42 protein-coding genes are annotated in these 53,606 nt (G+C 41.8%); 28 read left to right on the top strand and 14 right to left on the bottom strand.

Features of this window, described 5'->3' with window-relative positions:
• The first annotated feature begins 355 nt into the window (after nucleotides 1-355).
• Nucleotides 356-664 carry a hypothetical protein gene (locus tag FN961_RS21555; RefSeq protein WP_144042235.1) on the top strand — a complete coding sequence of 103 codons (309 nt, stop codon included), beginning with the start codon at nucleotides 356-358 and terminating at the stop codon, nucleotides 662-664.
• Between the two features lie 28 nt (nucleotides 665-692).
• Here the strand turns inward: FN961_RS21555 and nfo are convergent, their stop codons facing one another.
• Nucleotides 693-1,559 carry a deoxyribonuclease IV gene (gene nfo / locus FN961_RS21550; protein WP_144042234.1) on the bottom strand — a complete coding sequence of 289 codons (867 nt, stop codon included), beginning with the start codon at nucleotides 1,557-1,559 and terminating at the stop codon, nucleotides 693-695.
• A 133-nt stretch (nucleotides 1,560-1,692) separates the two neighbouring features.
• Here nfo and FN961_RS21545 point away from each other — a divergent pair, with 133 nt between their 5' ends.
• Together FN961_RS21545 and FN961_RS21540 are read left to right on the top strand one after the other, a co-directional pair.
• Complete coding sequence (locus FN961_RS21545; RefSeq protein ID WP_144042233.1) at nucleotides 1,693-3,744, top strand: hybrid sensor histidine kinase/response regulator; 2,052 nt, start codon at nucleotides 1,693-1,695, stop codon at nucleotides 3,742-3,744.
• A gap of 85 nt (nucleotides 3,745-3,829) precedes the next feature.
• A complete protein-coding gene (locus FN961_RS21540; protein WP_144042232.1) occupies nucleotides 3,830-4,927 on the top strand; it encodes a response regulator transcription factor in 1,098 nt (365 codons plus the stop codon).
• Between the two features lie 214 nt (nucleotides 4,928-5,141).
• Here the strand turns inward: FN961_RS21540 and FN961_RS21535 are convergent, their stop codons facing one another.
• The 5 genes from FN961_RS21535 to FN961_RS21515 all read right to left on the bottom strand — a co-directional run bounded on the left by FN961_RS21535 (nucleotide 5,142) and on the right by FN961_RS21515 (nucleotide 12,157).
• Nucleotides 5,142-5,327 (bottom strand): DUF3545 family protein, encoded by a 186-nt coding sequence (locus tag FN961_RS21535; protein WP_012323916.1) that lies wholly within the window; start codon nucleotides 5,325-5,327, stop codon nucleotides 5,142-5,144.
• Nucleotides 5,328-5,552: 225 nt separating this feature from the next.
• Nucleotides 5,553-7,190 (bottom strand): glucose-6-phosphate isomerase, encoded by a 1,638-nt coding sequence (gene pgi, locus FN961_RS21530; protein ID WP_144042231.1) that lies wholly within the window; start codon nucleotides 7,188-7,190, stop codon nucleotides 5,553-5,555.
• A gap of 15 nt (nucleotides 7,191-7,205) precedes the next feature.
• Nucleotides 7,206-8,162: a transaldolase gene (tal, locus tag FN961_RS21525; protein WP_144042230.1), complete on the bottom strand. Its 957-nt coding sequence runs from the start codon at nucleotides 8,160-8,162 to the stop codon at nucleotides 7,206-7,208.
• Between the two features lie 272 nt (nucleotides 8,163-8,434).
• Nucleotides 8,435-9,553 carry an OmpA family protein gene (locus FN961_RS21520; protein WP_144042229.1) on the bottom strand — a complete coding sequence of 373 codons (1,119 nt, stop codon included), beginning with the start codon at nucleotides 9,551-9,553 and terminating at the stop codon, nucleotides 8,435-8,437.
• A gap of 237 nt (nucleotides 9,554-9,790) precedes the next feature.
• Nucleotides 9,791-12,157, bottom strand: a complete 2,367-nt coding sequence (locus FN961_RS21515; protein WP_144042228.1) for a phosphoketolase family protein — start codon at nucleotides 12,155-12,157, stop codon at nucleotides 9,791-9,793.
• 430 nt (nucleotides 12,158-12,587) lie between these two features.
• On the opposite strand from FN961_RS21515, the gene FN961_RS21510 reads away from it, so the two are divergent.
• Together FN961_RS21510 and yaaA are read left to right on the top strand one after the other, a co-directional pair.
• Nucleotides 12,588-14,057, top strand: coding sequence for an alanine/glycine:cation symporter family protein (locus tag FN961_RS21510; protein WP_144042227.1), 1,470 nt, complete (start codon nucleotides 12,588-12,590; stop codon nucleotides 14,055-14,057).
• A 118-nt stretch (nucleotides 14,058-14,175) separates the two neighbouring features.
• Nucleotides 14,176-14,949 (top strand): peroxide stress protein YaaA, encoded by a 774-nt coding sequence (gene yaaA, locus FN961_RS21505; RefSeq protein WP_144042226.1) that lies wholly within the window; start codon nucleotides 14,176-14,178, stop codon nucleotides 14,947-14,949.
• A 273-nt stretch (nucleotides 14,950-15,222) separates the two neighbouring features.
• Here the strand turns inward: yaaA and FN961_RS21500 are convergent, their stop codons facing one another.
• The 3 genes from FN961_RS21500 to FN961_RS21490 all read right to left on the bottom strand — a co-directional run bounded on the left by FN961_RS21500 (nucleotide 15,223) and on the right by FN961_RS21490 (nucleotide 18,630).
• Nucleotides 15,223-15,747, bottom strand: coding sequence for a hypothetical protein (locus FN961_RS21500; protein WP_144042225.1), 525 nt, complete (start codon nucleotides 15,745-15,747; stop codon nucleotides 15,223-15,225).
• A 109-nt stretch (nucleotides 15,748-15,856) separates the two neighbouring features.
• Nucleotides 15,857-16,672: a DUF2971 domain-containing protein gene (locus FN961_RS21495; RefSeq protein WP_144042224.1), complete on the bottom strand. Its 816-nt coding sequence runs from the start codon at nucleotides 16,670-16,672 to the stop codon at nucleotides 15,857-15,859.
• A 557-nt stretch (nucleotides 16,673-17,229) separates the two neighbouring features.
• Nucleotides 17,230-18,630, bottom strand: coding sequence for a M28 family peptidase (locus FN961_RS21490; protein ID WP_144042223.1), 1,401 nt, complete (start codon nucleotides 18,628-18,630; stop codon nucleotides 17,230-17,232).
• A gap of 135 nt (nucleotides 18,631-18,765) precedes the next feature.
• Here FN961_RS21490 and FN961_RS21485 point away from each other — a divergent pair, with 135 nt between their 5' ends.
• A complete protein-coding gene (locus tag FN961_RS21485; RefSeq protein ID WP_144042222.1) occupies nucleotides 18,766-19,080 on the top strand; it encodes an ArsR/SmtB family transcription factor in 315 nt (104 codons plus the stop codon).
• Nucleotides 19,081-19,288: 208 nt separating this feature from the next.
• Here the strand turns inward: FN961_RS21485 and rpsT are convergent, their stop codons facing one another.
• A complete protein-coding gene (gene rpsT, locus FN961_RS21480) occupies nucleotides 19,289-19,555 on the bottom strand; it encodes a 30S ribosomal protein S20 (protein WP_144042221.1) in 267 nt (88 codons plus the stop codon).
• Between the two features lie 246 nt (nucleotides 19,556-19,801).
• Here rpsT and murJ point away from each other — a divergent pair, with 246 nt between their 5' ends.
• From murJ to FN961_RS21420, 12 genes are all read left to right on the top strand, one after another.
• Nucleotides 19,802-21,361: a murein biosynthesis integral membrane protein MurJ gene (gene murJ, locus FN961_RS21475; RefSeq protein WP_144042220.1), complete on the top strand. Its 1,560-nt coding sequence runs from the start codon at nucleotides 19,802-19,804 to the stop codon at nucleotides 21,359-21,361.
• A gap of 97 nt (nucleotides 21,362-21,458) precedes the next feature.
• The gene (ribF, locus tag FN961_RS25960; RefSeq protein WP_144042219.1) at nucleotides 21,459-22,394 is read left to right on the top strand and encodes a bifunctional riboflavin kinase/FAD synthetase; all 936 of its coding nucleotides are present in this window, start codon (nucleotides 21,459-21,461) and stop codon (nucleotides 22,392-22,394) included.
• Between the two features lie 33 nt (nucleotides 22,395-22,427).
• Nucleotides 22,428-25,250: an isoleucine--tRNA ligase gene (gene ileS / locus FN961_RS21465; RefSeq protein ID WP_144042218.1), complete on the top strand. Its 2,823-nt coding sequence runs from the start codon at nucleotides 22,428-22,430 to the stop codon at nucleotides 25,248-25,250.
• A 123-nt stretch (nucleotides 25,251-25,373) separates the two neighbouring features.
• Nucleotides 25,374-25,904 carry a signal peptidase II gene (gene lspA / locus FN961_RS21460; protein ID WP_144042217.1) on the top strand — a complete coding sequence of 177 codons (531 nt, stop codon included), beginning with the start codon at nucleotides 25,374-25,376 and terminating at the stop codon, nucleotides 25,902-25,904.
• A gap of 321 nt (nucleotides 25,905-26,225) precedes the next feature.
• Nucleotides 26,226-26,648, top strand: a complete 423-nt coding sequence (gene fkpB / locus FN961_RS21455) for an FKBP-type peptidyl-prolyl cis-trans isomerase (RefSeq protein ID WP_144042216.1) — start codon at nucleotides 26,226-26,228, stop codon at nucleotides 26,646-26,648.
• A gap of 3 nt (nucleotides 26,649-26,651) precedes the next feature.
• Nucleotides 26,652-27,599, top strand: coding sequence for a 4-hydroxy-3-methylbut-2-enyl diphosphate reductase (ispH, locus tag FN961_RS21450; RefSeq protein WP_144042215.1), 948 nt, complete (start codon nucleotides 26,652-26,654; stop codon nucleotides 27,597-27,599).
• 236 nt (nucleotides 27,600-27,835) lie between these two features.
• Complete coding sequence (gene pilV / locus FN961_RS21445; RefSeq protein ID WP_144042214.1) at nucleotides 27,836-28,402, top strand: type IV pilus modification protein PilV; 567 nt, start codon at nucleotides 27,836-27,838, stop codon at nucleotides 28,400-28,402.
• 12 nt (nucleotides 28,403-28,414) lie between these two features.
• The gene (locus tag FN961_RS21440; RefSeq protein WP_229814778.1) at nucleotides 28,415-29,383 is read left to right on the top strand and encodes a PilW family protein; all 969 of its coding nucleotides are present in this window, start codon (nucleotides 28,415-28,417) and stop codon (nucleotides 29,381-29,383) included.
• Between the two features lie 47 nt (nucleotides 29,384-29,430).
• Nucleotides 29,431-29,859 carry a pilus assembly PilX family protein gene (locus FN961_RS21435; protein WP_144042212.1) on the top strand — a complete coding sequence of 143 codons (429 nt, stop codon included), beginning with the start codon at nucleotides 29,431-29,433 and terminating at the stop codon, nucleotides 29,857-29,859.
• 2 nt (nucleotides 29,860-29,861) lie between these two features.
• Entirely contained in the window at nucleotides 29,862-33,386 is a 3,525-nt protein-coding gene (locus FN961_RS21430) for a pilus assembly protein (protein WP_144042211.1), read from the top strand.
• Between the two features lie 34 nt (nucleotides 33,387-33,420).
• The gene (locus FN961_RS21425) at nucleotides 33,421-33,807 is read left to right on the top strand and encodes a type IV pilin protein (RefSeq protein WP_144042210.1); all 387 of its coding nucleotides are present in this window, start codon (nucleotides 33,421-33,423) and stop codon (nucleotides 33,805-33,807) included.
• Nucleotides 33,807-34,097, top strand: coding sequence for a TapY2 family type IVa secretion system protein (locus FN961_RS21420; protein ID WP_144042209.1), 291 nt, complete (start codon nucleotides 33,807-33,809; stop codon nucleotides 34,095-34,097). The genes FN961_RS21425 and FN961_RS21420 overlap by 1 nt, the downstream gene beginning before the upstream one ends.
• Nucleotides 34,098-34,140: 43 nt before the next feature.
• On the opposite strand, the gene FN961_RS21415 is transcribed toward FN961_RS21420, so the two are convergent.
• Together FN961_RS21415 and FN961_RS21410 are read right to left on the bottom strand one after the other, a co-directional pair.
• A complete protein-coding gene (locus tag FN961_RS21415; RefSeq protein WP_144042208.1) occupies nucleotides 34,141-34,668 on the bottom strand; it encodes a GspH/FimT family pseudopilin in 528 nt (175 codons plus the stop codon).
• Nucleotides 34,669-34,806: 138 nt separating this feature from the next.
• Nucleotides 34,807-35,319, bottom strand: a complete 513-nt coding sequence (locus FN961_RS21410; RefSeq protein WP_144042207.1) for a GspH/FimT family pseudopilin — start codon at nucleotides 35,317-35,319, stop codon at nucleotides 34,807-34,809.
• A gap of 242 nt (nucleotides 35,320-35,561) precedes the next feature.
• Between FN961_RS21410 and FN961_RS21405 the strand changes: the two genes are divergently transcribed.
• Nucleotides 35,562-35,900: a P-II family nitrogen regulator gene (locus FN961_RS21405; protein ID WP_012323941.1), complete on the top strand. Its 339-nt coding sequence runs from the start codon at nucleotides 35,562-35,564 to the stop codon at nucleotides 35,898-35,900.
• A 72-nt stretch (nucleotides 35,901-35,972) separates the two neighbouring features.
• Here FN961_RS21405 and FN961_RS21400 read toward each other — a convergent pair whose 3' ends face one another.
• Nucleotides 35,973-37,007 (bottom strand): LacI family DNA-binding transcriptional regulator, encoded by a 1,035-nt coding sequence (locus FN961_RS21400; protein ID WP_144042206.1) that lies wholly within the window; start codon nucleotides 37,005-37,007, stop codon nucleotides 35,973-35,975.
• A 436-nt stretch (nucleotides 37,008-37,443) separates the two neighbouring features.
• On the opposite strand from FN961_RS21400, the gene FN961_RS21395 reads away from it, so the two are divergent.
• Nucleotides 37,444-40,065 carry a TonB-dependent receptor gene (locus FN961_RS21395; protein ID WP_144042205.1) on the top strand — a complete coding sequence of 874 codons (2,622 nt, stop codon included), beginning with the start codon at nucleotides 37,444-37,446 and terminating at the stop codon, nucleotides 40,063-40,065.
• Between the two features lie 104 nt (nucleotides 40,066-40,169).
• On the top strand, nucleotides 40,170-41,696 hold the full coding sequence (locus FN961_RS21390) for a tryptophan halogenase family protein (protein ID WP_144042204.1): 1,527 nt from the start codon (nucleotides 40,170-40,172) through the stop codon (nucleotides 41,694-41,696).
• A 200-nt stretch (nucleotides 41,697-41,896) separates the two neighbouring features.
• Here FN961_RS21390 and FN961_RS21385 read toward each other — a convergent pair whose 3' ends face one another.
• On the bottom strand, nucleotides 41,897-42,619 hold the full coding sequence (locus FN961_RS21385; protein ID WP_144042203.1) for a SapC family protein: 723 nt from the start codon (nucleotides 42,617-42,619) through the stop codon (nucleotides 41,897-41,899).
• Between the two features lie 636 nt (nucleotides 42,620-43,255).
• Here FN961_RS21385 and FN961_RS21380 point away from each other — a divergent pair.
• From FN961_RS21380 to nagP, 7 genes are all read left to right on the top strand, one after another.
• Complete coding sequence (locus FN961_RS21380; protein ID WP_144042202.1) at nucleotides 43,256-44,119, top strand: type 2 periplasmic-binding domain-containing protein; 864 nt, start codon at nucleotides 43,256-43,258, stop codon at nucleotides 44,117-44,119.
• Entirely contained in the window at nucleotides 44,116-45,609 is a 1,494-nt protein-coding gene (locus FN961_RS21375) for a methyl-accepting chemotaxis protein (RefSeq protein WP_144042201.1), read from the top strand. The genes FN961_RS21380 and FN961_RS21375 overlap by 4 nt, the downstream gene beginning before the upstream one ends.
• Before the next feature lie 38 nt (nucleotides 45,610-45,647).
• Nucleotides 45,648-48,314, top strand: a complete 2,667-nt coding sequence (locus FN961_RS21370; RefSeq protein ID WP_144042200.1) for a family 20 glycosylhydrolase — start codon at nucleotides 45,648-45,650, stop codon at nucleotides 48,312-48,314.
• 218 nt (nucleotides 48,315-48,532) lie between these two features.
• A complete protein-coding gene (gene nagK / locus FN961_RS21365; RefSeq protein WP_144042237.1) occupies nucleotides 48,533-49,435 on the top strand; it encodes an N-acetylglucosamine kinase in 903 nt (300 codons plus the stop codon).
• Between the two features lie 50 nt (nucleotides 49,436-49,485).
• Nucleotides 49,486-50,613 (top strand): N-acetylglucosamine-6-phosphate deacetylase, encoded by a 1,128-nt coding sequence (nagA, locus tag FN961_RS21360; RefSeq protein WP_144042199.1) that lies wholly within the window; start codon nucleotides 49,486-49,488, stop codon nucleotides 50,611-50,613.
• Between the two features lie 110 nt (nucleotides 50,614-50,723).
• Nucleotides 50,724-51,860 carry a transmembrane glucosamine N-acetyltransferase NagX gene (gene nagX, locus FN961_RS21355; protein ID WP_144042198.1) on the top strand — a complete coding sequence of 379 codons (1,137 nt, stop codon included), beginning with the start codon at nucleotides 50,724-50,726 and terminating at the stop codon, nucleotides 51,858-51,860.
• A 247-nt stretch (nucleotides 51,861-52,107) separates the two neighbouring features.
• Nucleotides 52,108-53,415, top strand: a complete 1,308-nt coding sequence (gene nagP / locus FN961_RS21350) for an N-acetylglucosamine MFS transporter NagP (protein WP_373293470.1) — start codon at nucleotides 52,108-52,110, stop codon at nucleotides 53,413-53,415.
• Nucleotides 53,416-53,606: the final 191 nt, after the last annotated feature.

The following is a 53,606-nucleotide window of genomic DNA, read 5'->3' as shown; positions in this document are numbered from 1 at the left end:
TAATGTCAAAAGCTTGAGATACTTGCATAAAAAAATCCGAGACCTAGAGGTAGGACTCGGATTCTGAAGCATCTAGAAGATCAGTCAACCGATCGATTTATCACTAAATGATCGGCATTAGAGCGTATGCTCTCTTTTTTATTTTTTAAATTCCGATACCTTTGTTAACGCTTATGTGAGCTGGCAGTCGATGGCATATAAGCATTCACATGGTAGTAAAAATTTAAGAATAGGATTTACACTTAACGCTAATCATCACTTGTGTAACACTGTGTAACTCTTGCAGATATGTTGGTGTGATCAAGATCACGATTTACTCGCTTAAATATGTATATCTTGCGTCGCAGTTTTTCTGATGAGTTCCAAAACTGTGTATCGATTTTTTACTGCAATACTGATTTCATTTATGCTTTCGGCGTGTTCAGTAATGGACGAACATGATTTGTACCACAGGATCAATGAAGCCTATGATTTCGAAGTTACTCATTGTGACAGTTTTGCCATGGTGACAGGATTTGGAAGGGGAGAAAAGGCGTTAAGTGATGCCAAGCTCGACGCCATCATTCACGGCGAAGAACTGGGCGGAACACATATCGTGTGGTTACAAACCGATCATGGTGAGCCTACCAAAGTCGTTGCTGTTATATACAAATGCCTGCGCTGATAACAATAGGTATGTCTGCAAGTAAAACCTAAGTCGCTGACTTGTTTTGCTCTAAACTGCGTAACCAGTTTATTTCATCAGCCCAAATATCTGAATTAATGGTTTCCAGCACTAGTGGAATATTTTCAGTGGCGGGATGATTCATGATAAATTTAAACCCCTCTCTACCAATATGACCCAAGCCTAAAGATTGATGCCTGTCGACCCGACTGTTTAACGGTGTTTTACTGTCATTGAGGTGCATGGCTTTGAGGTATTGATTGCCTACAATCTTGTCAAACAGTGTAAAACTCTCCTCACAGGCTTGATATGAACTTATATCGTAACCTGCGGCAAACATATGGCAGGTATCGATGCAGATCCCAACCCGAGATTTGTCTTCCACTTTATCGATGATCTGAGCCAACTGCTCGAAGCTATGACCTAAGTTAGATCCTTGTCCTGCGGTATTTTCAATTACCGCAGTGATCTTACTGGTGCGCTCTAAGGCCATGTTTATTGATTGGCTTATTCTGGCAAGACACTCATCAATTTCAATTTTTCTTAAGTGGCTTCCAGGATGAAAATTCAGCAATGATAAGCCTATCTGCTCACAGCGATCCATCTCATCGAAAAATGCCTCTCGCGATTTCTCCAGTTGCTCTTTATCTGGATGGCCAAGGTTAATCAGGTAACTATCGTGGGGCAAGATTGCGTCACTTGAGATATTGGCTTGTTCACAGTTTTGCTTAAAGGCCAATATCTGCTCAGGGCATAGGGGAGCCGCTTGCCACCTTCTTTGATTCTTGGTGAACAGAGCGAACGCATTCGCCCCTATCTTCTTTGCATTAATGGGCGCATTGGCAATACCCCCAGAGGCACTGACATGTGCGCCAATCCATCGCTTAGAATTCATTTAAATAAATTTCCTTACATAGTTAAGTGCAATTTTTTAGAGGAATAAAGTCGCGAAATACCAAGCCTTAACTATGCTAAATAACAGATTGATAAAGTTAATAATCAGTATTGCTAGGGGAAGGGTAATCGGAATGGACTCTACAGTGTTTAAAGAATTCTCTCAAACGGATCTTAATCCCTTTTGGCCTAGGCTTCTTGCTGAGCTTGGGAAGTTACAAGCAGACTTTATTAATGGTGAAGATGTACTGCTTCCACTTTGCCGGATCTTGGCTGAGTTTAGCCAATCTCAAGCGGTATTAATATTCCCTAAAGATTCATTCGATTCAGAAGAGATGCCGGCGTGTACGACTTGTTGGTGTCGTGACCCGGTTCGTTATCTAACGTTATGGAAAGAAGCTAAAGATTGGCCTTTTATGGATCAAGAACCGGAAGTCCATTGTTGGAAATCATTTGTTATTTGGCCAGCGAAAAAAGCAAATGTTCAAATATTCTTTCACTCAGCAAGCGAGGAGTGGTTATCATTTCTTTTAGAATCCAGTCCGGTTCTGTCTGAGATAATTATGGGGATGTTAGTGCTGCAGCCTGATGGCTGGAAAGAAAGCGCAAAAGGCAGATCTACCCCTGCTGTTGATAGTGAGATGTTCCAATCTATTGTCAGTAATAGTGAAGACCTCATTTTAGTGGCGAGCCGCTCCCCCTTTGGCGTACCCAGTATCATGTATGCAAACGCTGCAGCTACCAGTGTGAGTCAATATCCCCGCAGTCAGTTAATTGGTAAGCCTATCACAATGTTATTTGAGCTAAATCAAACAGAATATGACGGCAGCGAGCTCTTACAAGCCATTAATTCTCGTGCTGAATTTGATGGTGAACTTGTTTGTACTACGGCGTACAACGAGGAAGCATTACTGCACATGCACCTCGTTGCATTGGAGGAGACAAGTGGGCATGGCAGTTTATTTGCGCTGGTGGGCAGGGATATTACTGAGAAAAAGCAGATACAGCACATTATGGCTAGAACCCTGAAAATGCAAGCTATGGGGCAGCTTGTGGGAGGTATCGCACATGATTTCAATAACATTCTGGGCGTATTGAAAGGCAACTTGGAGTTGCTGGAGTTTAAAAATACCGAAGAGAAACTCGTTCGTTATCTTGGCAATGCTTTTAAGGCCTGCCAAAGAGGCACTGATTTAACTCGACGTTTATTGCAGTTTTCAAGAGAGGAGCAATTCAGCGCTCATCATTGTCATGTGAATGACGTGATTGAAGATATGGAGGAGCTCTTAGGGAAATCCCTTACGAGTCAGATAACACTTAAGACGGAAATTAAGACTGAGATCACCAATATCTACGTAGATAGAGGTGATCTTGAGGATGCACTACTCAACCTGGTCCTCAACGCCAAAGATGCGATGGAGGGGGAAGGGGATCTCTTAATTAAAACTGATATTACGTACTTAAGTGGTTTGCTTCCTGGAATAACGGGTAGCCCACAGGTTGAAGATGGGCAATACGTGACGGTGTCAGTGATTGATTCGGGTTGTGGTATTCCATCTCTTCTTTTAGAGAAAATATTTGAGCCTTTTTTTACCACCAAAGATAAGAGTAAAGGCACTGGTTTAGGTCTCTCAATGGTCTATGGTTTTGTTAAACGCTCTAAAGGCTACATGAGCGTGATTAAATCTGACGAACACGGGACTGAGTTTCGCCTTTGGTTCCCAGTGGCTAAACAAGCTTCGGTTGAAGAGATAAAATCTGATGAGCGGATAAAAATGCCTGTGGTTGCTAAGAAGCTCAAAGTCTTGATTGTCGATGATGAAGTCGAGTTACTGAATGTGTTGACCGATTATTGCGAAATATTGGGAATGGAAGTTGAGTCTTATTCAGACCCCTTAGAGGTCAGGAGGAAGTACAGTGATGGTCTCGGGGGCATAGAGCTACTTATTACCGATGTACTTATGCCCGGTGGGCTCAATGGCTATGAGCTAGCAAAAGAACTGTCGGAGAATAATGAGCTGCCAGTACTACTGATCTCTGGATTTATCGGTGATATTGGCATTAATAAGAACGAAGATATGCCCTATCGAGTATTACATAAGCCATTTGATTTAGAGGCGCTTGTTAATTCACTTGAGCAAATAGGCATAGAGTTCTCTTCAGAGGATGAAGGTAATAAAGAGTAGGTTTTTGTACTCGACCGTGATTGGGCAAACAACATTTGCAAGCCAATATAAATGGAATTATAGGCGTTAAAAGGAGAGAGAGTGTATGGATCAAATATTAGTATGGGTAGTCGATGATGACATTGATTACTGTGAGCTGATATCTGAAGTGCTTAGTGATGAGTATCAGATTTCACTCTTTAATGATGCAAGTACATATCGTGCCGCACTAGAAGAGCAGGAAACCCCCGCGCTCATTCTTATGGACATTAACTTACCTGACGTGAGTGGTATCGAGCTATGCCAAGAGCTGATGAATTCAGGTAAAGATGTTGCAGTCATATTTGTTTCAGGCATGAATACCCTTGAAGAAAGATTAAGAGCTTACGAAGTCAGTGCGGTTGATTTTATTGCCAAGCCTTTTGAACTTAAAGAGCTGCAAGCAAAGGTTCAGGCGGTTGCTTCATATCAAGCTAAGAAGCAAACCTTAGTTCAAGCAGAATCTATGTCGAGGAACATGGCTTTTCAATCGATGACGGAGTCATCACAATATGGGGCCGTTTTGCAGTTCTTTAGGCAATGTTTCCTTTGTAATGATTACCAAAGCCTAGCTGATGCCTTTTTTGAATTGATGCAGCAGTTAAATTTAAGCACTTGTTTAGAGATCCGTGATGATAAGGTGCATTATTTTGCGCCTAAGCATGCGGATATCAGCCCTATCGAAGCTAATATTCTAGAGTTGCTAGACAAGCATGGCCGCTTATATGACTTTGGTTGTAGAACTATCTGTAATGACAATCATGTCTCTTTCCTCATTAAGAACATGCCGATGGATGATGAAGTGTTATACGGTCGATTGAGGGATGTGATTGCCGTTATTGTTGAAGGTTTGGAGGCTCGAGTGTTAGATATTGGTCGACAAAAAACCTTAGGACTTGTGTTTACAGAGATTCAAGATCTGTTGGGCAATATCTCTGGGGCAATTGTTGAACATGATAAAAAATTCAGTACTGCATTGACCAGTGTAACGACTGAGATCCGCAGCAGTTTCCATGTATTGGACATGACTGAAGAGCAGGAGGATTATTTTGCTTCTTTAGTTGAGAAAAATTTGAAAGAGGCAAGTTCTGCAGGAGATGCTTTTTATCGTCTACAGGGGTCGCTCACAACGGTTAGAAATGTAGTTGAGTCGAGTGTCTCTTAAAATGTGGAACATTTATGGCCAGACACAACGTAAATTTCTATCCTTGACCTCCATGGAGGGAGGAAATGTCTTAAAGATGTCGGGAACATCTAAGACCCATGGGAAATTGACATAAGTGTTCTGACCTCCAGGGAGGGAGGAAATGCCATAAAATGTATGGAACATTTATGGCCAGACACAAAAAAGAGCGCGTTAAGCGCTCTTTTTTTATATTCTACATTAGGAGGTTATCTAACTCGCATTCGAAACTTTTGTCGATATCTTGTAGTTCTTTAAGTAAACGATGCTTTTCTTTCAGTGCTTCGATTTCACGCCATTTACGCTTCTTGTTGGAGCTTCTTGAGCGACTCGGCCTTTCTACGACTGCATCTAGCGCACTACCATAATCTAATCGATTCATGGCAACCTCCTATTGTTGTTATTCTGTTCAACAAATAAATACCACACTTTTAAAATAGTGTGCAAGAGAAATGTTTCATTTGTGTTAATTTGATGTGATTTGTTGAAGTCGCGGATAAACGCTAAGTAGAATAAAGTTAATTAAATACAATAAGATGGGTTTATTTTATTTAAGAAATAAAAAAAGCCAGTCAAAACTGGCTTTTTTTCAATCTAAGCGACAAGGTTAAATATTACCTTGCCTAAACATGTTTATCAGTCCATTGCTTGAACTGTCTAATGCCGTTGCATCAGTGTCTGCACTGAGTCTGTCTAAGACGTCATTACCTAGATTCTTTCCTAGCTCAACACCCCATTGATCGAAGGAGTTGATGTCCCAAATGGCACCCTGAACGAACGTTCTATGTTCATAAAGTGCGATTAAGGAGCCTAAGGTTGTTGGCGTCAGTTTATCCATCAAAATAGTATTACTAGGCTTATTACCTGGCATCACTTTATGCTTAGCAATTAAGACTTGCTCATCAGCTGATAGCTTACTGTCAGACATTTCTTCTAGTGCTTCATCATAATTACGTCCCTGCATCAGTGCTTGGGTTTGACCAAAGCAGTTAGACGCAAGTTGAATATGATGTTCACCTAGTGGATTATGACTATTGAGTGGCATGATGAAATCAGCTGGAATTAATGCCGTTCCTTGATGAAGCAACTGGTGATAAGCATGTTGTCCATTGGTGCCTTCACCGCCCCAAATGACTGGGCCAGTGCTAAAGTCCACCTGTGTTCCATCTAAGGTGACAGACTTACCGTTACTTTCCATATCAAGCTGTTGGAAGTAGGCAGGAAGGCCTCTTAGATAGTGATCATAAGTGAGCACTACATGTGATTGAGCACCGTGGAAATTGCCATAAAGTAGTGAAAATAATCCCATGAGCACAGGCATGTTTTCAGTGAGTGGCGCATTCAAAAAGTGCTGATCCATCTCATTGGCACCCTTTAGCATGTCAAGGAAGTTATCCATTCCTATCAAAAGGGCAATCGGTAATCCAATCGCTGACCAAAGAGAGTAACGGCCTCCAACCCAATCCCACATCGGAAAGATGTTATTAGCATCTATACCGAATTCGGTGGCTTTAGCAACGTTAGAAGTCACGGCCACAAAATGCTTAGCGACATCATTTTGCTCGCCGCCTTGGGTTAAGAACCAATCTTTAGCGCTTAACGTATTGGTGAGTGTTTCTTGGGTACCAAAAGATTTTGAAGACATCACGAACAAGGTCGTTTCAGCATCCAACACTTTAAGCTTCTCTGTAATAGAGCTAGCATCAACGTTGGCGACGAAGTGACAGTTTAGCTTTCCTGTCCAATAAGGTCTAAGTGCCTGAGAGACGATTTTAGGCCCTAAAAAGGAGCCACCAATACCTATGCTAACCACATCAGTGATCGCTTTGCCTGTATAGCCTTTCCAGTGACCAGAACTCACAGCTTCAACGAATTTAGCCATCTGCTGCTGAGTCTCTTGTACTTCTTGTACAATGTTGACACCATCAAGCATTATTTTCTGTTCAGGTTTAGCGCGAAGTGCGGTATGCAATACAGCTCGATTTTCTGTTGTATTGATAATCTCACCATTAAACATGGCGTTAATTTTCGATACTAACTGGGTTTCATCAGCAAGCTTAAAAAGCAAAGAGAGCGTTTCTTCTGTCGCTCTATTCTTAGAATAATCTAAAAATAGACCGCAGGCTGACGTCGACATATTGTTAAAACGTTGAGTATCATCTTCGAACAAGCTTCTCATATGAGGCAGTGCCTGAGTATGAGTTTGAAGCGCTTTCCAAGTGTTACTCTGGGTCAATCTGGTCATCTCTTTCACTCCTTCCTAAGAGGCTAGTTGCTCTTTTAGCATGGCTTCTAGCTTTCCTTGGTCGATAGCAAAGTTGCGTATACCTTCGGCAAGCTTTTCAACCGCCATAGGATCTTCATTGAACTCCCAACGGAATTGCGCTTCAGTCAGTGGCTCACCGGCTGCTACTGTTGTTTCAGCTGGAACAAGTTTACGCACAATTTGTGTCTGTGAGTTTGCCATCTCTTCAAGAAGGGCAGGGCCAATCGTTAGACGATCACAACCAGCAAGTTCAATTATCTCGCCTGTGTTTCTGAAGCTTGCGCCCATCACGACAGTATTAAAGCCATGTTGCTTATAGTAGTTATAGATCTCTGTGACAGATACGACACCTGGATCTTCAGATGCTGAGTAATCGAGTCCAGTGTCTTTCTTGTACCAGTCAAGAATTCGGCCTACAAAAGGAGAGATAAGGAAAACCCCAGCTTCTGCACATGCACGTGCTTGAGCAAAGCTAAACAATAGGGTTAGGTTACAGTTAATGCCTTCTTGCTCCAGCTCTTTAGCTGCGCAGATCCCTTCCCAAGTTGATGCTAATTTGATTAGGATACGAGATTTGTCTATGCCAGCATCTTGATAAAGTTTGATCAACTTATGTGCTTTAACGATAGAACCTGCTTTATCAAATGATAGACAAGCATTGACTTCGGTAGAGATACGGCCTGGAACGATTTTTAATATCTCAACACCAATATTAACGGCAAGTTTATCACCGGCATCTTCCACTTGTTGTTCAATCTGATCGCTCTGTGTTTTAGCCCACTCAATTGCATTTTCGATAAGGTGAGCATAGTCCGGGATCTGGGCTGCTTTTAAAATTAACGACGGGTTGGTTGTAGCATCTTCTGGTTGGTAACGCTTGATAGCCTCAATGTCTCCAGTATCAGCGACAATGGTAGTGAATGATTTGAATTGCTCTAGTGTATTAGCCATAAAATTACATCCTTCTTAAGAAGCAGCTTAAGGTTTGTGATTTGCAGCAGGTATTAGAAGCTATCTTGATGATAAATCCAACCATAAATGAAAAAAAATTACAGTAAAGTTGTAAAATATCAGTAAAAAGGCATTTAAAGGGTAAGATTGCTCGAAAATACGCGCTTAAATTGAGTATCCGAGAGTATAGCTTGTAGTTTGTTATCATTACAGATAAAAAAATCGCTGCCATTGGGCAGCGATTTTAATGTATCAACTATCGAATTTACGTATTATTTAAGCATTAACACGGCTTCGCTTTTTGAATCAGTTATGTAGGCTTCTATACGGCGATTCGCTTTGTTTGCTTCTTCGCTGTTACCTTCCATAATTGGCTGAGTGATACCTTCGCCTTTTGCTGAAACTCTACTACGATTGATGCGATATTTTTCAATCAAAATGTTAGCAACTGAATTAGCACGCTTATCAGATAACATCATGTTGTAGTCAGCTTGCCCTACATTTGATGAGTGACCCAAAATGAGAACTGTCGATTTTGGATTGTTGTTCATGTAAGTCGCTAGCTTTTCTATTTTGTCATATGATTCCTTTTTAACGATAGAGGAATTATTAGCAAATAGAATTGAGCCAACTTCATGCTGTTCAGTCGTTTCAACAAACATACTGAGACTACAACCGTAGTTATCGATTTGGTGAGTTGATGGTGTATCGCCACACTTATCGAGGCTATCAATAATGCCATCATTGTCAGAATCTAGCGGGGCAACCACCACAGGTGCGGCTGCGACAACTGCAGGAGCGGCAGTACCGAAGCGGTAGCTAAGTGCTAAACCCCAATAGTTGCTTTCCATATTAAGTGTGTTCCACTTATCATCATCTAAATTCTCATAGCGGCGATATTTAAGCTGCATTTTTAAACTTTCAGTGATGTTGTAGTCAACACCAACGCCGAAGTAGGGAGCTACGCCACTATCACTGTAATATTCAGTGCCCCACTGTTTGTTGTTTGATAGTAGGTAGTTCATCGCGCCCGCTTCAGCCGAAAGGCCCCAGCGTTGTGATAGCGGTAAAAAACCAACTAGGCCTAAGGTCATGCCTTTGGCTCCAACATCGTTTAATTTATTTGAGTAGTCAGTCCACTCTGCGCGACCAAGATCACGGTAGCCTAATTCAACACCAAAATAGTCATTGAATAGATAGCCACCGAATACGTCCCAAGCATATGGATCATCTTTACCACAAGCTTTCATGGTTTTCATGTCACAGTTTGGTTCATAGTTATTAACACCTATACCACCACCAACGTACCAGGGTGTCAGCTCTTGTGCCGCATTGGCTGCGAACGGGAGCATAGATGTCAGCAGAACAGCTTTCAATGTATTGTTCATCATTTTCGAAATCCTTTTATTATAAATACTTCCCCATGACTGCTTATCGATTGATGATGCAGATCCAGCCCTTTGGGAGGGGATTCCTTTGTTGTTATCGCTGGTGTCACTATTATCCATTGAATTGTGAATAATTTCCAATTGGATTGTGGTTTATTGGTTGTGTTGAGTGGTTTTTAATGTGAAAGGTGTACCCATGGCGGATACACCTGTAGGTTAATTATGTTTAATGAAGCCGTTTTAGCGTGTCCAAACCCAGTTTTCTAAGCTGATGGGGTCGACACCGTTAGCTTTGATGTAGTTTCTGTGATCAACCAAACGTTGAAGCATGTCAGTGGTTAAATCAACATGTTGAGTTTCATCAATAACACCTTGTTGGAACAACTTGTATGCCATATCGATGACTAAGTGGTAACGCGAGGTGCCGTTACGCACGCCCATATCGAATGGTGTGGTCGTAGAACCTTCCTCTTCATAGCCTTTGATTCTGAATCTGCGACTGCCTTTATAATCGAATACAAGCTTCTTAATGGTGTTTGGGTAACCGTGATAGTTAAATATCACCCCTTTATCGGCGGTAAATACTTCATCCATTAACCATGGCTTGCTTTGGAACTCTACACTACCAAGGCCGCTGCTGGTGAGTTCGGTAACGCTGACAAAACGGATACGTACTCGTGGTAGCAATTCACGAATTAGCACTAGAGATGCCATCGCCTCTTGGGTGACGTAATCCCCACACCCGACTAGTACGACATCAGGATCTTCATCTGATGCAAAATCCCACACCATGACACCATCTTTGGCTTGTTGACGGGCTTCATCAAGTGTTAGCCATTGAGGGAGGTCTTTTTTACCAGCGACCAGAATGTTCAGTTTGTCTCTGTCGTCAAAAGCACGCTCGGTATAGACCAGTGTACTGTTACCATCGGCAGGCAGATAAGCTGAGATGATCTTAGGGTGTTTCTCTAACATGGCACCAAGGAAGGAGGGATTCTGATGAGAATAGCCATTGTGATCCTGACGTTCAAGGAGCGAGGACAGTACAAGGTTACAAGCTGGAACAGGTTTACGGAAGTGAACGCCCTGACTTGCATAGACATATTTACAGTATTGGTCAGCCATTGAAGACACCACTTGCGAGAAAGACTCATAAGTAGGGAACATAGCGTGACGACCGGTGACGGTATAACCGTGCATCATACCAAAGAGTAAGTTTTCAGAGAGAAGCTCTATGACGCGTCCGTCGCGAGCCATATCTTGATCCCACTCTTCGATAGGCCATTGCCATGAGCGATCCGTTTCTTCAAATACGGCTTGAAGTTGGTTTGAATAGGTTTCATCTGGGCTAAAGATGCGTAAGTTGCGTTGTTCACTGTTCAGTTTAAATGCATCACGCATCCACTCGCCCATTTTGTACATAGACACGCCACGCTGTCCTTTCGGCGTGTCGGGGCCGTAGGCGAGCTTTTCAAGATCGGGTTTAATCAATGAGCGAACGACTTCACCGCCGTAACTTAAGCGTTGTTGACCACAACAAAGTTCACTTGGTGGAATTAATGATTGGATCTCGTTATCAAAAATTAATTCACCCTGTTCGTTGATTGAATAGAGTTCATTGAACTTGTAACTGGCAAGCCAAGTATCAAGAGCATCTAAGTGACCTTTATCGGTGGCGCACTTGTTGACGATGACTTGGTGTGACTCACAGTTACCTGCTAACTTCTTACCATTATATTCAGCAGTTCCCGTCCAACCTTTGGCTGTGCGCATAAGAATAACTGGCCAGCGAGGCTTAACGACATCTTCTCCATTGCGTGCACGGGTTTGGATATCAGTGATCATCGCATACGCGGTGTCCATGGCGTTTATCATTTGCACATAGACATCTTCTTCCAGTTCATCATCGATAATGAATGGCTGGTAACCCAGGCCTCTAAACTCAAGATCCAACTCTTCGTGGCTCATGCGGCCCATACGAGTTGGGCCAGAGATTTTATAGCCGTTGATGTGAACGATGGGAAGCACTGCCCCGTTGGTGGCGGGATCAACTAAACGGTTAGCGTACCAAGATGCTGCCAATGGGCCGGTTTCAGATTCACCGTCACCGATTAAACACGCTGCAATTAAGTCTGGGTTATCTAATACTGCGCCCCATGCGACAGACAGTGAATAACCAAGTTCACCACCTTCTAGAATTTGGCCTGGTGCTTCAGGGTTTGCATGAGAAGGGTAGCCGTATGCGGCTGAGAATTTCTTACAGATATCTTCAATACCTGTTTCATTATAGGGAATGTTCTCAGGGTAGAAATGGCTGAGTGATCCTTCCATAAATAGGTTAGCTTGCACTGCTGGGAAACCGTGGCCTGGGCCGACGAGGTAAACAAATGAGCGCTGGTTTTTAACGATGAGTCGATTGACGTTAGCATAGACAAAGTTGATACCTGGGCAGGTTCCCCAGTGGCCTAGTAATCTCGGCTTAATATCAGAATGATGTAGTGAACGCTTATGCAGTACGTTTTGCTTGAGATAAATTTGTGACGTGGCTAAAAAGTTAGTGGCTCGGACAAATTTCTTTAATGCGCTGATCTCTTGCTGATGTGACATAAATGACCCCATTTTTAGTAAGCAAAAAGTTAATCAAACCTTATGCCAATCACTATATTTGTAATTTTATTACAAAAATGTGCCCTATATCTTGTTTTGATAAAGTTATGAACTTTATTGAATGTTGCTCAAATGCTGGTAAAACCTATGTGTTATCAGTTGTGAAAGATGAGGTTGTAGAGAGATAGTTGTGATTTAGGTGTTATGCAAATGGTTAAATGAGATCTTGATCACGCGGGTTATTTTTAATGGTATGCTATTTTGCGACATCGAATTCGGTAAACGTGGCTGAGTTAGGCTACGGAAGGATTATTCTAAAAGAAAATTTACCGGTATTCTTTGATCAAAATTGGAAGGAAAATTAAACAAGTCAAATACAGAACAGAACAATAATTTAGTTTGTATTTGTCATAGGGATAAAAATTAGCTTATGTTTGAAAATTTAATCACTTGGATCGAGTTAGCGATCAATTATACCAATGGCCTGCTCTGGGGCAGTGTGCTTATCTATGTGTTGGTTGCTGCTGGTATCCTATTTACACTCCGTTTAGGTTTTATTCAGTTCCGTCTGTTCGGACACGGAGTAAAACTGGTGCTTCAAGGTCGTGAAAAAGTCGATGGGATCTCGTCATTCCAGGTCTTTTGTACTTCGATGGCTGCGCGAGTCGGAACCGGAAACATGGCGGGTGTCGCGGTTGCGATAACCGTTGGTGGCGCAGGTGCTATTTTCTGGATGTGGCTCATTGCCATGCTGGGTATGGCGACAGCATTTATTGAGTCAACCTTAGCCCAGGTTTATAAAGTCAAAGACAGCGATGGTCAGTTCCGAGGTGGTCCAGCCTATTATATGGAGCGTGGCCTAGGTAAACGTTGGATGGGCACTGTCTTCTCGATATTGCTTATCACCGCTTTTGGCTTTGCTTTCAACTCAGTGCAAGCTAACACCATGACCGATGCACTCAACAATGCATTTGGCTTTGATAAAACTATCATTGGTGTTGTCATTGTACTTGCTTCTGCGTACATCATATGTGGTGGACTTAAAAAGGTTGCTAAAGCATCCGAGCTAATTGTCCCTGTGATGGCAGTTGCCTATTTAGGCATCGCACTGGTTGTTTTGGTGATGAACCTTGATCAAGTGCCTGCTGCGTTCTCTTTGATTTTTAAGAGTGCAATGGGATGGGAAGAGGCTGCTGGTGGTGCCATGGGCGCCATGATGGCCGGTATTGCACGTGGTTTGTTCTCAAATGAAGCCGGTATGGGTAGCGCTGCAAATATTGCAGCTTCTGCGACACCAAACCCTAATCATCCTGCGTCTCAAGGTTTTGTGCAGATGGTGGGTGTTTTTGTGGATACCATCGTCATTTGTTCCGCTTCTGCTGCGATTATTTTGCTATCGGGTGTACTCGATAACCCAGATGGGCAGCAAGGTATTGGCTTATTACAGTTAGCCTTAACCAGCCAGCTTGGAGGTTGGTCAGCCTACTTCTTAGCATTTGCGATAATTTTGTTCTGTTTCTCCTCTATTATTGCCAACTACAGCTACGCTGAAACCAATGTCATGTTCCTTAGTAAGAGCAAGAAGGTATTGTATATATTCCGTGGTCTAGTACTGGCAATGGTGATGGCAGGCTCTGTGGCATCGCTGAGCATGGTATGGAACTTTGCCGATTTGACGATGGGACTCATGGCCTTGGTGAACATTGCGGCTATCGTGATGCTGTCTAAAGTGGCGTATGCCGTCATTAAAGATTATGAGCGTCAGTTAAAGTTAGGCGTTACACCGACTTTCGACAGTACTCAATTTCCTGAAATTGATAATTTAGAGGGTGGGATCTGGGTTAATAAAAATCAGAAAACACCTTTGAGTGATAAAGAGAGTAAGCAAACAGAGACTTAATCGGTCTAGGTTTGGCTAAATGAATTAGCACAATCTAAAAAACCACGTGTAATAGCGTGGTTTTTTTTCGGTTTGAAAAGTATCATGTTCCTACATTAGTGCACCTTAAGGATGAAGAATGTTAGTTTTAGTTTCACCAGCAAAAACCTTAGATTATGAAAACGAAGCGGCGACAACTGAATTCACTCTCCCTAAGTTAACCCAGTACAGTGAGCAGTTGATCAATGAGTGTCGTAAAATGACGCCGGCCGATATTGCCTCGTTAATGAAAGTTAGCGATAAAATTGCTGGGTTAAATGCGGCCCGTTTTGAAAGCTGGAGTCCAACATTTACCACCGATAATGCCAAGCAGGCCGTTTATGCTTTTCGTGGTGATGTTTACACAGGCTTAGATGCCGACAGCTTATCGACAGCAAGCCTAGCGCGAGCTCAGACTCAGTTACGTATCTTATCGGGCTTATATGGCTTGCTAAGGCCGTTAGATTTGATGCAACCCTATCGTTTAGAGATGGGAACTCGTTTGGCGAATGCTAATGGCACCAATCTGTATCAATTTTGGGGTGATGTGATCACCGACGAAGTGAATTTAGCACTGTCAGAGCAGGGGGATGAACTCCTCGTTAACCTAGCATCGAACGAATACTTCAAAGCGGTTAAGCCTAAGTTGGTTAAAGGCACGATTATCACGCCAGTATTTAAAGACCGTAAAAATGGCCAATACAAGGTGATTAGCTTCTTCGCCAAGAAAGCTCGCGGCATGATGGTGAGATATATTCTTGATAATGACATTAAAACCCTAGCAGGTTTAACCCAATTTGATGTGGCGGGATACTACTACAGCGAAGCCGAATCAACGCCTGCTTCACCCGTTTTCAAACGCGAAGAACAATAACTTGTCTGATAACAAGTTATAAGTATCTTTTTAGATTGGGTTCATTGGGCAGGTTTGGTACTTATTAAGTTTACTAGGTGCCAAAACTTCAATATTAACTTATAGCCTGCGGCTCGCTGAATGTGCAAACACTTCTGTGACTCGCCGCAAGCACAATCCCTGTGGGCTCTACGACAGCGTCCTTGCTGTCGAAGGTCACAGCCGCGTTCACACCTGAGTGTTTATCTCTTCGATTTAGGTTAATTCGCTACAATCCCTTTGTTCGCTTATATGTTAGCTGCCTGTGTATGGCTTTGTTACATCAGTCTTTGCTATCGCTCTCAAAATTGAAACCTTCTCCCTCGCAGCATTAACTAGACCGAGTAAAAAATCACAGGAGAGCCCTTCTTTATTGAGAAGTGCAAATTTCTGGACCTCATCAAATACCTGATAAGAAGCTAAGGAAAAATGTTCATCTGATATTATCTGCGCATCATTGAATGCCCGTAAATACCGCTTATACTCATCTGAATCTGGAAGATAAAATAAATTTAGAGTACTTTGAATCATCTCTTGGGATTGGCTAAGAAACTCTGAGTGTTTAACTTTCTTTTCATCCATCAATTTATAGTATTGCACCCGTTCATATTGTTTAGCTTCAAATGACATTGAAGTTTTACTATTAAAATAACCAATTGATGCTGTAACAGCAGCTGTACAAATTGCCGTACCACCCGTTATCGCAGCAATCCATATAAGGTTACTGCTTGACGCTGTATTTGTTACAATTTTTTCTAACAATTCCAATTGGTTTGACAATTAATTTTCTCTCTCGAACAATAAAAATAGCTAACTATAAAATTCGGTAATGAGTGTTTCATCAATGCCTCGTAGAAAGTAACCAGCACAAATCGCTCGTTAGCATTGTTCAGACCACAAAATCACTAACTTCCAAACTCCAAGTCCCTGTCTTTCTGCGTACAAGTTTAACATCAACACCCTGGTGGTTAAATTGTTCTCTAACTGAATGGTACACACTTTCATCGACCCCAAGACGCGTGACATTTTTATGGGATGAAAAACCAAAATAAGCTTCAACAATTGAGTCCTGCGGAATTGATAAGCAACAAACAGGTCTTCCTTGATGCTGGATTTGGAGCCAGTTGCCTGAGGAATTTGAGTAACTATATTTCTTGTAACGACTGCCACCATTAGGGTCAATGATGTTTTTAACAACTCGAACTTCTTCCTCATAACCCCAAGCAAGATCTTTATACAAAAAGGCATTCTTGAATAAGTCATAGTTATCTTCGTGAAATGAAGAAAACTGATTACCAATGTTCATCCATGAATCCATGGTAGGTGTAGGCAGATGGTTCCTAGGAATACTGGATGTATAAATGATTTCTCCGAATTTGGCTGGAATAACGGATTTACTTGGATCATTTAGCCCCGCTTTATCCATATCAATGCCAACAACTACGCCTCTATGGTCATCCCCATAGTGAGCCCACATAAGTGCGTTTAAAGGGTTTCGTGTAAGGGAAAGGACACCGTACATTTGGCTTAGACGAGAACGGTGTGGACCATATTGAGAATTATTTGGTAATTCATCACTTTTTTCAAAACATAGTGCAGCGCTTTCAAAAGGATCATTCAAATCTTCGAGGCAAGAAAATCCGATAGAATTATTGTCAATCACAGCTCTCGCTGAAGAAAATGACATGTATTTGTATAGAATCATTTAAAGAACCACTTTAATTAGAAGATGCTAACAATTTTTATGCAACTTCAAGACACTTTTCTTGGGCGTAGAATGCAACCATTCTCACTTATAGTCTACCAAATCAGTCGCTTCTTATTTCTAAATCAACAAAGAGGTTGTAGCTAATTGCGCTATTCTGGAACGATACTTACTACTTAGAAGCTAAATCGAAGAGATAAATGAACAGGTGTAGGTGCGGCTGCGAGTTTCGGTTTCAGGGTGAGGTTTCACATAGTGAAACTCTTCGAACGAGAGGCTGGGATGCCGAACTGGCCGTTAAACATGGACGTTGTTTGAAACCGTAAAGCGGCCAGGGATGGCTTTACAGCGTCTCGCAGAAGTAACTGCACATAAGCACGCTGCAAGCGATAGATAACAATGAAGGTGCAACCTTCAACAGTCCAGCTCAGCCGAAAGCTAAATCAGAAAATGTAATCAAGCTTATTCGAAGTAATTTAGCCACCATTATAGATAAATGGTGGCTAAATTGATGAGGCACAAATAAAGCTGATCGCTAAACAGCTATTTAGCAAAATCTACTTAGTTGCCAAAGGGCGTAACTCAATTTCTGATTGAGCCATTAGATAGGCAAACTGCGCATAAGCTGCGACGTTTTGCTGTAGCGCTGCAGGATCAATTTTGTCCAGTGTGTCATTGGGTGTGTGGTGATAGTCAAAGTAATCTTGGCCATCTTGTCTTAATGATGCCACAGGCACGCCTTGTTTAGGCAGCATTGAGACATCAGGGCCACCAGAGGCGGTATTAGTGCCCATTGCGACACCGTTAGATGCCATAGGGGCACTCATTGCTAATACAGCTTCAAAAGCTTGCGTAGCGACGCGGTAGTCGATTTGGTAAATGCGACCAGCACCGAAATCTGATTCTGCGGCTATGTAGTGCTTAGCAAGTTCATCTTGATGGGCTTTTGCATAAGCCTTTCCACCAATAAGCCCTAGCTCTTCGGCTGCGTAGAGTACCACTCGGATGGTTCTGGCTGGCTTTTGAGGCAAGTCTTGGATCAATTTTCCCGCGGCTGTCACAATGCCGACTCCGGCGCCATCATCTAACGCACCCGTGCCTTCATCCCATGAGTCAAGGTGTGCGCCGATAAGCACAATCTCATCAGGCTTACTAGAACCGGTGATTTCAGCAATCACATTGTAAGAGGTCGCATATCCATGACTTTGCGGTGACATCTTGATTTGCAAAACAACATTATCATCTCGTTTCAGCATCAAATTAAGCTGATTAGCATCCGGTGAGGATAATGCTGCTGCAGGAATGCGTGGTACATCGTCTTGGTAGCGCATGGCGCCAGTGTGAGCCATTCTGTCGTGATCCGTGCCAATGGAGCGAATAACGATGGCCAGCGCTCCTCTAGATGCGGCTTCTACTGCACCGCGTGAGCGTCCGCCGACTGTTTTGCCATAACCCTTGCCTGTGGTGTGACGCTCAGTCTTATGATCGATAAAGGCTATTTTTCCCTCTAATGAACCTGCTGGGGAGGCCTTTAGCGCAGCAAGAGTGTCAAAGCGCACAATTGGAGCGGTGATCCCTTCGGTAGGAGTCGCAACACTGCCTCCTAAAGCGGTAATGACTAAGCCTTGAGGATAAGGGGCTACGACAATTGCTTCGGCATTGCCTCGATCCCATACCGGAACCTTTACTGGCTCTTTGTAAACTTTATCAAAACCTAATTGATTTAATTTATCCTCAGCCCATTGAACCGCAACCAGATCTTTGTCGCTACCCGCTAATCTAGGGCCAACTTCTACAGTTAAGGATTCTACCAAGTCATAAGCCAAGGTCGAGGAGAGGGCATCTTGTTGTAATTGACTAGAAACTTGAAGGTTTTTAGAGTTGGGTGGTGTTTGCTGACAGGCTAAAAGTGAACCTGAAAGACAAGTTATGAGTAAGATGTGTAGGCCGTTTTTCATAAGTTTCCTTTGTTTTTATTACTTATGTCCCATTTTTGAAAACAATCTAGCAAAAAGTGTGCTTTATGTCCCGACTATATCTGTAAGGCAAGGCTATATTAGTGGCGGGGATTGTTTTAGGAGAATTAGACTTTAATGAATATTGAATTAATGCAACAGCGTGCAGATCATGCCGTCGTAATGTTGAAAGCTTTGGCTAATGAACGTCGCCTTTTCATTCTGTGTTATTTACTGAGTGAAGGAGAGATGTGTGTAGGCGAGATGAATAAGAAGCTGGGTTTAAGCCAGTCTGCTTTGTCGCAACATTTAGCCTGGTTAAGAAAAGATAATTTAGTCGAAACTCGCAAGGAAGCTCAAACGGTTTACTATTCGTTGAAGAGCAAGGAAGTTGCAGAAATCATTAAATTACTTGATAACATCTATTGTGATAGATTGCAGACAGTTGCTTAACAAAGCTAAGCTCTGTTGTTAGTACATGATTGTTATTTACTAACGGCTGGTTTATGACTGGATAAAAGCGACACAACAGATGACTAATGGAGAGGCTTGCCTCTCTATTTTTTTGCCTCAATTTTGATAACGGTGATGTGTAAGCCAAATAACAGGCATAAAAAAACCGACCAAGGCCGGTTTTTTTCATTTGCTTTAAAACTAAAAATTAAGCAGCAAGTGCTTTGATTTTAGTATTTAAGCGTGACTTATAACGAGCAGCCTTATTCTTGTGAATAAGACCTTTAGTCGCCATACGGTCAACAATTGGTTGTGCTACAGCGAAAGCTGCAGTAGCTGCCGCGTGATCACCTGCAGTGATTGCTGCGATTACTTTTTTAACGTAAGTACGTAACATTGAGCTACGGCTAGCGTTGTGCTGACGACGCTTCTCAGATTGAAGCGCGCGCTTCTTTGCAGACTTGCTATTAGCCAAGGTGCAACTCCTAAATAGGGTTAGATATTTTAAAGGTCGGGAATATGCCTCACTATTGCCACTTTGTCAATGACAATAGTTGAATCTTTATCTTAAAGATAAAAAAATTCAACCTGCTTAGCTATCTCCAACCTAACTCGTGTAATATGGAGCGCGATTCTAACAGTAATAGCTAGAAGGTGATAGGGGAAAATCATATTTTTGAGACTACTCTTCTAAAGTTCTAGGTACAATTCAGGGCATATTTTGAGTAAAAAATTAGTTAAGTCAGGCATCATCGTGAGTGTCATGACCTTAGTCTCTCGCGTCATGGGATTAGTCAGGGATGTGGTTATTGCTAATCTTATGGGCGCAGGCAGTGGTGCCGATGTGTTTATTTTAGCAAATAAAATTCCCAACTTTTTAAGACGATTATTTGCCGAGGGGGCTTTTGCACAGGCCTTCATTCCCGTATTTACTGAGTACCAAGAAAAAAATACTGCTGAGGAGGTAAGGGAACTTATCTCAAAGGTCACTGGCACCTTAGGTGTTTTGGTGAGTATTGTGACCTTAGTCGGTGTTATTGCATCACCGGTAATCATGGCTTTGTTTGCTAACGGCTGGTTCGTTGCTTGGCTGAATGACGAACCCAGCGGTGAAAAGTTTGAACTTGCTTCTCTTTTGCTAAAGATCACTTTTCCCTATCTGTGGTTTATTACTTTTACTGCAATGGCTGGCTCTATTCTCAATACGAGAGGCCGATTTGCTGTTTCAGCATTCACGCCAGTATTTTTAAATATAGCCATCATTTGTGCTGCACTCTTCTTGTCACCAGAGCTTGAAAAACCTGAGTTAGGCCTTGCTATTGGGGTGTTTGCGGGTGGGTTAATTCAGTTTTTGTTTCAACTCCCGTTTTTATTTCAAGAAAAGGCGCTAGTTAAGCCATCTTGGGGTTGGCACCATCCTGGAGTCGTTAAAATTCGCACCTTGATGCTCCCTGCTATTTTTGGAGTGTCAGTGTCACAAATCAATCTGTTGTTTGATACCATCATTGCCAGTTATCTGGTAACGGGATCAATCAGTTGGCTCTATTACTCCGATCGATTATTAGAGTTCCCTCTAGGCTTGTTTGGTATTGCCATCGCCACCGTGATCTTGCCCGCTTTATCTAAAAAACATGTGAATGATGAGGGTAAAGGGTTTGAAAAAACCATGGATTGGGGAATTAAGGCGATTCTGTTACTGGGCATGCCGGCTATGTGTGGCCTAATTTTGCTCGCTAAGCCTATGTTAATGGTCTTGTTCATGCGCGGTGCTTTTACTGCTGATGATGTTGAAATGGCTTCTTATAGCTTGATGGCTTATGGGAGTGGATTACTGAGTTTTATGCTCATTAAAGTACTCGCACCAGGATATTACTCAAGGCAGGACATCAAAACGCCAGTGCGTTATGGGATTATCGCGATGGTCAGTAATATGGTGTTAAATATCATTTTTGCTATCCCATTTGGATATGTTGGTTTGGCTATTGCGACATCTCTATCGGCATTATTAAATGCAGCCTTGTTATATCGCGGCTTGCATAAAGCGAAGGTTTACACCGTCAGTAAGCAAACCGGACTCTTTTTTGGTAAAGCGATGCTATCTTGTATAGTGATGGTCACCGTTTTAATTCAACTTTTACCGAGTCAAGATATTTGGTTGCAACAAGTGTTCACACAGCGAGCCTTAACACTTTTAGCCTTGATTGGTGCAGGCGTAGGGAGTTATTTGATCAGCATGATCGTGCTGGGAATTCGCCCCTGGAAAATTAAAACGGGTCTGTAAATAACGGTTTGAGACAATACCAAGTAAGATCATTGCTGATAATCAATGTCAGCTGGTATATAATCCGCCCACTTAGGCTCGCTAGTTATGTAATGCAATGGAACTAATCCGCGGTATAAACAATATTTTACCAGCACATCACGGTTGTGTTCTCACCATTGGCAACTTTGATGGGGTACATCGTGGGCATGCTGAAGTTATCTCAAAGCTCGTGAAAAAGGCGAGACAGCTGAATGTGCCGGCGACTTTGATGACCTTCGAACCTCAACCGCAAGAGATGTTTAGGGGAGATTGTGCTCCGGCTAGACTCAGTACCTTGCGTGATAAAATCGTCTTGCTTGAAGAGCTCGGAATAGACCGCTTAGTGTGCATTAATTTTAATGCTAAGTTTGCCGAGATGCCTGCAGTAGATTTTATTGAGAAATTGTTGGTGCAATCCCTTGGCGTTAAATACCTGGTTGTCGGAGACGATTTCTGTTTCGGCAAGGAGCGAATGGGCAATTTTGACATGCTCAGAGCGTCAGGGGAGAAACATCAATTTGCTGTTGTCAGCACTCAAAGTTTCATTCTTGGCGATAAACGAGTCAGCTCTACAGAGATTAGGGAGCTACTTGCTAAAGGCCAGATGGAACAGGCAAGACGATTATTAGGTCATCCTTTTACCTTGAGCGGTCGAGTGGCTCATGGTGAAAAAATTGGGCGCACTATCGGTTTTCCTACTGCCAATATCGCTTTGAAGCGTAAAGTGAGCCCTGTGAGAGGCGTATTTGCGGTAAGGTTGTATTGGGATAACAGTGATGTTTATGATGGTGTTGCCAACGTTGGTTTTAGGCCAACGGTTAATGGGCAAAAATGCCAATTAGAAGTACACATTTTCGATTTTGATGGTGACCTGTATGGGCGTAATATTGAAGTTGAATTAGTTGCAAAAATTCGAGATGAACAACCTTTCCAGTCACTGGAAGCGTTGAAAAAACAAATTAACAATGATGCAAACAAAGCCAAAGATCTGCTTGGCTTCGATGCAAGCTAAGATCTTTTAGCAAACATGAATGGTATAGGATTAATGAGCGACTATAAATCTACTTTGAATTTGCCGGAAACTGAGTTTCCGATGCGTGGTAACCTGGCTAATCGTGAGCCTGTGATGCTGAAATCTTGGACAGAAGATAATCTGTACCAACAGATCCGTGATAGTCGTATTGGCCGTAAGCCTTTTATTTTACATGATGGCCCTCCGTACGCGAATGGCAGCATTCATATTGGTCACTCGGTTAACAAAATTCTAAAAGATATCATTGTTAAATCTAAAACAATGTCAGGTTTTGATGCGCCTTATATCCCTGGTTGGGATTGTCACGGTTTACCGATTGAGCTCAAAGTTGAGCAAAAAGTGGGTAAGCCTGGACATAAAGTTACCGCCGCAGAGTTTCGTGTTAAATGTCGTGAGTATGCGGCTAAACAGGTTGATGGTCAGCGTGATGACTTTATCCGTTTAGGTGTGTTTGCTGATTGGTATAACCCGTATCTAACGATGGATTACAGCACTGAAGCGAACATCGTGCGTTCTTTGTCAAAAGTAATCGAAAATGGCCACTTGCACAAAGGTGTTAAGCCCGTGCATTGGTGTACCGATTGTGGCTCAGCGCTTGCTGAAGCTGAAGTTGAGTACGAAGATAAAAAATCTCCAGCCATCGATGTTGCTTTTGCCGCTGCAGATAAAGCTGCTCTGATTGCTAAATTTGGTGTTGATGAATGTAGTGGTCCTGCCTCTATGATTATCTGGACAACGACGCCTTGGACACTGCCTGCTAACCGTGCCTTATCTATCGCTGGTGATATCGAATACGCGTTAGTTGAGTTTGTTAAAGGCGATAAAACCACCACCGTGATTTTAGCTGATGCGCTAGTTGAGTCATGCATGGAGCGTTATGGCGTTGATTCCCATAAAGTGCTAGGTAAAGTCAATGGCGATGCACTTGAGTTACTGCGATTTAACCATCCTTTCTATGATTTCGATGTGCCTGTTATTTTAGGTGAGCATGTTACCGTCGATTCAGGTACTGGTGTGGTTCACACCGCGCCAGGTCATGGTCAAGACGATTTCATCGTTGGTCAGAAGTATGGTCTTGAAGTGGCTAACCCTGTTGGTGATAACGGCGTTTATAAATCAGATACTGAAATCTTTGCCGGTCAGCATGTATTTAAGGCTAATGACAGTGTCGTTGCTCTTCTTGAAGAGAAAGGCGCACTCATCAAGTTTGAAAATATTATCCATAGTTACCCACATTGCTGGCGCCATAAGACACCGATTATCTTTAGAGCTACACCTCAGTGGTTTATCTCTATGGAGCAAAAAGGCCTTAGACAGCAAGCGTTAAGTGAAATCAAAGAAACGAAGTGGATCCCAGACTGGGGCCAGAATCGTATTGAAAAAATGGTCGAAAACCGTCCTGATTGGTGTATTTCTCGCCAGCGTACATGGGGCGTGCCTATTGCTTTATTTGTGCATCGTGAAACTGAAGAACTGCATCCAGATAGCACTTCACTTATGGAGCGTGTTGCAAATAAGATTGAGCAAGAAGGTATTCAGGCTTGGTGGGATCTTGATGCGGCAGAGCTATTAGGTGATGAAGCAGATCAATATCGCAAAGTAACCGATACACTCGATGTCTGGTATGACTCTGGTTCATCTTTTTCATCGGTTGTTGCTGCACGTCCTGAGTTCCATGGTCATGATATTGACCTGTATTTAGAAGGTAGCGATCAGCATCGTGGTTGGTTTATGTCATCATTGATGATCTCTACTGCGATGAATGGTAAAGCACCTTATAAGCAAGTGCTGACTCATGGTTTTACCGTTGATGGTAAAGGACGCAAGATGTCAAAGTCTGTGGGTAATGTTATTGCTCCACAAACTGTGACTAATAAACTGGGTGCGGATATTCTTCGTTTCTGGGTTGCAGCAACAGATTACACTGGTGAGATGACGGTCTCTGATGAGATCTTAAACCGCAGTGCTGATGCGTATCGTCGTATCCGTAACACGGCTAGATTCCTGCTTGCTAACCTCAATGGTTTTAATCCTGAGACCGATTTGGTTGCCGTTGAAGATATGGTTGCCTTGGATCGTTGGGCTGTTCGTCGCGCTACTGTACTGCAAGAAGAGTTACTTGAAGCGTATGAGCAGTATAACTTCCACCTAGTGACACAGAAACTCATGCAGTTCTGTTCTGTTGAGCTAGGAAGTTTCTATCTTGATATCATTAAAGATAGACAGTACACCGCTAAAAGTGACAGTCATGCTCGTCGTAGTTGTCAAAGTGCCCTGTACTTGATATCTGAAGCTATGGTTCGTTGGATAGCACCAATCTTAAGCTTTACAGCCGATGAGATTTGGCAACTGCTACCGGGTGAGCGTGAAAAATACGTATTCACTCAAGAGTGGTTCCAAGGACTTAAGTCTGTCACGACAGAGAATGATCTTAGTGATGAGTATTGGTCAGAGCTATTAGCTGTACGTGCTGAAGTGAACAAGGTGATCGAGCAAGCTCGTCGCGAAAAGCAGGTCGGTGGATCGCTTGAAGCTGAAATTACGCTTTACGCTGATGAAGCCCTATCTTCAGTTCTAGCTACTTTAGGTGATGAACTACGATTCGTATTGCTTACCTCTAAGACTCAAATTCTTGAGTTGTCAGCGGCACCAACAGACGCTATCGATACCGAGTTGAGCTCGCTTAAGTTAGGTCTGCATAAAGCAGAAACAGCAAAGTGTGAACGTTGCTGGCATCACAGAGAGGATGTGGGGCAAGTTGAATCACATCCTACCTTGTGTACTCGTTGTGTGACCAACATTGAAGGTGACGGCGAAGTTCGCCAGTTCGCTTAAATAGTAAAAAAGCAACGGCTCTTGAGGAGCCGTTGCTTTTTTCTGTTAACTAATTTCAATGCTTGAAAAATAATATTTTTAAAGCATTGATAAAATAAATTTTAGATTGGGAAGGATTGATTAATGCCAACTAACTGGAAAGACAGTGGCTTGCGTTGGTATTGGGTGGTGGTATTGGTGTTTATTGCCGATCAACTGTCTAAGCAATGGGTATTGTCTAATTTTGAGTTGTATGAGTCTGTAAAATTATTGCCTTTCTTTAATTTTACCTACTTGCGAAACTATGGCGCTGCTTTCAGTTTTTTGAGTGATGCAGGCGGGTGGCAACGATGGTTGTTCACGATAATTGCTGTTGGTTTTAGTACGCTATTAACTTTTTGGTTAAGAAAGCAACCGGCTCAGATGTGGCGTTTGAATTTAGCTTACACCTTAGTGATTGGTGGGGCATTAGGTAATTTGATTGACCGTTTACAGCACGGTTTTGTTGTCGACTTCTTACACTTCTATTGGAATACCAGCCATTTCCCTGCGTTTAATATTGCTGATTCTGCCATTTGTGTTGGTGCTGGTTTAATCATCATCGATTCAATTATCACTGAACGAAACGATAAGAAAAAAAAAGCTCAAGATAACAGTAATACAGCGAAGGAGTAGTTACCTTATCGGCCTGATTCACGTATTAGATATAAGCGAAAAAGCTCAAGATAACAGTAATACAGTGAAGGAGTAGTTACCTTATCTGCCTGATACGCGTATTAGATATAAACGATAAAGAAAGCTCAAGACAACAATAATACAGTGAAGGAGTCGTTACCTTATCTGCCTGATACACGTATTAGATATAAACGATAAAGAAAGCTCAAGATAACAATAATACAGTGAAGGAGTCGTTACCTTATCTGCCTGATACACGTATTAGATACAAACGATAAAGAAAGCTCAAGATAACAGTAATACAGTGAAGGAGTAGTTACATTGGCTGATACACGTTCTATTTTATGTCATATGAATATCGTACTTGAAGATGGTTCAACGGCTGATAGTACCAAAGCGTCGGGCAAGCCGGCAAAGTTGAATGTGGGTGATGAGACATTAAGTCCAGCGTTTGAAGCTGAAATTGTTAATTTGTCTGAAGGCGATAAGCATAGTTTTACACTACAAGCTGTTGATGCGTTTGGTGAGTCAAACCCAGATGCTATTCATCATATGGACAAAAGTAAATTTCCCGCTGACATGTCACTTGAACCTGGCGTTATTGTTAGCTTTGGGGGACCTGGTGGAAGTGAGATCCCTGGCATGATCCGTGAGGTTGCTGGTGACTCTGTTACTGTCGATTTGAATCATCCATTGGCTGGGCAAGTGGTGACCTTTGAACTTGAAGTCGTGCAGGTACTATAACGTATGCAAGTAGACAATAACCTTCAGATTAAACTCGCAAACCCACGTGGATTTTGTGCCGGTGTGGATAGAGCGATCAGCATTGTTGAACGCGCTTTAGAACTATTTCCAGCTCCTATCTATGTTCGTCATGAAGTGGTGCATAACCGTTATGTGGTACAGAATCTGAAAGATCGTGGTGCGGTTTTTGTTGAAGAACTGGATCAGGTTCCCGACAATAGTATTGTGATCTTCAGTGCTCATGGTGTTTCCCAAGCCGTGAGAAAAGAAGCCAAACGTCGTAGTTTGAAAGTGTTTGATGCGACCTGTCCACTTGTGACTAAGGTTCATCTACAAGTGACACGAGCAAGTCGTAAAGGTATCGAGTGCATCTTGATTGGTCATGCTGGTCACCCTGAAGTTGAGGGAACCATGGGTCAGTACGACAACCCTGAAGGTGGTGTGCTGTTAGTTGAGTCTCCAACAGATGTAGAGTCATTGGTTGTTAAAAATCCTGATAATCTTTGCTTTGTAACTCAAACAACCTTATCCATGGATGATACCGAAGATGTTATTGTGGCGCTCCAAAAGCGTTTTCCTAGTATCCAGGGTCCTCGCAAAGATGATATTTGCTATGCCACTCAAAATAGACAGGATGCAGTAAGAAATGTGGCCGATGATGTAGAGTTGTTCATTGTGGTTGGTTCTAAGAACAGTTCGAACTCTAATCGTCTTCGAGAATTGGCTCAAAAAAGAGGCACACAATCTTACTTAGTCGATAACTCTGACGATATAGATTCAGATTGGTTTAAAGGTATTACTAAAGTAGCTGTAACTGCTGGAGCATCTGCACCAGAGGTGTTAGTTCAGCAAGTTGTTGAGGCTATCGCAAAATTAGCACCCAGTGTGATCACCGAAGTTGAAGGGCGTAAAGAAGACACCGTTTTTGCGGTTCCAGCTGAGTTAAGGTAATTATTTTTAACGTTTTTCCTAAAATAAAGGAGGCTAATAGCCTCCTTTTTGTTATCTAATTTTTACCATTTTTTTAATGTAAAATATTTGCACACACTATTAATGCTCGCGTGTAACATTCGACTAAACTATCATTAACCTATATAGTGGTTGATTAAGCTAACGTTCAGATTTATAACAGGTAAACCAGTGTTTTAACCGTCAATAATATGACGAATAAAGGATAGTTGACGCAGATGAAAAATGAGGTAAAAGGCTTCTCTTTGATCGAGGTGCTAGTGTCGTTAGTGATACTAGTGATAGGTCTGATCGGCATTTTTAATCTTCATATTGTTTCCAAGAGAAGTAGTTTTGAATCATTTCAACAAACTCAAGCCTCTTATTATGTCAATGACATTATTAACCGAATGAAATTGAATCGTACTCAGTTAATCAATTATAGCGGCACTTTTAGTGGTGCTCTCTCCGCCCCTAGCACTTCTTGTGATGTTGCCGCTGGCGCTGCAGCAGTGGTTTGTAGCAACGTGGAAACTCGGCTTTGGGATCTATATCAATGGGAACAATTGTTCGGTGGCTCTTCAGAGAGAATTAGTGGTCGTGATGTTGGTGGTTTAGATACTCCAACGGCTTGTATTCAGATTCAAGCCACCGGAGAAGTACTTGTTGTGATGACGTGGAGGGGAATAAGAAACCTTTCCGATGGTACAGAGAATGCGACAGGTGATGGTGCTGCTTTTATTAAAAGTTGTGGTACAGCCAGTGACAGGCGCCGTGCTTACTCGATCAATACTGTGATTATATAAATGAGACAAGCGATGCAGAAAAGGAATAAACAGATAGCGGGTTTTTCTTTGGTTGAACTTATGGTTGCCATGGTGATCAGCTTATTTTTATCTGCAGGCTTGTTTGCCATGTTTACTATGTCTGCCACGAATGTCACAACGACAAGCCAGTTTAATCAACTCCAAGAGAATGGACGTATTGCACTGGCACTGATTGAAAGAGATGTAAGTCAGTTAGGGTTTATGGGTGACATGACTGGAACCGATTTTGTTCTTGGGGCAAACACTCAAATTCCCGCAGGCATTGTGCCAAATGACTGCGTTGGTGCTGGCGCGAATAATGCGACATTGCCGAACAATCAGCCATCGCATTTTAGGCGATTGTGGGGGTATGAAAGTGGTGTCAGTGCTGACTTTTTTGCTTGCCTAAACAACGTCAACAGTGGCACTGATGTGTTACAGATAAAAAGGCTTATTGGTCCTGCAACTGTAACCCCTAATGTAAATACCCGATACTACATGGCCGCCACACCCAATCAGGCCATATTTTTTGTCGGCACTCCTGTCCCACCTGTTTTAGCCAATGCCAGGTTTTGGGTGTACCAGCATCATATTTACTATATTGCTGATGATGGCGATATTCCGGTATTAAGACGTAGAACATTAAGTGTCAATAACGGCATGGCTAATGAAGACCAACTTGTCGAAGGAATCGAAAATTTTAGAGTGTTGTATGGCTTTGATAATGATGGAGACAACACGGCCGACAGCTTTATGCCAGTGCAAAATGTCACTAATTTGATGTGGGACAATGAGCTCTTTCAGCGTTTAGTTGCGCTGAGGATATTTGTTTTAGTTAGAGCTACCGAAGCAGACAACAGTTATACCAACAATACAGTGTACAGATTGGGTGATAAAGCCATTGCAGCTACGGGAGATAACTTCAGAAGGAAAGTTGTCTCGACTACGGTCGTACTTGAAAATCCCGTATTGATTAGGTAAATAGCACATGTTGAGACGTGTGCTTAAAAATTGTTTGGAGTAAATAGATGAAGAAGCAAAAAGGGATTGTTCTGTTCTTCTCACTGATTGTACTTGTCATTATGACAGTGATTGGTGTGGCACTTGCTGTGAATTCGACTCAGTCCATGAGAATGGCGGGTGCGGGATCTGAACGTGTTGAAGCAATGGCTTCAGCCCATGGGGCGTTAGATAGCGTTATCAGTACTAATCAAGGTGTTGGGCTTGCAAATTTAACTGGCGAATTTAATGCGGGTACCATGTTAGGTGTAACCAGTACGATCACACCTTTGCAGCTTGATGATGTGAGTTGTCAACGCAGCGCCAATGCGAATTCATCTAATTTAGTCAGTTGCCGCCGTTCTGAAATTTCGAGTGTATCTACTTTTGGGCGTAATGATATGGGCCGATTAACGGTTATCGCTGGTGTTGAACAAGAAGTGCTTACTGGGAGCTAGAAATGATGATTAAACGTGTTTTATGCTCGGTTCTGTTTGCTTTGGTTACAATATCAGCGGGTACTGTTGCCGATGATACCGAGCTGTATGTTGTTGAGTCTTCATTAAGAACCGGTGCAAATCCAAAAATATTAATTATTTTTGATAACTCTGGAAGCATGAGCACTATTGAAGAGGACACTCCAGGGTCATATGATTCTGGAATTACCTATGAAGCAATTAGCTCAGCTCACGCTTATCAAGATGATAAAATTTATTTCACCAAAGGCGCTGGTGTAGATAATGCAGGTACCGATATACCTTTGAGTCCCTCTGATTCGAAACGTTTTTTAAAAGATATTAATGGTTGCCACCAAAGCTGGAGTCTAATTGAAACTTACGGTCGTTTTACTGGGTTTGTTGGTGAGTATCGAATAAGGGGGAAAACGGGCACTTGGGGTGAGTTACGAGATAACAGTGGTGCTAACTATGACACCATAGATTGCCTGGAAGATATTCATGAAAATGACCCGATTAATGCAAAAAATAAGGATGGGGTTTCGCATCCTAATGGCTTTCCTATTGATGGAATTAAAGAGGGGAATGTTCCTAAGCCATATAGCACGGCAGGTGGAGATACTCAGCTAGGATTAGGTGAGGCAGTGACGTTATATACGGCTAATTATCTTCGTTGGCATGCGGCTGCTGTTGCTGGAGAGTTACCTACCAGTCCACAATCTCGATTGAGCATTGCGAAAACAGCGATTGAGACTGTTATTAACACCAATACATCAGTAGATTTTGGGTTAGCGTTATTTAATATGGATTATCCGTCTGAAGGCTATCGTGATGGCGGACGCATTGTTTCAAAAATTCAAAAAATGACCACATCTAACAAAAGTGCACTCTTATCAACTATTGATGGCATACCTGCTGATACTAATACCCCACTTTGCGAAACATTATTTGAAGCCTATCGATATTTTGCTGGTAAGTCGGTGCTATATGGTAAAAAAGACTCAGATTACTCCAGCTGGTATGAGGGTAATAAGCCGCCAAGAGATACGACAGCAGAATCTGGTTCGAATTATAAATCGCCATTCAGGATATGCCCAGATGCTGCTTATATTATCTATATTACCGATGGTGTTCCAAGCCAGGACACTTTTGCTGATACAGATATAGAAACACTGACAGATAATGGCGTGATTGAGCAGGCTGATGATAAAATTGTCGCGCCACTTTATACCGCTTTTTCAGAAAGTCTTTCTACGCCCAACTACCTCCCTGCATTATCGAGCTATCTCTATCATAATGATTTGGTGACATCACCGGAAGTACAGAGTGATGGAACAACTGAGCATATGCAAACAGTTAAGACCTTTACGATTGGTTTTAGCTCAGGTGCATCAGATGCCGCGCCATTATTGAAAGAAACAGCTAGAAGAGGAGGCGGACTCTATTTTTCAGCGACCGGAGGGCTTGGATTAGCCGCTGCACTTAACGAAGCTCTTTTAACGATAATGGAAACGGATGCAAGCTTTACCTCTCCAAGTATTGCCAGTAATAATTTTGATCGCACTCAGACATTTGATTCAGCATATTATGCGATGTTTCTTCCTGGTCGAGGACCAAGATGGAGTGGCAACCTGAAAAAACTTAAAGTGACTTCAGATGGCGTACTAGTGGATAAAAATGGTGTGATAGCGATTGGTGAACAAGGAAATATTAAGGATACAGCCTGTACTTTCTGGAGTCTTTGTTCGCCTAAAGCTGATGGTAAAAAAGTGATGGAAGGTGGGGTGATAGAAGCCCTGCAAAAAGTGACACCTTCAACTGGCATCAGTGGTAGGACTATCTATTCGAATTTGACTAGCCCAATGTCTTCACTCTCACAAGTTTCTGAATCAATTCTGTCTACTAATATGGGGATTGATGAGGCTAATGTTAGCAGTACGGTAAAGTGGTTATATGGTTACGATGTCGATCTTGATAACCCAGGGGGCAGTAAAACTGATTTTCGAAGTGACATCATGGGGGATCCGTTACACTCAAAGCCTTTAGCACTTAATTTTGGTACAAAAGCGAGCCCTGATATCCGTATTGTTTTGGGGACTAACCAAGGTTTAGTTCATATGTTTAAGGATACAGGCAGTGATGTAGTGGAGAGCTGGGCATTTATGCCTACAGAGTTGCTGAGTAATGTTCCTATTTTGAAGAAGAACATTGCCAACGGAGGTCATTCAGTCTACGGCATGGATGGCTCTCCTGTAGCCTACACAGAGACTGATTCTTCAGGGAAAGTTAATAAAGCATGGGTATTTATAGGCATGCGACGTGGTGGTTCCTCTTATTACGCTTTAGATGTGACATCTCCTGACTCTCCAAGTGTTAAATGGGTTATTACTCCACATAGCGCTGGTTTTTCTGCGCTTGGGCAAACTTGGTCTGAACCCATCGTCACGACAATACCTGGCCATACAGGGCCTGTACTGATATTTGGAGGAGGATATGATGCCTCTTTATATGATGCAGATACAGTTCCCAATACGCCCGCAACTCATGGAAAAGCTGTGTATGTAGTTAATGCTGATACAGGTGCATTAATTCATGCGTTCACAGACACAGGGTTAGCTGGAACAAAAATTGATGGGCTTGTTGACAGTATTCCTAATTCAGTCGCTATTTTGGATAGTAATAATGATGGCTCTACAGATCGTATCTATGCGACAGATGTCGGCGGAAATGTGTGGAGGATGGATCTACCTGATTCAAATAAGAGTTCATGGAGCGCTTATAAATTGGCAGGCTTAGGCGGCGGTACAACGATTAATGATCGACGATTTTTTGCTGAGCCAGCGGTCGCTCAAACTACATTTAGTAATATTTCGGAAGTCGAAGTTACGGATGGTTCAGGGACAACAACGACAACAACTTATCAAAATATTCCCTATGATGCTGTCGTTATAGGCAGTGGTAATCGATCTCACCCAACTGGGCTTGATACTGCTGATAAGTTTTTTGTCTTACAAGACCGAAATGTTGTTACTCGAAGTCTTGTTGGAGAGGCGGTTCCTGAGGTTATAGATATAAGTAAACTGTATAACGTCACTTCCGCGCCTCCTGTGACTGAAGCTGAAAATATCACTTTTGGTGCCACACGAGGGTGGTATTACGATTTTACTGGAAGCGGCGAAAAGTCATTGACGGCTGCGCTGATAATAGATGGTAGGGTCTTTTTTACTTCTTTTGTTCCATCTGCCAATGTCATATCTGATTTAATATGTAGCACCTCTGGGCAAGGTAGGCTCTACATTTTTAATCTGCATAAAGGTACTAGGACCTATGCAAATGTTTATTACGAATTAGGTGAGCGTGTACCGGATACACCTCAAATAGTTATCCCCGCTCCAGAAACAGGAGAGGATCCCTATATCTATATCATTGGTGTCGGTAAAGGGGAGATAAAAGATGGTGAAGCGACAGGAACCATTAATGTTGGTTCAGGTTTAGGTGTGAACAAAATCTATTATCACATTGATGAGTGAAGCGAATCACACTAACTTAAGCTGAGAAAATATTATGAAAATAAATAAAGGTTTTACGTTAATTGAGTTGATGATAACCATTGCCATTATAGGTATTTTAGCAGCAATAGCTTATCCATCATATACGGTATATGTTGCTGAAAGTGCTCGTGCAGAGGCGCATACATCACTGTTAAGAGCAAGTAATTTGCAAGAGCAGTACTATCTTGATAATCGTGGATATACTGAAAACATGGTCGATCTTGGATTTGGTGCAGATCCATTTTTGACGGAGAGTGATCTATACAGTATTGATTCAACTGGAACGGGGAACTTTGTGCTTGTTGCTACAGCGCAGGGGGTCCAAGCAAGTCGTGATAGCGGTTGTGCTACGATCCAAATTACAGATACAGGGGCTAAAACCCCAGCGGAGTGTTGGTAATGAAGAGCTATATTGTTTCACTTTTTTTATTTGCTTTGTCTATGTCAACTTTTGCTAGTGAGAAGCAAGATTATAAGTGTTTCATCAATTCAACTGACGGGGATAGAGTGGTGTTCTATCGATGGGAAGCCAAAGAAATCAAGTTGAAAATGGCTACTTTAGTTGGGCGTACCAACATGAATAAGAAAGGGAAGAAATACTACATTAAAAATGTACAAGAGTGCGTGCTAATTAATCAGGATTTTGAATCTTCTGATGGACAAGATATTGATAAAATTACATTGCACTAATTATTGATAATAAATACCACTTCCTAATATAGCTTAATTAGCATTAGTTACAGTTGATCACGACATCAGAAAGTCGTACTTTCCCAGATGAGCTTATCTCCACTCCTCTTGAGTTTTCACTTGTTTTAGAGCCTGGGCAATAAGAAAAGGTTCCAGTGGTCGATGTCGAGGGAATTAACCCGTCAGGTGTAAAGCTAACGGAGTTACCTGCATAGGTAATAAAATCGTCAGCATTAAATGCATCAACCTGTTTGATAATCGGGTCTGTGACTCCCGCAGTTGTATCTATGGTTGTTGCTGCACCGTTATCAATAAAAATACTGAACCCCTGCTTCCAATCAGTTCCACACGCAGTGCCAGAGATAGGGCAAACTGTGACTCTTGCACCGTAACTAACTGCTTGGCTGCGGGCAAACATCAGGTATTGTTGCATTTTTCTTATTTCACTATCAGCTCTATAACCTTGATACATATCGGTGAAAGAGGGGACACCTACAGCGATTAATATTGTACTTATCACGAGTGTCACCATCAGCTCGACTAAGGTGAAGCCTTTTTTGAATGTCAACATTACATAAATCCTCACTGTATACTGAGTAGAGTATAAGCGAAAACATATCTATTATCTGTAGGTAAACAGTAATAAAACAAGCCAATTTATTGGCTTGCAAGGTATTTTTGACACTGTTGTTTCGTAACGGTTAACTTGTTAGTTATCGCATGTGATTACCTTCTTTGTTGAAAATCTTACTCGACCAGCTTGATTTACGATCACGGCTTGTGAATATTGACTATCTTGCGATGAAGGGCAGTACCTTAAGGTTCCATTAGTCCCCGACGCTAAGCCTGTAGGCTGAAATCTAACAGCTTGCCTGTTGTAGGTTATGAAATCTCTTGAGTCGAATGGTGCTGTGTTAAATATGATAATGTCAGTGCCATCGATCTGATTTGATTCTCCTAAGTCTGTAAAAATAGTAAGGCCTAATTTCCAATCTTTAGAGCATTTACCTTCCTTTATGGGGCAGACGGTGACTCTACTTGAATAGTTGATAGCGTGATTTCGGGCCAATTGGAAGGTCTGCTGCACTTTTCGTATTGCTGTATCGGCCCGAAAATATTCATCAATAGATTGATATTGAGGTACACCAACTGAAATCAAGATCGTGGAGATGACTAGAGTGGTCATGCATTCAACTAAGGAAAAGCCGAGTGATTTTTTCATTTTTCATCCTTGAAAATGTTCTTACTCACATCCTGAAAGTAAGTGTTAAGCCAGTGAAATGTGTGCTGAATGTTAATTATAGACGAGTTATTGAACTTTACTTTGCTTCCTTAATTGTTCGTTAACTAGAACAAGCCTTGTATTGATGAATGTAACATTTAGTCTTTGGGGAAAGTCTATCGCATGCTAAGATTAGTCATTCAATATTTTTAGCAATTTAAGCAAGTGAATAGGAGAGTTTGATGAAGAAGGTCGAAGCCATTATTAAGCCATTTAAATTAGATGATGTGCGGGAATCGCTTGCTGAGATTGGTATTACAGGCATGACTGTTTCAGAGGTTAAAGGTTTTGGTCGTCAAAAAGGACATACTGAGCTTTATCGTGGTGCCGAGTATATGGTCGATTTCTTGCCTAAAGTTAAAATTGAATTAGTTATCCAAGATGAGCTGCTAGATCAAGCACTAGAAGTGATTGTTGATACAGCACGAACTGGAAAAATTGGTGATGGAAAAATATTTGTTACTGAGATAGAGAGAGTGATCCGAATTCGTACTGGTGAAGAAAACGAAGAAGCGGTTTAGCTCCTTCAATGAGCTTGTTTTGAGATAACAAAGGGCCGCAATTTTTTGCGGCCTTTTTTATTTTTAACTAACTCAGTTTTTAAGTGAGGGCTTTACTTTACTACTTGAGTCCCTAATCACAGGTTCAGGTATAAATATCTTTGCTCGTTCATCATTGGTTGAACGTCTTTTGGCAATCAATAACTCGGTGGCTATTTGTGCAATTTTTTGTGTTGGTTGATGAACCGTTGTGAGTTTAGGCCAAGTCTGCCTTGAGAATGGGCTGTCCTCAAATCCAACGATTGAAAGGTCATTTGGTATATCGAGCCCCTCAAGTCGAGCTGCAAAAAGCGCACCCGCTGCAATTTCATCGTTACAAGCAACAATGGCAGTTGGTCTTTTACTTTGGGGTCTTTTTAGTAATTCTTTGGCTCCATTTACACCCGATTCGAATGAATACTGCCCAGAAATAATATTGTTACTTTCTACTGGAAGCTTGTTAGTTTGCATGGCTTGAGTGAAACCCGCTAAACGCTCCTTCGTCGACTCATGGTGTTGATCACCACTTAAGAATGCAATGGACTTATGACCAAGATCGATAAGATGTTGAGTGATACTAACCGCTCCATGCTTGTCATTAACTAGCACGGCTAATCCAGTGTCATCTTTAACTTCTCCACCAGCAATGATACGAACATAGTTTGCATTAATCTCATCAAGCGCTTTTAATATTTTAGGGTCTTCAGAGAGTGGCGGGGTTAACACTAAGCCTGCTAATCTGGCGTGTTTAACCATAGTCGTTAACTCATTACAGATGTTATCGCCTTTCGAGTCACAAGGGTGAATTAAGAGGTCATATCCCAATTTTTTGCACGAAGATAAAATTCCATTTTGCATATCAATAACATAATAAGCATTCGGATTATCATAAACAAAACCGATCACGTAGGACTTGGTTCCCGCTAAATTTCGAGCGGCTAAGTTGGGCTGGTAGTCTAGTACTTTTATCGCCTCATTGACTTTGTCTATGGTTGCTTGCTTTACCGAAGGCTCGTTATTTGTGACCCTAGAAACTGTCTTTATCGAGACTCCTGCATGCTTAGCAACGTCATTTATTGTTACTTTCATTATTTTAAATACTCTTTATATCAGTGCATTAAGTACAAAAGCCAGTATCGTAAATATGTCATTACAAAATGCATTCTTAGCTTTACGGAGAAGAGTTTTTCAATTTGTTACTGACTATAGTGCGAACTTTTCTGTTAATTAGCAAACAAGAAATTCAAATTCAATATTGCTTATACTCAAAGCTTCTAAGATATTTCATTGTTTAATTTCGCTACAGCCCTTTTAACACCGCCATTACAAATGACGCTAGGGAAGTTTATGGTGTTGTGAAATTGTGTGTTTGAAAGGCAAATAATCATTGTTGGTTATTTTTTTGTAGCGCAAGGGTTAATTATTGTGTAGTGTTTGCTCTTGACATGACAGCGTTGTCATTCCATTAGGGAATGGTTATGAATACAAAAAATATAATAAAATATGGTTATGGAAGGGAAACGAGATGCGAACATCTAATTTTAAGAAAAGTATACTAGCGACAAACATCGCTTTAATGCTGGGAACAGCAGTCTCAATGTCTGCAATCGCAGCAGAAGCGGACACTGCACCAACAGCTGATGAGAATATTGAGAAAATTGAAGTACGTGGTTTACGTGCTTCTATGAAAGCTTCTGTTAATGCAAAACGATTTTCTGATGCCGTCGTTGATGCGGTATCGGCTGAAGATATCGGTAAGTTTCCTGATGGTGATGTAGGAGAGTCATTAGCTCGTATACCTGGTGTCAGTGTTAGCCGCCAGTTTGGCCAAGGACAACAAGTATCTATTCGTGGTGCCTCTTCACAGCTAACCCGAACTCTATTGAATGGTCACTCTGTAGCTTCTACGGGCTGGTTTGATCAACAAGCGATAGATCGCAGTTTTAACTACTCACTTCTTCCACCTGAAATGGTAAGTGGAATTGAAGTTTATAAATCTTCTCAAGCAGATATTACCGAAGGTGGTATTGGTGGAACAGTCATCGTTAAGACACGTAAACCTCTTGATTTAGATGCTAACACGGTATTTTTAAGTGCGAAGGGTGATTACGGAACCATCTCAGAAGAGACTGATCCTGCATTATCAGGCTTATATAGCTGGAAAAATGAAAATGAAAACTTTGGTATTTTAGTTTCTGCTGCTGGTTCGCAGACTGAATACCAGCGTAATGGTATCGAGACTCTTCTTGGCTGGGGCGAGATAGTTCCAACAACTTTTCAGCAAGAGCGTGAACGTACCGCCATTAATGTTGCTGCACAATACCGTCCAACAGACAGTTTAGAATTTGGTTTAACGGTAACAACCTTAGATCTTAAAGCTGATAATGCTAATACTTCCATTTTCTTGTTCCCTACTCAACAAGGTGAATCAACGTGTAATCAAACAAACGCTGCAGGTGTTTGTACTGACATTACTCACTCAGGTGTAGATGCCTTTGCTTGGGCTCAAACTTGGGCACGTAAAGCTGAAATGTCGTCTGAGACCTATGATTTAGATTTTAACTTCGAAGCTGATAACTTCACTTTAGAAGGTCGTGTCGGTAATACTTCAGCGAAAGGAGGTACGAGTCTTACTTCCAACTACGGTAACTCTATCGGCAAGTCTAGTGACTTTGCGGGCCACTATGATGCTACTGGCGAAATCATTGCTATCGATATTGCAAATAAAGCGTTTGATTCAAGTGATTTTAATGGTGAGCTAGCTTCTGCTGGATGGGCACTTAAAAAGCAACCAAACACAGATGAAGAAACGTATGCACAGTTTGATGTGACAATACCTGTTGAGCTTGGTGCTATTACAGCATTCAAGACAGGTATTCGTTATGCGGATCATGATGTGACTCAGCAAACTGATGTTGCAACTGTTGGTGATATTGCTTCTCGGGACGCTTCATACTATTACAGTGGCACTATGTCATCTGGTGCTGGTTTTACTCTGCCAAAGCCTAACTTTGATGCGATGATTTCAGATGCTAATGCAGCAATCGATGGTTTTACTCGTGATAAGTCTGGCTATGGAACACTAAACGAGAAGAACCTCGCTCTTTATGCAATGGCTAATTTCGAAGCTGAAGGTATTCGTGGTAACTTCGGTCTGCGCTTTGTCTCAACTGATATTGAATCTGACTATTACGCGTTAAGTAGTACTGGTGAGTTTGCAGATAATCTGAGTACTGACACGGCAAGTTATAGCGATGTACTTCCAAGTGTTAACGTGGCATTTGATTTAACATCCGATCTTATTTTACGTACTTCAGCATCTCAAGTTATTTCTCGTCCTAACTATTCAGAATTATTTGCGACATCTACACTACCTGGCTTAAATGATGGAACTCCTGGTAACGAGAAACTTAATCAGGGTTCTGTATCTCTGGATCCATTTAAAGCGACTCAAGCAGATGTTAGCTTAGAATGGTACTTTAGTGGTGAAGGGCTTGCTGCGATAACTTACTTTATTAAGGACGTGAGCTCATTTATCTCGACACGTCAAAAGCTTAATCAACAGATCGGTATTGAAGATAATGATTTGATTGCTGCTGGTGGGAGTGCTTGTGGTGTTGGAGTCTACGACTGCTGGACTGTAAGTGAAAAATACAATGCTAACGGTGGGCGTATCGAAGGTATTGAACTTCAACTACAGGATTCGTTTGATAGTGGATTCGGTTACGCTGCAAACTACACTTATGCAGATGCAGGTTCTCCTTCTGAAAACTATCCAGATCAAATAGGGGTATTCTCAGACTCTTCAAAGCATACTGTGAATTTAGTTGGTTATTATGAGAACGATAGCTTTAATGCTCGTCTAGCTTATAACTGGCGCAGTGAATACATGATGCGTGAACTTCCTGGATTCTACGGTAACCGTCAACACCAGGATTACGGAACATTAGACTTAAGTGCTGGTTACAGCGTTACTGAGTGGATGGATATAACGTTTGAAGCGGTTAACTTAACTGAAGAAGATAGTATCCAAACTGGTGTTGCTCCGCTTGACGCAGAAGTGATTCCAGAGTTTAAAGCTGACTACCCTGTATGGAGCTTCGAAGGTGAAGCTCGCTATAAAGTTGGTGTAGCACTACGCTTCTGATAAGTGTAAATTTATATTGATATAAGCCCAGCGAATGCTGGGCTTTTTATTGAGTAATTAGTTATCAACATTATCGTTAATCTAAATAATGTATAAGGCTAGGTATGGATATTAAAAAGGTTGTTATCGTTGGAGGTGGAACAGCAGGTTGGTTGGCTGCAAATCATCTTGGTAAGGCGTTACTTAATACTGAAGGGGTATCTGTTACTTTAATCGAGTCTCCTGATATTCCGACCATTGGTGTTGGTGAAGGAACCGTGCCGGCAATTAGAAAGTCGTTGCAGAGTTTTGGAATAAGCGAAACTGAATTTATTACACAATGTGACGTGACGTTTAAACAGTCAATAAAATTCTCCAACTGGCTTAATAAAGATAATCATGGCTCAGATAATTCTTTTCATCACCTGTTTAACATACCATCGCCTTTGGGAGGTGACTTGACGCCTTTTTGGCTCAACAATCGGGACTATGATTATTCCAACCTAGTATCGCCTCAGTTTGTTGCCTGTGAAGCTTTAAAAGCACCGAAGAAGATAACCACCCCAGAATATGCTGGAGCACTTGGGTATGCCTATCATTTAAATGCAGCTAAATTTGCAAAGCTACTAGCTAAAAATGGTCGGGATCGTTTTTGTGTTGAACATATTATCGCCAATGTTAGTGAGGTTAAACTCAATGTATCTGGTGCTGTAGGCTCATTAGTTACTGATACTCATGGTGAGCTAGTTTATGATTTTTACATTGATTGCACGGGGTTTGAAGCTCTGATTATAGAAAAAGCACTTAAGGTGCCTTTTGTCGATAAGTCAGCTCAACTGTTAGTCGATAGAGCTATAGCTGTACAAGTTCCTACAAATATTAATGCACCTATCCCACCCTTCACCATAGCAACTGCTCATCAAGCTGGTTGGATCTGGGATATTGCTCTAACTAATAGGCGAGGAGTAGGTTTTGTCTATTCGACTAAATATATGGATGACGAAACGGCTATTAGCAAGCTAGATAAATACTTAGGGGGAGTATTATCTGATTTAAGTTATCGTGTTCTGCCAATGAAAGTAGGATACAGAGAGAAGTTTTGGCATCAAAACTGTGTTTGTCTTGGTTTAGCTCAAGGTTTTTTAGAGCCACTAGAAGCAACGTCCATCCTACTTACAGACTTTGCGGCTAGCTATATCGCTAATCGCTTTCCTAAATCAGTAGAGCAAATTCAGAGTATTCAACCTCAATTTAATCAGGTGATGGAGTACGCTTGGGAAAGAGTGGTTGAGTTTATTAAACTGCATTACTGTTTGTCGGATAGAACAGATTCCCAGTTTTGGATAGATAATAGAGATCCGAGTACCATTCCTGATGAGTTAAAGAGAAGGTTATCTCTGTGGGAAAGTTATGTACCGAATAGAGAAGATTTCTTTAGCAAGTTTGAAGTGTTCGATCTGGATAACTATCTCTATGTTCTTTATGGAATGAAGTATCACACTCAAGTTAAAAACTTAACTAATGAACAATTGCACCTTGCCAATCAACAGTCTCTGCAGATTGCAAAAATGGGTAAGCAACTGGCAGAAGAGTTACCTGATCATAGGGAGCTACTTAATAAGATTAAAGAGCATGGGCTTCAATCAATCTAGTTTTCTTTCTTACTTGAAGAGAGTTAGTCGAACTCGATTAGTTAGCATATACCTTTTCTAGATATTTGAAGTGGCAAAGTGAAAGTTTAATGAGTGGAGTTTCTAAAGCTGGATTGAACTAGTAGAGAAGCAAGCTTTATATCACATATAGAGCTTGCTCTAATCCTACAGAGTCTCCACTTTCGAAGACAATATTTTAATTAAGGCTGAGTTTTATCTAACTCATTCTGCTTAGTGATCAACCTAGCAATCTGATGTAATGAGGTTAAGTGAGCATAAATGAGTGGTAGTAACCCTTTGTTTTTTATCGTCAGAAACTCCTCATCTTTTAGCTCGTTTAACACTTTTTCATCAATGATGTACACCCCATCAATATTGACTTGTGGGGTATCACTGTTGAGCGTTACAGTCAGTTGTTTAGGGGTCAACAAGCTTAAATCTGCAAAATACTTAGTGATGCCTGCTGTTTGCTGGGTAAAGCTCGCCAGGTCCAGTAGGGCACTTGAACGTTTTTTTAAGTACTCAGTTTGTTCGCCTGATTTTTCGAACAGTTTTTCACCTTCAGTACTTGACACAAGCTCGCTATTCTCATCGATGAAAACCATCACCTCATCGCTGTTTTGTGATGTTTGCATTAAAGATAATGGTGCCTTGCTAAAACCTATTGGTGTTACAGAGCTTTCCCAATTTTCCGTTTGGCAATATAGATTGAAGTCATTCTTAATTCCCATCATGGCGATAGGTGTGAATTGACCCGTTTCAGCATTTTTTACGAAGACAATGGGAAACTCATTAGCTAAAACGGAAAACTCTTGCACTACGATAGGGATCAAGCTTTGTGATGCAAATCGACTGTAGTCCTTAGACTCCTTGATAGAGGTATTAAGGTGTTGTGTTGAGTTCAATGGAGAGATATTTGTCATTTTATCGTTGCCTCTATTTATTATTAGTTATTAAGCATAAAAAGGTGAGTACTAGCTTAGAACTGCTCTGCTGTTTTGTGTCGATTCTGTTTAAATCCACTTTGTTATATTTTTTTGCAGGTGTCTATTTATCACACTAATGCTATTTGGGATGTTATCAATTTTTGACAGCGTTGTCATATTTTGGTGTGTGCGATTGGTTCATCACATTGTTATTTTCCTTAGAGTGACAAATACCTTCTCAGATTCGACTAAAAAACCCTTAACTAAATGTCAAAAAAATGTAGATATTATGTTTGCTCTTGTGTATGTTTGTAAATGACAGCGTTGTCATCTGCTTGTGTGACAGTCTGTTGTAAGGTCTGCATGATGAAGGAAGAGGTCTCCTATTCATGTTTTGGCAAACCGCTGCCAGCGTTATTTGGCATAGGTTTGTGTTTGATATTTTCTCTAGTCTCTCCCCAGAAACTAAACTTGGCTAAGTGTTATCTTCTTTATTTTGAATGTAACACTTAGCGGCTTTTTCTCTAGGTTGACTTGATTATATCGATGGTAGGTTTGAACGTTGAATCATCGTAAAAAAAACTAATTAACACTCTTGTCTGGCACAGACGTATAAAAGAGGACCAACACTCAATGCTACAATCCCGAATTAAGATTTTCATCCTCTATCTCTTATCTACTTTCTGCTTTATCGCTAATGCGAATAGCGAAACGTTAACCACGACAATCCCACAAAGTTGGCAGCTTAATTTGCTCAAAGAGGCTCTGTCTCGCTCTGATACCAGCTACGATATCTCACTATTAAAGAGTGAAATGAATCAAAAGCGTAAAGTTGAAGAAGCCTTAGCTGGGAGCATTGATATATTTTGGAGTATGACATCACAGCAACTTGAAGAGGTTGTCATTCCCGTCAGGATCCCGATATTTAAAGGTTTGCTAGGAAATCGCTTGTTGATTATTAGAAGTGAAGACCAACAGCAGTTTTCTAATGTGAAAGATAAACAAGATTTTATACGCTTCTCAGCAGGTCAGAATCGTTACTGGCCTGATGCTCGTATTATTGAAGAGAACGGCTTGCCTCTAATAACAAGTTATAAATATAAAAACTTATACCCGATGTTAGAGGGAGGGCGTTTTGATTATTTAGCTTTAGGTGCGCAAGAGATTTGGGATGAGCTTGGTAAAAACCCAGATCCAAGCTTGAAGGTCGACACCGCTATTTTACTGCAATATCGCTCACCTGCGTATTTTTTCATCTCACCAGAAAAGCCCGGTTTGGCAAAAGATCTGAGTCGGGGATTAGAGAGCATGCTGGCAGATGGCAGTTTCGATGAGATGTTCAATGATCAGCTGAACATTGATGAACTGTATCGTAAAGCGCAATTCACCAAACGGAAAATTATTCGATTACAGACGCCACAGCTGAGCTCTCTTACACCGATAGGACGCGATGAGTTATGGCTGGATCTGTTTAATATGGAAGGAGATGTACGATGAATAGCTTATCCATTAAAGTACAGATTGGGCTAGCAGGTGCTTTGTTTATCGTTGTTAGCGTTTTGTTTTCAATCGCTTATATGATGGAGGCAGAACGATTAGAGACTGATTTTAGTGAATACAAAAGCAATACTTTGGCAAGCCTTAAAGTAACTCTATCTCAGCCTGTGTTTAATTATGATTTTGAACAGATAGATGCTGTGCTATCTGTCATGCTGGCTTCTGAAAAAATATATGAAATATCAATCAAAGATCATAGAGGTAAGGTACTTGGCAGCAATAAGCAATCATTCCCTGTGGACGCAGAATCGATAGCGTTCAAGCAGGTAGAGTTCTCAACCAATGGTAAATCAACTGGGGAGTTGTTTGTCAGTTTTTCATCAACGCCTATCACCTTAGCGCTTAACCAGCTCAAGCTGAGCTATTTACTTCAAGCGCTTGTTATTTTGCTTCTAAGTCAGTTATTTATTTTTATTATCCTAAAACGCTTAGTGATCACTCCTTTAGTTCACGTATCAGCGGTTATGGAAGAGATAGCCTCTGGAGATGGTGATTTAAGTCATAAATTGCCAGTAGAAAGCAAGGATGAAATAGGCCAGCTTGCGACTGCTTTTAATGGCTTTGTGGCTAAAATACATTGCACTATCAGTAAGGTAAATGAAACATCTGAATTGATCCTTCAGGATGCCTCGGCTTTAGGTGATTTATCTAAAAGTAACAATCAAAGAGTGCAATCACAGTTAAAAGAGACTGAAGCCGCAGTTGCCGCGATAACCCAGCTTAATAGCAGCGCTAATGAAGTGGCTAACAATGCCAGTTCAACGGCTGAGGCAACGGGTTTAGCAGATAAAGAGGTTGATAACAGTCAGCAGCAGTTTGATTTAGGCTTGGAGGTGACGAAAAGGTTAGCTGATGAGCTGTCTCGATCTGTATTAGCTGTACAGGAGCTTCAACAAGAGACCCAAAGAATTGATGAAGTGGTGGTTGTTATTAATGCCATTGCTGAACAGACAAACTTGTTGGCCTTGAATGCCGCCATTGAAGCTGCGCGTGCGGGAGAGCAAGGACGAGGGTTTGCTGTTGTGGCCGATGAGGTGCGCACATTAGCAAGCAGGACACAGCAAGCGACTGGTGAGATCCAAAAGATGATCCAGCAGGTTCAAACTGGGGTTGATGAGACGGTATCTGTAATGCAAACCAGTCAAACTCTATCTGCAGAAGCGGTTAGTCACTCTGAAGAGATTAAACTAATACTCAGTAACGTGACTATTTTAGTCTCTAATATCAGCAATATGAATCTGGAGGTTGCACAAGCTGCCGGAGAGCAAACTTATGTCACTGATGACATATCAAAGAATCTAAATGATCTTGCTACTGTCTCCGGTTCAGCTTCTCTTGATAGCGAGCAACTTGCAGAGTCGAGTGAGCGTTTATTTCACCAAGGTGAAAGATTAAGAATCTTGGTTGGTTCGTTCCGTTTACAGGGATGAGAACAGCACATGAATAATGATAATAATAGAGGGATACAATGAAGCTTAAATTACTGACTGCCGCCATCACTGTTGTATTAGCGACAAGTGGCTGCTCTGATAATAGAGTCATGGAAGATAAGAGCTCAGTCACGCAAGCTAGCGCTGATGTTTCACCGACGATGACTCAAACGGCGTTGAACCAGCTGGGTGATACCCTTGATGTAAAATACCGTCTTGTGACCAATTTTCCTGATGGTTGCCCTACCGAAGGTGTAGATGGGCGCTGTTTTAGCGCTCAAATAGATCTCACGTCGAGTGTCGATGTCATGAATGACGATTGGGCAATCTATTACAGTCAGATGAGACCTGTAAAAGAGGTTCAGTCTGATGATTTCACTATAACGCACGTAAAGGGTGATCTGCATAAGATAACGCCAACGGCCTCCTTTAAAGGCTTCAAGAGAGGGCAAACCCAAACGATAGATTTCCGTGGCGATCTTTGGCAGTTATCTGAAATTGATGCAATGCCAAACTATTACCTCGTGTCTGGAGAGTTAACCCCTGCGTTAATTAAGAGTACTGTGGTGGCTCATGACCCCGAAACTGGTATCGAGATTAGGCCTTATGCTGTGGCATATACCGATGCAGATACACAATACAAACGCAGCGATACTGACTTAATTAAATGGGCGACACCTGAGGTACTTTTTCAAGCTAATCAGGGCATTGAATTTCAGGTCGGCGCAGCAACGAATAGCATCATACCTACACCACTTAAGGTAGAGCTAATGTCAGATAATAAACCTGTGTCTCTGCACTCAGGCATAAAGCTTGAACTTAACGGTCAGAAGAAAGAGCCCATCGTTGCCGCTCTTAATCGATTAGCACGCATTGGCGTACCAGAAACTGATAATGGGTTATCCGTTGCTCTTAGCTCTCTTAGCGACTCAACTCATACCGGGGCTTATAAACTAGAAATAACAAAACAAGGTATCAAGCTGGCTGCTGGTGATGATGCGGGATTCTCTTATGGTTTATCTTCACTGGCTAGCTTGATAGACACCAAAGCGCTTTCCATCAATACCATGCGAATTGAAGATGCACCAAGATATGATTTTCGCGGTATGCATATCGATGTATCACGCAACTTTCACAGTAAACAGTTAGTGCTGGATATGCTCGATCAGATGGCCGCGTATAAGCTGAATAAGCTTCATCTGCATATGGCTGATGATGAGGGCTGGCGTTTAGAGATCGATGGATTACCTGAGCTGACCGATATTGGCAGCAAGCGTTGTCACGACCTCAGTGAAACCACTTGTCTGTTGCCTCAGCTTGGCAGTGGCCCGTTTGCTGAGACAAGTGTGAGTGGTTACTACACTAAAGCCGATTATATTGAGATATTGAAATATGCCTCTGCAAGGCAGATCCAAGTGATCCCATCTATGGATATGCCGGGTCACTCAAGGGCTGCAATTAAGTCGATGGAGGCACGATATAACAGCTTCATGGCTGCAGGTGACGAAGCGGCAGCTAATGAGTATATGTTGATCGATCTTGAAGATAAAACTGAGTATTCATCGATTCAATACTATGACGATAACACCTTAAACGTATGTATGGAGTCTACTTTCCACTTCGTCGACAAGGTGGTTGATGAGATAGCAAAGTTACATGAACAAGCGGGCCAGCCTTTAACTATTTACCATATAGGTGCAGATGAAACTGCTGGTGCCTGGCTTGAGTCACCTCAGTGTAAAGCGTTTATGACTAACAATGTACAAGGCGTAACATCATTCGATGAATTTGGCGCATATTTTGTTGAGCGAGTCTCCAATATTCTCAGTGATAAAGGCATAGAGCCTGCAGGTTGGAGTGATGGTATGAGCCACACTCGACCTTCAATGATGCCGCAGAAGTCTCAATCGAATATTTGGGACGTTATCTCCCATGACGGCTATAAACGCGCGCACGATCAAGCGAACTTAGGGTGGGATGCAATACTGGGTATTCCAGAGGTGCTCTATTTTGATTTCCCCTATGAAGCTGATCCAAAGGAACATGGCTATTACTGGGCGAGTCGTAATAGTAATGAACGCAAGTTATATGGTTTTATGCCAGATAACCTTCCAGCAAACGCTGAGCAATGGACTGATATACAAGGACAAGCTTTTGAAGCTGATGATACTGAAAAGCTGAGTGAGAATGGAAAGCGCATCAGTGGGCCAATGAAAGCCGATACGCGTTTTGCTGGAATACAAGGACAGATCTGGAGTGAAAGCCTAAGAAGCGATGAGTTGGTTGAGTATATGACTTTTCCAAGGTTGCTTATTTTGGCTGAAAAAGCATGGCATCAAGCGAGCTGGGAAGTGCCTTACCAATATTCTGGTGCAGTATATAATCAAAGTACTGCATTTTTTACAGAACAGATGCGAGCAGAGCAAGCTAAGCAGTGGGGCGTGATTGCGAATACCTTAGGCCAGAAGGAACTGCTTAAACTCGATAAAGCAGGAATAGAGTACCGAGTACCTACCGTAGGTGCACATATTTATGATGGTCAACTCCATACTAATTTAATCTACCCAGGGCTTGACATTCAGTACCGAGTTGCTGGTGGGCAGTGGATCACATTCGAATCTCCTGTGGCTGTAAAAGGGCTCGTCGAAGTAAGAGCTGTGGCTGCTGATGGTGTTAGAAAAGGACGGGTTCTCACCGTTAATTAACAATTACTAAACAGGTGTGACTTTGCTCTTTGGTTTAGTCATGCCGTACCGATCCTTTTAAACTTAAGGTTATCAGGGATGCTGTGCTGGATATTTAAGAATAAAAAAAGTAAATGACAACGCTGTCATTGTTGTTGTAACATGAAGTTAACTTTAGACAGTTAGCAAAACAGCATTCTGATAGTGCGTGTTTTGGAAAACTGTAAATGAGATCTGTGATGAAAGTGAACCAGACGAAGGAGAATCAGTTGTTTATAGGTATTGATGGCGGCGGCAGCAAATGTCGAGCAACGATTTATTCAGCTGAAGATGGTGTAATTGGCACCGGTGTCGCTGGGCGAGCAAATCCACTTCACGGTCTATCTCAAACATTTGAGTCGATTCAATTGTCTACAGAACTTGCATTAAAAGATGCAGGCATGTCTTTAGGCGACAGCAAGGGCTTAGTCGCTGGTCTTGGCTTGGCAGGGGTGAATGTCCCTAGGCTTTATCAAGATGTGGTTAATTGGGAACATCCTTTTGCTGATATGTATGTCACCAGTGATCTACATACTGCGTGTATCGGTGCTCATAAGGGCGGCGAAGGTGCTGTCATTATTACCGGTACTGGTTCTTGTGGTTATGCGAATGTCGACGGTGAACACATTAGCCTTGGTGGTCATGGCTTTGCTTTAGGAGACAAAGGCAGTGGTGCTTGGTTAGGCTTAAAGGCAGCTGAACAGTCTTTACTACATCTAGATGGTTTTGCTGAAAAAACCATACTGACAGAACAGCTAATGAATCACTTTAAAGTCAACAGTGCCTTAGGGATTGTTGAACACTTAGCCGGAAAAAGCTCGAGCGTTTACGCTACCTTAGCTCGAATGGTACTTGAATGCGCTAATCAGCAGGATGAAGTCGCGCAGGCCATAGTGAAAGAGGGAGCTGCATATATTAGTGAGCTTGCTCGTAAGCTGTTTGAGATAAATCCACCGCGCTTTTCTATGATTGGCGGTCTCGCTGAGCCTCTAGCACCTTGGCTTGGGAAAGATGTAATAGCGAAATTATCACCGACTCTAGCGCCACCTGAACTTGGCGCTACCTACTTTGCTCGCCAGCAGTTTGGTAGCAAAGTGAACTAATAAGCGTTATCGAGTATGAAATCGTTACTGAATAAATTGAGAGCTAATTGATGAAACAAACTTATATTGCAAAACAAGTTTTCGATGGCAAAGATTTTCATCATAACTATCCAATCACAATTGAGGATGGTCATATACTCGCTTTCGATACTTCTAAAGGTGCTAAAGAGATAACGTTAGATGGCACGTTAGTTCCAGGCTTTATTGATGTTCAGGTGAATGGCGGCGGTGGCGCTCTATTAAACGCTGAGACTTCGGTTGAATGTATCGAGACAATAGGTTCTGCCCATGCCAAATTTGGCACTACCGGTTTTTTACCAACACTGATCACGGATAATATTGATGTGATGCGTAAAGCCGCTGATGCCGTGGCTGCCTCATTAACAAAAGGCAGTGCAGGGGTGTTAGGTGTGCATTTTGAAGGTCCACACCTTTCAATTCCCAAAAAAGGTGTGCATCCACAGTCTCATATTCGTCGTATCTCTGATGCAGAGCTCGAAGTGTTTAGTCGTCATGATTTGGGGACTAAAATTGTGACGTTAGCGCCTGAAAACGTCTCTGTGGAGGTGATAAAAGCTTTAGTCGCTGCCGATGTAAAAGTTTGCTTAGGTCACTCAAATGCTGACTATGAAACGGTTATAGCAGCTTTGGACGCTGGAGCTACAGGTTTTACTCACCTGTTTAATGCGATGTCAGCGTTTGGTTCTCGTGAGCCTGGTGTTGTTGGTGCTGCGATAGAGAGTCGTGATGCCTGGTGTGGTCTTATTGTCGATGGTCATCATGTGCATAGTGCTGCTGCAAGGGTTGCCATTTATGCGAAGCCAAAAGGCAAGGTGATGTTGGTTACAGATGCAATGCCACCAGTGGGCTTGGATGATGAAGCCAGTTTTGAGCTTTTTGGTACTCAAGTCATCCGTCAAGGTGACAGGTTAAATGCGGTGACCGGTGAGCTTGCGGGCTGTGTGTTGGATATGGCTGGTGCAGTTCGAAATACTGTCAATATGTTAGGGCTCAATTTAGATGAGGCCATACGCATGGGCTCGCTTTATCCTGCACAGTTTCTAGGGCTTGCTGAGCAACAAGGACAATTGTCCTTAGGCACTCGTGCTGACTTTACTTTATTAAATAATGATATCTATGTAGATCAAACCTATATAGGTGGTAAGCGTGTTTTTTAGGGGTAATCCTAAGTGATGGTTCAAGTTTAAGCCTCAACAGTCATGCTGCTGAGGCTTTGTGTTTTAGAAAATCGAATAAAAAATAATAATAACAAATTAGGGAAGAACTAATGGAAGCTACTCAAGCTAAAGTCCCCAAACGAAGGTTAATGTCGCTTGATGCCTTAAGGGGCTTCGATATGTTTTGGATACTAGGAGGGGAGGCGCTTTTTGCTGGTCTGCTTGCATGGACTAGTTGGCAAGGATGGCAATGGGCTGATGCACAGATGCAGCATAGTCAGTGGCATGGTTTCACCTTTTATGATCTTATTTTCCCTCTCTTTATCTTCCTCTCTGGTGTTGCCCTTGGACTCTCTCCTAAACGTTTAGATAGGCTGCCTATGGCGAAGAGGATGCCGTTATACATACATTCAATTAAGCGGCTTTTATTACTTCTGTTTTTTGGCGTTTTATATAACCATGGTTGGGGAACTGGTGCTCCTACTGCTATTGATGAAGTCAGGTATGCAAGTGTCTTGGGCCGGATAGCTTTTGCTTGGTTTTTTGCAGCTATGCTCGTTTGGCATACAAGCTTAAGAACTCAGATATTTGTCACTTTAGGCATACTCTTAGGCTATGGATTCGCTCAGTTATTTGTCCCTTTCCCCGGTGGAACTGCTGGAGTGTTTACTCCTCAAGGCTCAATCAACGCTTATTTCGATACGCATTATTTACCGGGTATCACATACCAAAATAGACCATTAGATCCTGAAGGTTTGTTGTCAACCATTCCGGCAATAGCAAATGCAATGGCAGGGGTTTTTGTTGGACACTTTATTGTCAAAGACCACATAAAAGGCGAGTGGTTTAAAGTCGCGTCTATGTTGTTGGTTGGCTCGCTAGTACTCGCAAGTGGTTGGCTATTGAATATGATTATCCCTGTGAATAAAGACCTATGGACGAGCTCTTTTGTTCTGGTAACAACGGGTTGGAGTATTATACTTTTAGCTGTTTTTTATGGCATCGTTGACGTATTAAAATGGCAGATAATAGCGTTCCCATTTGTAATTATTGGGTGTAATGCAATTATTATCTATTTGTCATCTAGCTTGATTGATTGGAAGTATACTGCCCAAAGCGTATTTGGTGGTGTGGTTAATGCTTTTCCATCTTCAGCGCACGGGTTAGCCGCAGCTGTTGCTCTGTTGCTCGTGCAATGGTTACTGTTATTTTGGATGTATAAACGAGATATATTCATAAAGGTTTAAGTTTAAGGATCTATTATTTATCGTTTTTTACTTTTTAAAGGGAAAATTCTGCTGCAATAGTGTTAAAACTTAAAATGACAGCGTTGTCTTTTTTGTTTTAATGTTTTAACATCGATGAAACAAGGCCTGTTTTATCGGTGGGTAAAATAGTGTATTTTGAAGGCCTTTTTGACTACAGAACTATAAAAAGAGATGTCTTGTTTACCGGATATCATCAATTAAAAAAAATATTATAAGAAGTAGGCTTATGGAAATGACATTAAATAGTGACAAAAATCGCAGCAGTATTATTCCGATGGCAATCGTTGCCATGCTGTTTTTCGTCCTCGGATTCGCAACCTGGCTCAATGGTTCGTTGATGCCTTATCTAAAACAGATCCTTCAGCTCAGTCCTCTTCAAGCCTCCCTCATCCTGTTTTCATTCTATATCGCAGTCACTTTTACCGCTCTACCATCAGCGTGGGTAATTAGAAAAGTAGGATATAAGAACGGTATGGCGTTGGGCATGGGAGTCATGATGATTGCCGGTCTGTTATTTATCCCAGCAGCCAAAACTCAAGTTTTTGCACTGTTTCTTTTTGCTCAGCTTGTAATGGGAGCAGGACAGACGTTACTGCAAACAGCAGTTAACCCATATGTTGTTCGCATTGGCCCTGAAGAGTCTGCCGCAGCACGAGTTAGCGTGATGGGGATCTTGAATAAAGGTGCTGGTGTTATCGCTCCTTTAGTGTTCAGCGCGTTAATTCTAGATAGCTTTAAAGATAGAGTTGGTACTGAATTAACATCTGTTCAAATAGATGAGATGGCTAATGGGCTTATACTGCCATACTTAGGAATGGCTCTATTTATCGGTTTACTTGCACTAGTGGTTAAGAAGTCTCCACTGCCTGAGTTAACGGATGAAGATGAAGAGGGACAAACTAACAGTAAAGGTCAGATTAAAGAGGCATTGTCTCATCCAAATCTTGCTTTTGGTGTCATGGCGCTGTTTTTCTATGTCGCTGTTGAAGTGATAGCAGGAGATACGATTGGTACATTTGCCTTGTCATTAGGCATTGAAAGCTATGGTGTGATGACCTCATATACGATGATCTGTATGGTACTGGGTTACACCTTAGGTATTCTTACTATTCCACGTTTTATCTCGCAGCCTAAAGCATTAATGATCTCTGCCATCTTAGGTTTACTGCTCACACTCGGTATCGTATTTGGTGACAATGAATCTTATGCGATTGCTAATACCATGCTTGTCCCTTTTGGTGGTGCGCAGCTTCCAGACACTTTGCTTATGATAGCCTTCTTAGGGTTGGCAAATGCGATTGTATGGCCTGCTGTATGGCCACTCGCTTTATCTGGAATGGGTAAACTAACCAGTACAGGTTCAGCGCTGTTAGTCATGGGTATTGCTGGTGGTGCATTTGGGCCACTATTTTGGGGACTAACTAGCTCTGTATCATCACTTGGTCAACAGGGCGGATATATGGTGATGTTCCCTTGTTACCTCTTCATTCTATTTTATGCCGTAAAGGGTTATAAGATGAAAAGCTGGAAGTAATGTCCAGCTTTATCGAATAGCTAAAGAAAGGAGCCTAACGGCTAATGCCGATCATTTAGTGATAAATCGTTCGGTTGACTGATCTTCTAGATGCTTCAGAATCCGAGTCCTACCTCTAGGTCTCGGATTTTTTTATGCAAGTATCTCAAGCTTTTGACATTATCAACCAACTCAAGCCTCATCAAGTTGAA

Source organism: Shewanella hanedai (assembly GCF_007197645.1).
In the GTDB taxonomy this organism is placed as follows: Bacteria; Pseudomonadota; Gammaproteobacteria; order Enterobacterales; family Shewanellaceae; genus Shewanella; species Shewanella hanedai.
The sequence above is the reverse complement of the archived record's forward strand: the minus strand, read 5'-3'. Positions and strand labels throughout refer to the sequence as shown.

Bases quoted from the DNA above. Each gene is read 5' to 3' on its own strand.
- FN961_RS21555 (WP_144042235.1), top strand. From the start codon at position 356: ATGAGTTCCAAAACTGTGTATCGATTTTTTACTGCAATACTGATTTCA.
- nfo (WP_144042234.1), bottom strand. From the start codon at position 1,559: ATGAATTCTAAGCGATGGATTGGCGCACATGTCAGTGCCTCTGGGGGT.
- FN961_RS21545 (WP_144042233.1), top strand. From the start codon at position 1,693: ATGGACTCTACAGTGTTTAAAGAATTCTCTCAAACGGATCTTAATCCC.
- FN961_RS21540 (WP_144042232.1), top strand. From the start codon at position 3,830: ATGGATCAAATATTAGTATGGGTAGTCGATGATGACATTGATTACTGT.
- FN961_RS21535 (WP_012323916.1), bottom strand. From the start codon at position 5,327: ATGAATCGATTAGATTATGGTAGTGCGCTAGATGCAGTCGTAGAAAGG.
- pgi (WP_144042231.1), bottom strand. From the start codon at position 7,190: ATGACCAGATTGACCCAGAGTAACACTTGGAAAGCGCTTCAAACTCAT.
- tal (WP_144042230.1), bottom strand. From the start codon at position 8,162: ATGGCTAATACACTAGAGCAATTCAAATCATTCACTACCATTGTCGCT.
- FN961_RS21520 (WP_144042229.1), bottom strand. From the start codon at position 9,553: ATGATGAACAATACATTGAAAGCTGTTCTGCTGACATCTATGCTCCCG.
- FN961_RS21515 (WP_144042228.1), bottom strand. From the start codon at position 12,157: ATGTCACATCAGCAAGAGATCAGCGCATTAAAGAAATTTGTCCGAGCC.
- FN961_RS21510 (WP_144042227.1), top strand. From the start codon at position 12,588: ATGTTTGAAAATTTAATCACTTGGATCGAGTTAGCGATCAATTATACC.
- yaaA (WP_144042226.1), top strand. From the start codon at position 14,176: ATGTTAGTTTTAGTTTCACCAGCAAAAACCTTAGATTATGAAAACGAA.
- FN961_RS21495 (WP_144042224.1), bottom strand. From the start codon at position 16,672: ATGATTCTATACAAATACATGTCATTTTCTTCAGCGAGAGCTGTGATT.
- FN961_RS21490 (WP_144042223.1), bottom strand. From the start codon at position 18,630: ATGAAAAACGGCCTACACATCTTACTCATAACTTGTCTTTCAGGTTCA.
- FN961_RS21485 (WP_144042222.1), top strand. From the start codon at position 18,766: ATGAATATTGAATTAATGCAACAGCGTGCAGATCATGCCGTCGTAATG.
- ribF (WP_144042219.1), top strand. From the start codon at position 21,459: ATGGAACTAATCCGCGGTATAAACAATATTTTACCAGCACATCACGGT.
- ileS (WP_144042218.1), top strand. From the start codon at position 22,428: ATGAGCGACTATAAATCTACTTTGAATTTGCCGGAAACTGAGTTTCCG.
- lspA (WP_144042217.1), top strand. From the start codon at position 25,374: ATGCCAACTAACTGGAAAGACAGTGGCTTGCGTTGGTATTGGGTGGTG.
- ispH (WP_144042215.1), top strand. From the start codon at position 26,652: ATGCAAGTAGACAATAACCTTCAGATTAAACTCGCAAACCCACGTGGA.
- pilV (WP_144042214.1), top strand. From the start codon at position 27,836: ATGAAAAATGAGGTAAAAGGCTTCTCTTTGATCGAGGTGCTAGTGTCG.
- FN961_RS21440 (WP_229814778.1), top strand. From the start codon at position 28,415: ATGCAGAAAAGGAATAAACAGATAGCGGGTTTTTCTTTGGTTGAACTT.
- FN961_RS21435 (WP_144042212.1), top strand. From the start codon at position 29,431: ATGAAGAAGCAAAAAGGGATTGTTCTGTTCTTCTCACTGATTGTACTT.
- FN961_RS21430 (WP_144042211.1), top strand. From the start codon at position 29,862: ATGATGATTAAACGTGTTTTATGCTCGGTTCTGTTTGCTTTGGTTACA.
- FN961_RS21425 (WP_144042210.1), top strand. From the start codon at position 33,421: ATGAAAATAAATAAAGGTTTTACGTTAATTGAGTTGATGATAACCATT.
- FN961_RS21420 (WP_144042209.1), top strand. From the start codon at position 33,807: ATGAAGAGCTATATTGTTTCACTTTTTTTATTTGCTTTGTCTATGTCA.
- FN961_RS21415 (WP_144042208.1), bottom strand. From the start codon at position 34,668: ATGTTGACATTCAAAAAAGGCTTCACCTTAGTCGAGCTGATGGTGACA.
- FN961_RS21410 (WP_144042207.1), bottom strand. From the start codon at position 35,319: ATGAAAAAATCACTCGGCTTTTCCTTAGTTGAATGCATGACCACTCTA.
- FN961_RS21405 (WP_012323941.1), top strand. From the start codon at position 35,562: ATGAAGAAGGTCGAAGCCATTATTAAGCCATTTAAATTAGATGATGTG.
- FN961_RS21400 (WP_144042206.1), bottom strand. From the start codon at position 37,007: ATGAAAGTAACAATAAATGACGTTGCTAAGCATGCAGGAGTCTCGATA.
- FN961_RS21395 (WP_144042205.1), top strand. From the start codon at position 37,444: ATGCGAACATCTAATTTTAAGAAAAGTATACTAGCGACAAACATCGCT.
- FN961_RS21390 (WP_144042204.1), top strand. From the start codon at position 40,170: ATGGATATTAAAAAGGTTGTTATCGTTGGAGGTGGAACAGCAGGTTGG.
- FN961_RS21385 (WP_144042203.1), bottom strand. From the start codon at position 42,619: ATGACAAATATCTCTCCATTGAACTCAACACAACACCTTAATACCTCT.
- FN961_RS21380 (WP_144042202.1), top strand. From the start codon at position 43,256: ATGCTACAATCCCGAATTAAGATTTTCATCCTCTATCTCTTATCTACT.
- FN961_RS21375 (WP_144042201.1), top strand. From the start codon at position 44,116: ATGAATAGCTTATCCATTAAAGTACAGATTGGGCTAGCAGGTGCTTTG.
- FN961_RS21370 (WP_144042200.1), top strand. From the start codon at position 45,648: ATGAAGCTTAAATTACTGACTGCCGCCATCACTGTTGTATTAGCGACA.
- nagK (WP_144042237.1), top strand. From the start codon at position 48,533: ATGAAAGTGAACCAGACGAAGGAGAATCAGTTGTTTATAGGTATTGAT.
- nagA (WP_144042199.1), top strand. From the start codon at position 49,486: ATGAAACAAACTTATATTGCAAAACAAGTTTTCGATGGCAAAGATTTT.
- nagX (WP_144042198.1), top strand. From the start codon at position 50,724: ATGGAAGCTACTCAAGCTAAAGTCCCCAAACGAAGGTTAATGTCGCTT.
- nagP (WP_373293470.1), top strand. From the start codon at position 52,108: ATGGAAATGACATTAAATAGTGACAAAAATCGCAGCAGTATTATTCCG.